Source organism: Arthrobacter sp. P1_D4, from assembly GCF_056406115.1.
Genome location: NZ_JBFUAU010000009.1, coordinates 56,118 through 111,478, shown reverse-complemented (window position 1 = coordinate 111,478; position 55,361 = coordinate 56,118). Strand labels below are relative to the sequence as shown.

Here is a 55,361-nt window from a genome sequence, read left to right as displayed (position 1 = left end):
TCCTACAGAAAGTTATTGGGGGAAAGCCTACGCTTGGCCCACACTTGCCGGGTTCCCAGAAATCGCGTAAGCGATCCTAGGGGCAACTGGGGTTTAGCGGGCCTTCTTCTTGCCTGCGACGGTGCGCTTCGGACCCTTGCGGGTACGCGCGTTCGTCTTCGTACGCTGACCGCGTACGGGCAGGCCCTTGCGGTGGCGAATACCTTCGTAGCTGCCGATTTCAACCTTGCGGCGGATATCAGCGGCCACTTCGCGGCGAAGGTCACCCTCAACCTTGTAGTTGCCTTCAATGTAGTCACGCAGCTCAACCAGCTGTGCGTCGGTCAGGTCCTTGACCCGAACGTCTGCACTGATGCCGGTAGCAGCCAGGGTTTCGTGTGCACGGGTCTTGCCCACGCCGTAGATGTAAGTAAGCGCAATTTCCAACCGCTTTTCGCGGGGAATGTCTACGCCAGCGAGACGAGCCATATTGGCAGTACTCCTTGTATAAACCGGAGGTCGTAGGCAGTACACCCGCACTTACAGTGCGGCCCCAGCCTCCGACCGGGGGTTAGCTGTCCGGGCTCAATACGTCCCAGTTCAGCTTGTGCTGCCTTTATTTACTTGCGTGGGTTAGCAACCCAGGATTTCCTGTGAAGGAAATTAGCCCTGGCGCTGCTTGTGGCGCGGGTTCTCGCAGATCACCATGACCCGGCCATTACGGCGGATCACTTTGCACTTTTCGCAGATCTGCTTGACGCTCGGCTTGACCTTCATGGCGTTCCTTTGCGTGTTGCAGTTGGTCAGCTGGACCGGCCCTCGGCTGTCGCCCTGGCCGCCCAGTGTTTACTTGTAGCGGTAGACGATACGACCACGTGTCAGGTCGTAAGGGCTCAGCTCCACCACTACGCGGTCCTCGGGGAGGATCCTGATGTAGTGCTGGCGCATCTTTCCAGAGATGTGTGCCAGAACGATGTGCTTGTTGGTGAGCTCAACGCGAAACATCGCGTTGGGCAGCGCCTCGGTCACAACGCCCTCGATCTCAATGACCCCGTCCTTCTTGGCCATACCCTCCGCTAACTGTTGTTGCCGCAGCCTCCCGGTTTGCACCGGTCATGACCGCGGACGTTTTTGATTGATTGGTTGGTGCCACCCGACCCCAAAAGGGCACAACGGGGCAGACAACCAACAGACAACACTACGCCATCGCGGCCCGATTGTTAAATCCGAAGTTAAATCCGCCCATCGTAGCGCACTCAGCGTCCGTACGCACCTAGCGTCCCGGCCGCCGTCGTCACTGCCTCCGCCCGCGAGATCCCGTCGAGGATGGCCAGCCGGACGACGTCGGCGGCCGCGCTCTGCAGGGTAATGAGGCTGATCTGCCGGGCTGCCGGGGTGCTGCGGTCAAGCGCGACGGCGCCCGTCGCCAGCGCGAACACGGTATCGCCGTCGGCGAGGGTGTGGCTTGGATTCAAAGCCCTGGCCAGTCCGGCATGGGCCGCGGAGGCGGTGCGTTTGCAGTCCGCCTTGTCCAGGACGGCATCCGTGGCGACGACGACAAGTGTGGTGTTGAGCGGCGGCGCCGGCTCGGGGACCTGCGCGGCTTTCGCCCCAAAAGGTAACCCCAGCGCGTTGACTACCGCTATGGCTCCTACCACCACCGGCCCGTCTTTGGAGATGTTGTTTAGGGTGAGGGAGGCTGTGCCCACTCCCCCTTTGTAGGTGCCCCTGCCGATTGCCGCTCCTGTGCCGGCGCCGACGTTGCCGCGTTCGACGTCGTGCCCTTCCGGCTGCCCGGCGGCGGCGGCCGTCGCCGCGTAGCCCATCGCCTCTCCGGGGCGGGCGGAGAAATCGCCGCCGCGGCCCAGGTCGAAAATCGCGGCCGCCGGCACGATCGGAACAAGCCCGCCGGGGACCGTGAAGCCTCGGCCGTTCTCCTCGCACCAGCGCATGGCGCCGCCCGCGGCTGCAAGGCCAAAGGCGCTGCCCCCGGTCAGGACCACGGCGTCCACGGTCTGGGACAGCGTAGTGGGATCCAGTGAGTCCGTCTCGTGCGTCGCGGGCCCGCCGCCCCGGACGTCGACCGAGCCGACGGTGCCCGGCGGCGGGAGAACCACAGTCACTCCGCTCAGCCAGCCGTCGCCGGACTTTTGGACATGCCCCACCCGGATCCCGGCCACGTCTGTGATGGCTCCCGTTGCTCCCATGGCTCCATTGTGCGCCCCCGCTGACCCGCGACACGCAAAAWMCCTGGCGCTATGGGTCTTCCGTCGCCAGGGATTTTGCGCGTCGCCAGAAAACCCGCGAGTCGCCGTGTAGTTCGGGCCTAGGGAATCGGGACGGGCACGACGCCGAGCGGCGCCAGTTTCGCCGCTCCCCCGTCAGGTGCCGAGAGGACCCAGATCCCCTTCTCGTGCACAGCGACCGAGTGCTCCCACTGGCAGGAGCGCTTGCCATCCGTGGTGACGACGGTCCAGTCGTCGTCCAGGATTGCGGTCTCGATGCTGCCCCGGACCAGCATGGGCTCGATTGCGAGGCACAGCCCCGGGCGGATCTTCGGCCCGCGGTGGCCGGTGCGGTAGTTCAGCACGTCCGGAGCCATGTGCATCTCGGAGCCGATTCCGTGCCCTACATAGTCCTCCAGGATGCCCAGCGGTTTGCCCGGCACGGAGGAGACGTAGTCGTCCACGGCGTTGCCGATATCGCCCACGAATTTCCCGGTGGCCAGGGCTGCGATGCCACGCCACATGGCCTCCTCGGTAACCTCGGAGAGGCGTACGTCTTCGGGATCGGCGGTGCCGACAACCACAGTCCGCGCCGAATCGGAGTGCCAGCCGTCCACGATCGCGCCGCCGTCGATCGAGATGATGTCGCCGTCCGCCAGAACCCGGCCGCCGGGGATGCCGTGCACCACCTCTTCGTTCACCGAGGTGCAGATCGTGGCCGGGAACCCGTGGTAGCCGAGGAAGTTGGACTTGGCGCCGGCGTCCTGGAGCACGGCGGCGAAAACCTCGTCCAGCCGGGCCGTGGTGACGCCGGGGGCCGCGGCGGCCACCGCTGCATCCAGTGCCCGGCTCAGGACCAGTCCGGCCTCGTGCATCGTGCGCATCTGGGCGTTGGTCTTGTATTCAATGCGTGCCTGGCCGAATGCCATCGCTACCTCAAAATTTTCTCTCGCGGTCCGGGCGGGCTGGATCCCGGGCCTTCCGTACCCGATGGTACGGAACGCGCCCTTCTGCACTGCGTCTCTGTTCTGCGTCAGCCGCATTGAGCATGCGTGGATCAGGGGGTGAGGATCAGGCGGCCTGGGCCGACTTGATCGCTTCCATGACGCGCTCGGTGACTTCGTCGATGGCACCGATGCCGTCCACCTGGGTCAGGATGCCGCGTTCGGCATACTTGGCCACCACAGGTTCGGTCTGCTCGTGGTAGAGGTCCAGCCGGTGACGGATAACGCCTTCGTTGTCGTCGCTGCGGCCGGTTTCCTTGGCACGGCCCAGGAGGCGGGTAACCAGCTCCTCGTCGTCAGCGGTGAGCTGGAGCACGACGTCGAGCTTCTGGTCAGCGCCGGCGAGGATGTCCTCGAGGTAGTCCACCTGCGCGGTGGTGCGCGGGTACCCGTCGAGCAGGAAGCCTGCCTCGACGTCGTCCTCATTGAGGCGGTCGCGCACCATCTTGTTGGTGACGCTGTCCGGGACGAAGTCGCCGGCGTCCATGTACTTCTTGGCTTCGACGCCGAGCGGAGTCTCGCCCTTGACGTTGGCGCGGAAGATGTCTCCGGTGGAGATCGCAACGACGCCGAGGCGTTCTGAAATGCGTTCCGCCTGCGTTCCCTTGCCGGACCCGGGAGGTCCGATAATCAACATTCTCGTCATCGCAAAAGCCCTTCGTAGTGACGTTGCTGTAGTTGCGCATCAATCTGCTTCACGGTCTCCAGACCGACGCCCACCATGATCAGGATCGAGGTGCCGCCGAACGGGAAGTTCTGGTTCGCGTTGATCAGGACCAGTGCAACCAGCGGGATCAATGCCACGAAGCCGAGGTAGAAGGCGCCGGGCAGGGTGATCCGGGATAGGACGTACTGAAGATAGTCCGCGGTCGGCTTGCCGGCGCGGATGCCCGGAATGAAGCCGCCGTACTTCTTCATGTTGTCCGAGACCTCTTCGGGGTTGAAAGTAATCGCAACATAGAAGTAGGTGAAAAACACAATCATGGCGAAATACAGTGCCATATAGATCGGGTGATCGCCCTTGGTGAGGTTGTTGTTGATCCACTCAACCCAGGGCTGTACCGGCTCGCCGGCCTTGGGCTGGTTGAACTGTGAGATCAGCCCCGGCAGGTAGAGCATGGACGAGGCGAAGATGACGGGCACGACGCCGGCCATGTTCACCTTGATGGGGATGTAGGTGCTGGTTCCGCCGACCGTGCGGCGGCCGATCATCCGCTTGGCGTACTGCACCGGGATCCGGCGCTGGGACTGCTCCACGAAGACCACAAGCGCCACGGTGAGCAGGCCGATGATCAGGACCAGGAAGAAGGTTCCGGGACCCTGGGCCTTCCAGATCGCACCGAGCGAGCCGGGGAAGCCTGCGGCGATGGACGTGAAGATCAGCAGGGACATGCCGTTGCCGACGCCTTTTTCCGTCACGAGCTCGCCCATCCACATGATCAGGCCGGTGCCGGCCGTGAGCGTGATGATGATCAGGACCGTGGTGACGATCGAGCTGTCCGGGATGATGGGCAGCTGGCAGTTAGGCAGCAGCTGGCCGGAGCGTGCCAGCGACACCAGTGTCGTGGCATTGAGCAGGCCGAGTGCGATCGTGAGGTAACGGGTGTACTGGGTCAGTTTCGACTGCCCTGACGCGCCCTCCTCGTACAGCTGCTGGAAGCGGGGAATGACCACCCGGAGCAGCTGGACGATGATGCTGGCGGTGATGTACGGCATGATGCCGAGGGCAAAGATGGACACCTGCAGCAATGCACCGCCGCTGAACAGGTTGACGAGCTGGTAGATCCCGCCCGAGGTCTGACCGTTCTGCAAGCATTGCTGGACATTCTGGTAGCTCACACCAGGCGAGGGGATGAAGGCACCCAAGCGGAAGATTGTGATGATTCCCAGCGTGAACAACAACTTGCGTCGCAGATCAGGCGTGCGAAAGGCCCGGCCAAATGCGCTAAGCAAGCGTCCTCCTGAGTAATAAGTAAAGTCGTGTGAGACAGGTCAAATAAACCCAACAACCGAGTCTAACGGGTGGATGCGCCCCGCGAACAATCGGCGGGGCCCGGAAAATGAAAAAAACTCCCGGCACCGGGGGTCTGAGCCCCTGGTACCGGGAGTTTCAACAACGGGCAACTGCCCCGCCGCCTCGTTAGAGGGCGGTGGTGCTTCCGCCTGCTGCAGCAATCTTGTCAGCAGCGCTGGCCGAGAATGCGTGGACGGTGACGTCAACCTTGACGGTGATGTCGCCGGTGCCCAGCACCTTGACGGGCTGGTTCTTGCGAACGGCACCCTTTTCGACCAGGTTCTCCACGGTGACAGCGCCACCTTCCGGGTACAGCTCGTTGAGCTTGTCCAGGTTTACAACCTGGTACTCAACCCGGAACGGGTTCTTGAAGCCGCGCAGCTTCGGCAGGCGCATGTGCAGCGGCAGCTGGCCGCCGGCAAAGCCAGCCTTGATCTGGTAGCGGGCCTTCGTACCCTTGGTACCGCGACCAGCGGTCTTCCCCTTGGAACCTTCACCACGACCAACACGGGTCTTGGCGGTCTTGGCACCCGGGGCGGGACGCAGGTGGTGAACCTTCAGTGCGTTCTGCTTCTCAGCGGCGCCCTGTGCCTTTTCGGCGGTGTTCTTCTCTGCCATTTACTTCGCCTCCTCTACCTTTACCAGGTGCGGAACCGTGTTGAGCATCCCGACGGTCACGGCGTCGGCGGTGCGGACAACGGTGTGTCCGATCCGCTTCAGGCCGAGGGACCGCAGGGTGTCGCGCTGGTTCTGCTTGCCGCCAATGGCGGACTTGATCTGAGTGATCTCCAACTTTGCGTCGGAGACAAGCACGTTCTTAGCCATGACTCAGACACCTGCCTTCTGGTTCAGGAGAGCCTTGACCATTGCCGGCGGGGCGATCTCGTCGAGCGGGAGGCCGCGGCGTGCTGCCACTGCTGCCGGCTCTTCGAGGCGCTTCAGCGCGTCAACGGTTGCGTGAACGATGTTGATGGCGTTGGAAGAACCGAGCGACTTGGAGAGGATGTCGTGGATGCCCACGCACTCCAGTACTGCACGGACCGGGCCACCGGCGATAACACCGGTACCGGCGGAAGCCGGGCGCAGCATGACGACGCCTGCGGCGGCCTCACCCTGAACGCGGTGCGGGATGGTGCTGCCGATGCGGGGAACGCGGAAGAAGGACTTCTTGGCCTCTTCAACGCCCTTCGCGATAGCGGCAGGAACTTCCTTTGCCTTGCCGTAGCCGACGCCGACCATGCCGTTGCCGTCACCGACGACGACGAGGGCGGTGAAGCTGAAGCGACGACCACCCTTGACGACCTTGGAAACGCGGTTGATGGTTACGACGCGCTCTACGAACTGGCTCTTCTCGGCCTCGCGGCCGCCGTCACGGCCACCACGGCCGCCACGGTCGCCACGGCCCTGGCCGCGGTCGCCACGCTCGCCACGACGAGCGCCACCACGGCGGTCGTCAGTGGTAGCAGGCGCAGCGGTCTCAGTTGCCGGAGCAGCTACAGCTTCAGTCACCTGAATGTCCTTTTCGTTATTTTCGGTCACAGTGCCAGCCCACCTTCACGTGCGCCGTCAGCGACGGCGGCGATCCGGCCGTGGTACTTGTTACCACCGCGGTCGAAGACAACTGCTTCGATACCGGCAGCCTTGGCACGCTCGGCGACCAGTTCGCCAACGCGCTTGGCCTTGGCGGTCTTGTCACCGTCGAATGCACGAAGGTCGGCTTCCAGTGTGGAGGCGCTTGCCACGGTCAGGCCCTTGGTGTCATCAACAACCTGGACGAATACGTGACGTGCGGAGCGGTTGACGACCAGACGCGGGCGTACAGCCGTACCGGAGATGCGCTTGCGGATACGAAGCTGGCGGCGGCTGCGCTGGGCAGACTTGCTCTTGTTCGTACGCTTCTTGTTAATTGCGATCGCCATGGTTACTTACCAGCCTTTCCGACCTTGCGGCGGATGACTTCGCCTGCGTAACGGATGCCCTTGCCCTTGTAGGGGTCCGGCTTCCGCAGCTTGCGAATGTTGGCAGCAACCTCGCCGACCTGCTGCTTGGAGATACCTGAAACAGAGAGCTTGGTCGGGGTCTCAACTGCAAAGGTGATGCCGTTCGGTGCCGAGACGTTGACCGGGTGGCTGTAGCCCAGAGCGAACTCCAGGTCAGAACCCTTGGCCTGGACGCGGTAACCGGTACCGACAATCTCAAGCTTCTTCTCGTAGCCTGCGGTGACACCCTGGATCATGTTGGCGATCAGGGTGCGGGTCAGGCCGTGCAGCGAACGTGAGGCGCGCTCGTCGTTCGGGCGGGCGACAGTCAGGGTGCCATCTTCCAGGGAAACCTCGATCGGGCTGGCCACAGTGTGGCTCAGCTCGCCTTTGGAACCCTTGACGCTGACGACAGAGCCGTCAACCTTGACCTCAACGCCGGCAGGAACGGTGATGGGGAGACGTCCAATACGTGACATTATTCTCTTCCTTTCCCGTTACCAGACGTAAGCGAGGACTTCGCCGCCCACGCCCTTCTTGCCGGCCTGCTTGTCAGTCAAGAGGCCGGAAGAGGTGGACAGGATTGCGACACCCAGGCCACCGAGCACGTGCGGCAGGTTGGTGGACTTTGCGTAAACGCGCAGTCCCGGCTTGGAAATACGACGAACGCCAGCGATTGAACGCTCGCGGTTCGGACCGAACTTGAGCTCGAGGGTCAGCTTCTTGCCAACCTCAGCGTCTTCTTCTTTCCAGGAGGCGATGTAACCTTCAGCCTTCAGGATGTCGGCAACGCGTGCCTTGAGCTTGCTGTACGGCATGGTCACGGAATCGTGGTATGCCGAGTTAGCGTTGCGCAGACGCGTAAGCATGTCTGCGACGGGATCTGTCATTGTCATGTGGGCTCTTGCCCTTCCTCATAACGGTTTCCGCCGTGCTCTTTGTCCCGAACAGAATTCGGAAAGGAGCGCGGGCGGACCTTTTACGTAGCTAGATTAGTCTTCGGTCTTGAACGGGAAGCCAAGCGCCTTCAGCAGCGCGCGGCCTTCGTCGTCGGTCTTGGCAGTGGTCACGACGGTGATGTCCATACCGCGAACGCGGTCAATGGAATCCTGGTCGATCTCGTGGAACATAACCTGCTCGGTCAGACCGAAGGTGTAGTTGCCGTTGCCATCGAACTGCTTGCCGCTGAGGCCACGGAAGTCGCGGATACGCGGCAGGGCCAGCGTGACCAGACGGTCCAGGAATTCCCACATGCGGTCCCCACGCAGAGTTGCGTGTGCACCGATCGGCATGCCTTCGCGCAGCTTGAACTGTGCGATCGACTTGCGGGCCTTGGTTACCTGCGGCTTCTGGCCGGTGATCAGGGTCAGATCGCGGACAGCGCCGTCGATCAGCTTGGAGTCCTTGGCGGCATCTCCAACACCCATGTTCACAACGACCTTCACCAGGCGGGGAACCTGGTTGACGTTCTGGTACTTGAATTCCTCAGTCAGCGTGTTCTTGATGGAATCGGCGTACTTGGTCTTCAGACGAGGAACGATCTTGCTTGCCGGAGTCTCGAGAGTCTCAGTCATTAGATGTCCTTCCCTGAGCTCTTGGCCACGCGGACGCGCACTTCACGCTTCACGCCATCGCGCTCAACGGTCTCGGTGCGGAAACCGACGCGGGTGGGCTTCTTGGTGGACGGGTCAACCAGAGCCACGTTGGAGATGTGGATCGAAGCCTCGACGACCTCGATGCCACCGGTCTTGGTGCCGCGCTGCGACTGACCGACCTTGGTGTGCTTGGTTACGCGGTTAATGCCTTCAACCAACACGCGGTTGGTCTCCGGGTATACGCGCAGAACCTTGCCCTGCTTACCCTTGTCGCCGCCGCGCTCAGCCTTGGCGCCAGTGATGACCTGAACGAGGTCACCCTTTTTGATCTTAGCCATGGACTAGAGCACCTCCGGAGCCAGAGAAACGATCTTCATGAACTTCTTGTCGCGAAGTTCACGACCAACCGGTCCGAAGATACGGGTACCGCGGGGGTCACCGTCGTTCTTCAGGATGACGGCTGCGTTCTCGTCAAACTTGATGTAGGAACCATCCGCACGGCGGCGTTCCTTCTTGGTACGGACGATGACAGCCTTGACGACGTCGCCCTTCTTTACGTTGCCGCCCGGAATTGCGTCCTTGACGGTAGCGACGATTACGTCGCCAATGCCTGCGTAGCGACGGCCAGATCCACCGAGAACGCGAATGGTAAGGATTTCCTTAGCACCCGTGTTGTCGGCGACCTTGAGTCGCGACTCCTGCTGAATCACTATTTACTCCTTGCGTCGCGCTGGTTCTCAGACCGAAAATCTTCCTACGGAATGAGCCTTGCGGAACGGTTGATCGGGGTGTCTCTTGACCTGCCTGGATTTTGCCAGACCAGGCCTAAACGCCCGTGCCAAAAACATTTGCTTCCCAGGCGGTTCCCGACGAGTCGGGGCGCAAGGGGGCACTATGCCGTGGCACGATTGTTTACGAGGTTGATGACGGCGCGCAAAAGGCGCCATACAAACTCAAAATCTTAGCACGTTTTGGGCGTATCCCCATATCACAGCCATGGAACCTGCACACCCCTCCCCCGCAGCCGCGACGCCGTTACGCCGGACAGGCTGTGGGCCCGCCCGCCGCCGCGCATCCCGGGAACCCCGGCCCGCCGGCGTCGTAAGCCCCCAAAGGCTGCTCTGCCTGACGAGCACGGTAAACGGCTGCCGCCGGTCTCAGGCTGCCGGCTGCGGCGGCTGCCGGCAACGCGGAAGCCCCCGCTCCCCAAAGGGGAACGAGGGCTTCTGCTGTATCACCAGGCAAACAGGTGCAGGTGTTACTTGGCCTTCTCGAGGATCTCGACCAGACGCCACCGCTTGGTAGCGGACAGCGGGCGGGTCTCGGCGAGGAGCACGAGGTCGCCGATGCCGGCGCTGTTCTCTTCGTCGTGAGCCTTGATCTTGGCGTTGCGGCGGATGACCTTGCCGTAGAGGGCGTGCTTCACGCGGTCTTCGACCTGGACAGTGATGGTCTTTTCCATCTTGTCCGAGACGACGTAGCCGCGCTTCGTCTTACGGTAACCGCGCTCGTCAGCCTTGGCTGCGTCGGAAACAGTTTCCGTCACGTTCTCGTCCTTTTCACTCACTTGGCATCCTCCTCGGATTCAACCGTTTCAGCCTTCTCAGCCTTCTTGGTTGCAGCCTTCTTGGACTTCTTCTCTTCCTTGGCTTCCACAACCGGTGCGGCAACCTCGGCACGAATGCCGAGCTCGCGCTCACGGAGAACGGTGTAGATGCGGGCGATGTCCTTCTTTACCGCGCGCAGACGACCGTGGTTCTCCAGCTGACCGGTGGCGGACTGGAAACGCAGGTTGAACAGCTCTTCCTTGGCCTTGCGGAGTTCTTCAACGAGACGCTCGTTGTCGAAACCGTCCAGCTGTGCGGATGCAAGTTCCTTGGATCCTACTGCCATTTCTACTCACCACCTTCGCGACGCACAATGCGTGCCTTCAACGGCAGCTTGTGGATTGCCAGGCGCAGGGCCTCGCGAGCTACCTCTTCACTGACACCGGAGAGTTCGAAGAGAACCCGGCCCGGCTTGACGTTTGAGACCCACCATTCCGGAGAACCCTTACCGGAACCCATGCGGGTTTCGGCCGGCTTCTTCGTCAGCGGACGGTCCGGGTAAATGTTGATCCAGACCTTTCCGCCACGCTTGATGTGGCGGGTCATCGCGATACGGGCAGATTCGATCTGACGGTTCGTGACGTAGGCCGGGCTCAGCGCCTGGATGCCCCACTCACCGAAGGAGACCTGGGTGCCGCCCGTAGCAGCGCCGGAACGACCCGGGTGGTGCTGCTTACGGTGCTTGACTCGACGTGGGATAAGCATTTAAGCCTGTCCTCCTTCTACTGACTGTGCCGTGCCTGCGGCACCGGCTTCGACAGCCGGAGCTTCGGCGGCAGGTGCTGCCTCGGCTGCGGGGCGGTCGGGACGACGGCGGCGGTCACCACGGTCGGCGCCACCCGGGCGGCCCGGGCGGTCGCCGGCACGGCCACGGGACGGAGCAGCAGCTGCCTGCTGAGCCAGTTCCTTGGCAGTGACGTCGCCCTTGTAGATCCAGACCTTCACGCCGATGCGGCCGAAGGTGGTCTTGGCCTCGTAGAAGCCGTAGTCGATGTTCGCACGCAGGGTGTGCAGGGGCACACGGCCTTCGCGGTAGAACTCCGAGCGGGACATTTCTGCGCCGCCCAGTCGACCCGAGCAAGCGATCCGGATGCCCTTGGCACCGGCGCGCTGCGCGGACTGCATGGCCTTCTTCATCGCACGGCGGAAAGCCACGCGGGAAGTCAGCTGCTCAGCAACGCCCTGGGCAACAAGCTGGGCTTCCATCTCGGGGTTCTTGACCTCGAGGATGTTCAGCTGAACCTGCTTGCCCGTGAGCTTCTCAAGCTCGCCGCGGATGCGGTCTGCTTCAGCGCCGCGGCGGCCGATGACGATGCCCGGACGTGCCGTGTGGATATCCACGCGGACACGGTCGCGGGTGCGCTCGATTTCGACCTTGGCGATACCGGCGCGCTCCATGCCCGTGGACATGAGCTGGCGGATACGGATGTCTTCGCGAACGAAGTCCTTGTACCGCTGGCCGGCCTTGGTGCTGTCGGCGAACCAGTGCGATACGTGATCGGTGGTGATGCCGAGTCGGAACCCGTGCGGGTTAACTTTCTGTCCCACTTAGCGAGCCTCCTCTTTCTCCGGGGTAGCGACTACCACGGTGATGTGGCTCGTGCGCTTCTTGATCTGAAATGCACGACCCTGGGCTCGCGGCTGGAACCGCTTCATGGTCGGGCCTTCATCAACAAACGCTTCGCTGATGATGAGGTCACCTTCGTCAAACGCCACGCCGTCGCGGTCCGCGAGGACCCGGGCGTTGGAGATTGCCGACTGAACTACCTTGAATACCGGCTCCGAAGCTGCCTGGGGGGCAAACTTCAGAATTGCCAGAGCCTCATTCGCTTGCTTACCACGAACAAGGTTGACGACGCGCCGGGCCTTCATAGGCGTTACGCGGATGTGACGCGCAATTGCCTTGGCTTCCATTGCTTTCCTTCTCTCGTCTTTGACGTAAGTGCAGGCGCCTAGCGGCGCTTGCCCTTACGGTCGTCCTTGACATGGCCGCGGAATGTCCGCGTGGGAGCGAATTCGCCGAGCTTGTGCCCGACCATCGACTCAGTGACAAACACGGGGATGTGCTTGCGTCCGTCGTGTACGGCGATCGTGTGGCCGAGCATGTCGGGGACGATCATCGAACGGCGGGACCAGGTCTTGATGACGTTCTTGGTGCCCTTTTCGTTTTCCCTGGCTACCTTTACAAAGAGGTGCTGGTCAACGAAAGGACCTTTTTTCAGGCTGCGTGGCATGTGTCCAGGCTCCTATCGCTTGTTCTTGCCAGTACGACGGCGACGAACAATAAGCTTGTCGCTCTCTTTGTTGGGACGGCGGGTGCGGCCTTCGCGCTTACCGTTCGGGTTGACGGGGTGACGTCCACCGGACGTCTTACCCTCGCCACCACCGTGGGGGTGGTCAACCGGGTTCATGGCGACACCACGGACGGTCGGGCGAACGCCCTTCCACCGCATACGGCCGGCCTTGCCCCAGTTGATGTTCGACTGCTCGGCGTTGCCGACCTCGCCGACGGTTGCGCGGCAGCGCACGTCAACGTTGCGGATTTCGCCGGAAGGCAGACGCAGCTGGGCGAAACGGCCTTCCTTTGCAACGAGCTGGATCGATGCGCCGGCGGAGCGGCCCATCTTGGCGCCGCCACCCGGACGCAGTTCGACTGCGTGGATTACGGTACCGACCGGGATGTTGCGCAGCGGAAGGTTGTTGCCGGGCTTGATGTCAGCGTCGGCGCCGGCCTCTACGAAGTCGCCCTGGGACAGCTTGTTCGGGGCGATGATGTAACGCTTGGTGCCATCAACGTAGTGCAGGAGGGCGATCCGAGCCGTGCGGTTCGGGTCGTACTCGATTTCGGCAACGCGGGCGTTGACGCCGTCCTTGTCGTGGCGACGGAAGTCGATCAGACGGTACTGGCGCTTGTGTCCACCACCCTTGTGACGGGTCGTGATCTTACCGGAGTTGTTACGGCCACCCTTTTTCGGGAGGGGACGTACCAACGACTTTTCCGGCGTCGACCGCGTGATTTCAGTGAAGTCCGCTACGCTCGAGCCGCGACGGCCCGGGGTAGTCGGCTTGTATTTACGGATTCCCATAATTTATTTCCTCGTTAAAGTGGTCTCCGCTATGAAAGCGGACCGCCGAAGATGTCGATAGTGCCTTCTTTGAGGCTCACAATTGCACGCTTGGTGTTCTTGCGGGTACCCCAGCCGAATTTGGTGCGCTTGCGCTTACCGGCACGGTTGATGGTGTTGATCGATTCGACCTTGACGGAGAAAATCTTCTCCACGGCCAGCTTGATCTCGGTCTTGTTCGAGCGGGGGTCCACCAGGAAGGTGTACTTGCCCTCGTCGATCAGGCCGTAGCTCTTTTCCGAGACAACGGGTGCAAGCACGACGTCGCGCGGGTCTTTGATGGTGGCTGCACTCACTTGGCATCCTCCTCGTTCTTTGCAACCTTGTCAGCAACGAATGCTTCGTAGGCAGCCTTGGTGAAGACTACGTCGTCGGAAACGAGAACGTCGTAGGTGTTCAGCTGGTCTGCGTACAGAACGTGAACTTCCTCGAGGTTGCGCACGGACAGTGCAGCAACATCGTTGGCGCGCTCAATGACAACGAGCAGGTTCTTGCGCTCGGAAACTCCGCGCAGGGTTGCCAGTGCTTCCTTGGAGGACGGCGCGGAGCCGGCAACCAGGTCAGCAACGACGTGGACGCGGCCGTTGCGGGCGCGGTCCGAGAGTGCGCCGCGCAGTGCAGCAGCAATCATCTTCTTGGGGGTGCGCTGGCTGTAGTCACGCGGCGTGGGGCCGTGGACAACGCCACCACCGGTCATGTGAGGAGCACGGATGGAACCCTGACGGGCGCGGCCGGTGCCCTTCTGCTTGAACGGCTTGCGACCTGCACCGGAAACCTCGGCGCGGGTCTTGGTCTTGTGGGTACCCTGGCGAGCAGCAGCGAGCTGGGCAACGACGACCTGGTGCAGCAGCGGCACGTTGGTCTGTACGTCGAAGATCTCTGCAGGCAGGTCAACCTTGACAGTGCTAGTCATTGAACTAGGCTCCCTTCACGGCGGTGCGTACGAGTACGACCTGGCCGCGGGCGCCGGGAACGGCGCCCTTGATCAGGAGCAGCGACTTCTCGACGTCAACCGCGTGGACCGTGAGGTTCAGCGTGGTGTGACGAACGGCGCCCATGCGGCCGGCCATTTTCATGCCCTTGAAGACGCGGCTCGGGGTGGATGCGCCACCGATAGAACCGGGCTTACGGTGGTTCTTGTGGGCACCGTGGGAAGCTCCAACGCCGTGGAAGCCGTGACGCTTCATAACACCGGCGAAGCCCTTACCCTTGGTGGTGCCAACGACGTCGATCTTCTGGCCGGCTTCGAAGAGCTCTACGGAGAGCTCCTGGCCCAGCTCGTAAGAGTCAGCATCTGCAGTGCGCAGTTCTACGACGTGGCGGCGAGGCGTGACGCCTGCCTTTTCAAAGTGACCAGCCAGCGGCTTGGTGACCTTGCGGGGATCGATCTGGCCGTAGCCGATCTGAACGGCGACATAGCCATCAGTTTCTGCGTTGCGCAGCTGCGTGATGACGTTCGAGTCAGCCTGGACCACAGTGACGGGGATGAGCTTGTTGTTCTCGTCCCAGACCTGGGTCATGCCGAGCTTCGTGCCCAGCAGGCCCTTTACGTTACGGGTTGCGGTCATAGTCTCTCAGCACCTCCCTACAGCTTGATTTCGATGTTCACGTCGGCCGGCAGGTCGAGACGCATGAGCGAATCAACAGCCTTGGGCGTGGGGTCGATGATGTCGATAAGACGCTTGTGCGTGCGCATTTCGAAGTGCTCGCGGCTGTCCTTGTACTTGTGCGGAGAGCGAATAACGCAGTAAACGTTCTTCTCCGTCGGCAGCGGCACGGGGCCAACTACAGTTGCGCCTGCGCGCGTGACCGTCTCAACGATCTTCCGTGCTGAAACGTCAATGACCTCGTGGTCATATGACTTCAGCCGGATGCGGATTTTTTGTCCCGCCATGTCGCCTGACTCTCTTTCAGTCTGTGCTTCCCCTGATTAGGGCTGCCCTGTTCACTTACTAGTTGTATGGCTGCCGAAGCATTTGAAGTCGTGACTACCACCCGCCGCACAAGCTGAATCCGGAAGGATCCGGGTTCCTCAACCTGCCGACGCAACCGACCCCCGCGGTCGGGCGTGTCGCATGTTTTCACACGTACGCGTCCGCAATTCCATGGGGAGTGGGTTATGTTTGGTCTCTCACTTGGACCCTGGCATCCGGCATTATCCGGATCGGGACGCGAAAGAGCGCTTGAACAACTCATCTAGTATGCCGGAATTTGCGGGCAGAAGCGAATCAGCCCCTTTGCGCGGCCGTGCAGCCACAGTACTGCAATCGCAGTAGTGCAAGCGCAGCCGTGCAGCCGAACAGGCAACGTACTGCAGTCGCAGTAGTGCAATCACTGCCGGAGGGCCATTGTCCTGAATCGCCGTCGAATGGATGATAGGGGCATGACTGTGCAGGACTCTGTAGCAGTTCAGGCCCTCGCCGCACGCCTGAGCCCCGGATTCACCCTGGGTGTTTCCTCCGCGGCCTTCCAGATCGAGGGCAGCCTTGCCGCCGGCGGCCGCGGGCCCTCCGGCTGGGACGCCTTTGCCGAAAAGCCCGGCAACATCCTGCATGGGCACTCCCCCGCCGTGGCCTGCGACCACTACAACCGCGCCGAGGAAGACATCGAACTGATGCGCGATCTCGGGATCGATTCCTACCGCTTTTCGATCTCGTGGCCGCGGGTCCAGCCCGAGGGCAGCGGCCACTTCAATGCGGCCGGCCTGGACTTCTACGACCGCCTGATCGACCGGCTCCTCGCCGCCGGCATCTCCCCCATGGCCACTCTCTACCACTGGGATACGCCGCTGCCCCTCGAGCACCGGGGCGGCTGGATGAACCGTTCGACGGCGGAACGGTTCGCCGAGTACAGCGCGGCCGCCGGCAAGCGGTTCGGCGACCGCGTGGCGCAGTGGGTGACGCTGAACGAGCCCGCCTCGGTTACCCTGAACGGCTACGCCCTGGGCGTGCACGCGCCCGGCCGCGGCCTGCTCTTCGATGCCCTGCCGTCGGTGCGGCATCAGCTCCTGGGGCACGGACTGGCGGTTCAGGCGCTGCGCGCGGAGGGCGTCGCCGGCGCCGTCGGGGTCGCGAACCTGCATTCCCCGGTCCGGCCTGCTTCCGGTTCGCCAACAGACAGGATGCTGGCCAGGGTGTTCGACTTCGTGCTGAACCGGCTCTACGCTGACCCGATCCTCCTGGGCCGCTTTCCCCGGCTGCCGCTGATCGCCCGGCCGTGGTTCCGTTCAATGCGGAGCATCAGCGACGCGGACCTGGCCACGATCCACCAGCCGCTGGATTTCTACGGCCTGAACTATTACTACCCCGTGAAGGTGGCCACGGGACGCGGCGTCGACAGCCCCTCGGCAACCGCGGAGGCGATGCTGAAAGTCCCGTTCCATATGGCCGCGTTCCCGGAGTACGAACGCACGGGATTCGGCTGGCCGGTCGCTCCGGACCACCTGGGGATCCTGCTCCGGGAGCTGAAGGACCGGTACGGGTCTTCGCTGCCGCCGCTCTACATCACCGAGAGCGGGGCGAGCTTCCCCGAACCCGACCACGTCACCGGCCCCATTCCCGATGCCGGCCGGATCAGCTACCTCGCTGCACACCTCAGCCAGGCGGTCGAGGCCACCTCCCCCGGGGGCGTGGCACACGACGTCGAACTGCTCGGCTATTACGTCTGGACGCTGATGGACAACTTCGAATGGGCGGCAGGCTACTCGCAACGCTTCGGCCTGGTGCACGTCGATTTCACGAGCCTCAAGCGCACCCCGAAAGACTCGTACTACTGGTACCAGGCCCTCGCGCGGGCACGCCGGGCCTGAGCCCCGCCCGGCCCCGCTACTGGTTGCGGTTGGACCTATTGATGCGCTTGGCGCGCTCGATCTCCTGGCGGAAGTGCCTCTTCGCCCAAAAGAACGCGACGACGACTGCGGCGGCGATCAGTAGAAAAATGAACCAGCCCATGGTGAACTCCCTTCCCTTCCTGCAAAGGTATCAGGAACTTAAAAGGAACAGCCCCACTGCAAGTGCAGCGGGGCTGTTCCCGATCCTCTGGTCAGCTGCCAGACGGCTGGCTGATCAGGGGCAAAGCATCAGATCGGCAAGTAATTACTTGATGATCTTGGTGACGCGTCCTGAACCAACGGTGCGGCCGCCTTCGCGGATAGCGAAGCCGAGGCCCTCTTCCATTGCGATCGGCTGGATGAGCGCAACGGTCATCTCAGTGTTGTCGCCGGGCATAACCATTTCCGTGCCTTCCGGCAGGGTGATAACGCCGGTTACGTCCGTGGTGCGGAAGTAGAACTGCGGGCGGTAGTTGGAGTAGAACGGGTTGTGACGTCCGCCTTCGTCCTTGGAGAGGATGTAGACGTTAGCCTCGAAGTCGGTGTGCGGGGTGATGGAACCCGGCTTGACGACAACCTGGCCACGCTCGACATCGTCGCGCTTCAGACCGCGGAGCAGGAGGCCACAGTTCTCGCCGGCCCATGCTTCGTCGAGCTGCTTGTGGAACATCTCGATACCGGTAACCGTGGTCTTCTGGACCGGGCGGATGCCGACGATCTCGACCTCGGAGTTGATGGCGAGGGTTCCACGCTCGGCGCGGCCCGTAACAACGGTGCCACGGCCGGTGATCGTGAAGACATCTTCGATCGGCATCAGGAAGGGCTTGTCACGGTCACGTACGGGGTCCGGAACGGACTCGTCGACAGCAGCCATGAGGTCCTCAACGGACTTGACCCAGACGGGGTCGCCTTCGAGGGCCTTCAGGCCGGAAACGCGAACAACCGGAGCCTCGTCGCCATCGAAGCCCTGCGAGCTGAGCAGCTCGCGAACTTCCATTTCAACGAGGTCGAGGAGCTCTTCGTCGTCAACCATGTCAGCCTTGTTCAGCGCGACCAGCAGGTAGGGAACGCCAACCTGGCGGGCGAGCAGAACGTGCTCGCGGGTCTGAGCCATCGGGCCGTCAGTGGCGGCAACCACGAGGATTGCACCGTCCATCTGAGCAGCGCCGGTGATCATGTTCTTGATGTAGTCAGCGTGACCCGGAGCGTCTACGTGTGCGTAGTGGCGCTTCTCGGTCTGGTACTCAACGTGGGAGATGTTGATGGTAATGCCGCGCTGACGCTCTTCGGGAGCAGAGTCAATCGACGCGAAGTCACGCTTCTCGTTGAGAGTCGGGTACTTGTCGTACAGCACCTTGGAAATGGCGGCCGTCAGCGTCGTCTTACCGTGGTCAACGTGACCAATGGTACCGATGTTAACGTGCGGCTTAGTCCGCTCGAACTTTGCCTTTGCCACAGGTTCCTCCTAGAACGTTTTCAAATTGACTTACCCTTCGGCCGCGCTTGTCGCGGCAGAAACTCCAGTAAGTCTACTTGGGGGGCTTTGGATTGATGAAATTGCAGATTCAGGTACTAATGCTAGTGCCTAGAGCCTGTTCGTGCAGGCGGCCGAACTCCGGACTGGCCGGACTACAGCTGACCGGAGTCCGGCCGCCTGCACCAGATGTGTCTCCGCTGGCGGAGACGCACCCGAGTTTCTTGTTGCTGCGAGGCGTCCTGGGGACTACTCGCCGCGGTTCTTCTGGATGATCTCGTCGGCGACTGCCTTCGGGACCTCGGCGTAGCTGTTGAACGTCATGGAGTACACAGCGCGGCCCTGGGTCTTCGAGCGCAGGTCACCGATGTAGCCGAACATGCCGGACAGCGGGACGTGTGCGCGAATAACCTTGACGCCCTGGGCATCTTCCATGGACTGCATCTGGCCACGGCGGGAGTTGAGGTCACCGATAACTTCACCCATGTATTCCTCAGGGGTGCGGACCTCGACATCCATCAGCGGTTCGAGCAGGACAGGGTTCGCCTTGCGTGCGGCTTCCTTGAAAGCCATACGGCCGGCGATCTTGAACGCCATTTCCGAGGAGTCAACATCGTGGTAAGCGCCGTCAATCAGCGTCGCCTTGATGCCGACAACCGGGTAACCGGCCAGGACGCCGTCGTTAAGCGCGTCCTGGATGCCGGCGTCGACCGACGGGATGTACTCGCGCGGAACGCGGCCACCGGTGACCTTGTTCTCGAACTCGTACAGCTCGCCACCTGAGGTGTCCAGCGGCTCGATCGCGATCTGGATCTTTGCGAACTGGCCGGAACCACCGGTCTGCTTCTTGTGCGTGTAGTCGTGACGCTCTACAGCACGCTTGATGGTTTCGCGGTAAGCAACCTGCGGCTTGCCAACGTTTGCCTCGACCTTGAATTCGCGGCGCATGCGGTCCACCAGGATGTCCAGGTGGAGCTCGCCCATGCCGGCGATGATGGTCTGGCCGGTGTCCTCGTTGAGGGAGACCTGGAAGGTCGGGTCCTCAGCGGAGAGCTTCTGGATGGCCGTGGAGAGCTTCTCCTGGTCACCCTTCGTGTTCGGCTCGATCGCAACCGAGATCACGGGCTCCGGGAAGCTCATGGACTCGAGGACAATCTGGTTGGCCGGATCGCACAGGGTGTCGCCCGTGGTGGTGTCCTTGAGGCCGATCGCTGCGTAGATGTGGCCGGCGGTAGCGCCGTCGACGGGCATTTCCTTGTTGGCATGCATCTGGAACAGCTTGCCGATGCGCTCCTTCTTGCCCTTGGTGGAGTTGACCACCTGCGAGCCTGCTTCCACGTGACCGGAGTACACGCGGACGAAGGTCAGCTGGCCGAAGAAGGGGTGCGCGGCGATCTTGAACGCCAGTGCGGAGAAGGGCTCTTCAGAGGAGGGCTTACGGGTAAGCTCCTTCTCTTCGTCGCGGGGATCGTGACCGATCATCGGCGGGACGTCGAGCGGGTTCGGCAGGTAGTCCACCACAGCGTCGAGCATGGGCTGGACGCCGCGGTTCTTGAATGCAGAACCACAGAAGACCGGGTAGATCTCAGAGTTGATCGTCATCTTGCGGATGCCGGCCTTGAGCTCATCGATGCTGATCTCTTCGCCCTCAAGGTACTTCTCCATGAGTTCCTCGGAGGACTCGGCAACGGTCTCAATGAGCGTTGCGCGGTACTCTTCGGCCTTCGCCTGGAGGTCAGCAGGGATCTCGCGGATCTCGTACTTGGCACCCATGGTGACGTCACCCTTGGCGTCGCCGGGCCAGACCAGCGAACGCATGTAGAGGAGGTCGACGACGCCGATGAAGTCGTTCTCGGCGCCGATCGGCAGCTGCATGACGAGCGGCTTGGCACCGAGACGGCTGATGATGGTGTCGACGGTGAAGTAGAAGTCAGCGCCGAGCTTGTCCATCTTGTTGACGAAGCAGATGCGCGGAACGTTGTACTTGTCAGCCTGGCGCCAAACAGTCTCGGACTGCGGCTCCACGCCTTCCTTGCCGTCGAACACGGCGACTGCGCCGTCGAGGACGCGCAGGGAGCGCTCAACCTCGACCGTGAAGTCAACGTGGCCGGGGGTGTCGATGATGTTGATCTGGTTGTTTTCCCAGAAGCAGGTCACGGCGGCAGACGTGATGGTGATGCCGCGTTCCTTTTCCTGTTCCATCCAGTCAGTCGTCGAAGCGCCGTCGTGCGTTTCGCCGATCTTGTGGTTCACACCCGTGTAGAACAGGATGCGCTCGGTAGTAGTGGTCTTGCCGGCATCGATGTGGGCCATGATGCCGATATTGCGGACCTTGCTAAGGTCGGTAAGCACGTCCTGTGCCACGGTGTCTCCCTTTCGGATGGACTGCACGTTCGCCGCCCGGGGCGTGGGGCCGGGGGGSGGCGTCCGGGAAGTATTACCAGCGGTAGTGTGCGAAGGCCTTGTTGGACTCGGCCATCTTGTGGGTGTCTTCGCGACGCTTCACAGCGGCACCGAGACCGTTCGAGGCATCCAGGATTTCGTTCTGGAGGCGCTCGGTCATGGTCTTTTCGCGGCGGGCCTTGGAGTAGCCAACCAGCCAGCGGAGGGCGAGGGCCGTGGAACGGCCCGGCTTGACCTCAACGGGAACCTGGTACGTGGCGCCACCAACACGGCGGGAGCGGACCTCAAGCGAAGGCTTGACGTTCTCCATGGCCTTCTTGAGGGCTGCAACGGGGTCGCCGCCGGACTTGGCGCGAGCACCCTCGAGGGCACCGTAAACGATGCGCTCTGCGGTGGACTTCTTGCCGTCAACCAGCACCTTGTTGATGAGCTGGGTGACCAGCGGGGAGCCGTAAACGGGATCTAGAACTAGCGGCCGCTTGGGGGCCGGACCCTTGCGAGGCATATTACTTCTTCTCCATCTTTGCGCCGTAGCGGCTGCGAGCCTGCTTACGGTTCTTGACACCCTGGGTATCGAGGGCGCCACGGACGATCTTGTAGCGGACACCCGGAAGGTCCTTCACGCGGCCGCCGCGGACGAGCACAATGGAGTGCTCCTGCAGGTTGTGGCCCACACCGGGGATGTATGCGGTGACTTCAATGCCGCCGTTGAGGCGCACGCGAGCAACCTTACGCAGAGCCGAGTTCGGCTTCTTCGGGGTCGTCGTGTAAACGCGGGTGCAAACACCGCGGCGCATCGGGCTGCCGTTAAGCGCGGGAGCCTTGGTCTTTTTGACCTTAGGCGTGCGGCCCTTGCGGACCAGCTGGTTAATCGTAGGCACTCTCGTGTTCTCCGTTTTATCCGGAGCGGCCGTTGGCGGCCGCTCTCTTGTCGCTGCGCCTCGCCGCCCGAGCTTTGAAGTTCTCTCCAGAGCAGCTGAGGCGAAGCCTTAATAGTCGGACCGCACGCCGGGGTCCAAGGACTTTCGACCCGAACTGCCCCTAGGCATGCGAAAATGTGGCATACGTTGCACAAGAACCCTGCAAACCGGAAACGTCGTCCTGGTTGAATCTTTCAGCTGCAAGCTGTCTGACTCAAACCGGCGCACTCATCCACTGCCACAATAACAATTAGTCTCAAGTCTAACACGGACGGGTCCCAGCCCTTAATCGGCGGGGCTTACCACTGGAAAGGCCCCGCCCCCACCGAGGTGGGAACGGGGCCTGTCAGTCACTCAGCTCAGCGGAAGTCGCTGCCGAGATCGTAGTCATCCAGCGGGATGGCGTGGAACTCGGGAGCTCCGTCGCCGCCCAGCGAGTCGTAGGAGAAGTCACTGAATGCGCTGGGGCCGGTGAACAGGTTGGCCTTTGCTTCTTCAGTGGGTTCCACGGTGACCTCGGTGTAGCGCGGGAGACCCGTGCCGGCCGGGATGAGCTTACCGATGATGACGTTTTCCTTGAGGCCGAGCAGCGGATCGCTCTTGCCTTCCATGGCCGCCTGCGTCAGGACGCGGGTGGTCTCCTGGAAGGAAGCTGCGGACAGCCAGGACTCGGTCGCCAGGGACGCCTTGGTGATGCCCATGAGCTCGGGACGGCCGGATGCCGGCGTCTTGCCCTCGGACACAACGCGGCGGTTGGCCTCTTCGAAACGGCTGCGTTCGGCGAGCTCGCCGGGCAGCAGATCCGATTCGCCGGACTCGATGACCGTGACGCGGCGCAGCATCTGGCGGACGATAACCTCGACGTGCTTGTCGTGGATACCGATGCCCTGGCTGCGGTACACGCCCTGGACTTCGTCCACCAGGAACTTCTGCGCGGCACGGGGACCCATGATGCGCAGCACCTGCTTGGGGTCGACCGGGCCGTTGATGAGCTTCTGGCCGACGCTGACGTGATCGCCGTCTTCGATGAGAAGACGTGAACGGCGCAGCACCGGGTAAGCGATCTCTTCAGATCCGTCATCCGGGGTGATGACCAGGCGCATCTGGCGCTCGGACTCTTCGATGGTGATGCGGCCGGCTGCTTCAGCAATCGGTGCGACACCCTTCGGAGTACGGGCTTCGAAGAGCTCCTGGATACGGGGCAGACCCTGGGTGATGTCGTCGCCACCGCTGGCGGAAACAGCACCACCGGTGTGGAACGTACGCATGGTCAGCTGGGTACCCGGCTCACCGATGGACTGCGCGGCAATAATGCCCACGGCCTCACCGATGTCGACGGTCTTGCCAGTGGCCAGCGAACGGCCGTAGCACAGGGCGCAGGTGCCGACGCTGGACTCACAGGTGAGTACGGAGCGGACCTTGACCTCGGTGATGCCGGCTGCGAACAGTTCGGCAATGACGACGTCGCCGCAGTCGGTGCCGGCAGCTGCCAGGACCTTGCCCTTGGAGTCGACGACGTCGACTGCCAGGGTGCGGGCGTAGGCGCTGTTCTCGACGTTCTCGTCCAGGACGAGGACGCCGTTGGCGTCGGCCACCGCGATGGCCGTCATCAGGCCGCGCTCGGTACCGCAGTCCTCTTCGCGGACGATGACGTCCTGCGACACGTCCACCAGACGACGGGTCAGGTAACCCGAGTTGGCGGTACGCAGGGCGGTGTCAGCCAGACCCTTACGGGCACCGTGCGTGGCGATGAAGTATTCCAGCACCGAGAGGCCCTCGCGGTAGGAGGACTTGATCGGACGCGGGATGATTTCACCCTTAGGGTTGGCAACCAGGCCACGGATACCCGCGATCTGACGGACCTGCATCCAGTTACCACGTGCGCCCGAGGACACCATGCGGTTGATCGTGTTCATCGGGGACAGGCTGTCACGCATCGCCTGGGCGATCTCGTTCGTTGCCTTGTTCCAGATCTCGATCAGTTCCTGGCGACGCTCGTCGTCGTCGATCAGGCCCTTGTCGTACTGGCCCTGGATCTTGGCGGCCATGGTCTCGTAACCGGCGAGGATCCGCGGCTTGTCCGTGGGCACCTCGATGTCGGAGATGGCAACGGTCACGCCGGAGCGGGTGGCCCAGTAGAAACCGGCATCCTTCAGGTTGTCCAGCGTTGCCGCCGTGATCACCTTCGGGTAGCGCTCGGCGAGGTCGTTGACGATCGTGGACAGCTCGCCCTTGTCGGCAACGTTCTCAACCCACGGGTAGTCCGCGGGCAGCGTCTGGTTGAAGATGACCTGGCCGAGGGAGGTCTCGACCAGTGTGGTCTGACCGGGCTCCCAGCCCTCCGGGGCTTCCCAGCCGGCGTAGGGCACGAAGCCCTCGAGCCGGATCCTGACCTTGGAGTTCAGGTGCAGCTCGTGAAGGTCGTAGGCCATGATGGCTTCCGCGACCGAGGAGAAGATCCGGCCTTCGCCAGCTGAACCGACACGCTTGGTGGTCAGGTGGTAGAGACCGATGATCATATCCTGCGACGGCAGGGTCACCGGGCGGCCGTCAGACGGCTTCAGGATGTTGTTCGAGGAGAGCATCAGGATGCGGGCCTCGGCCTGGGCTTCGGGGCTCAGCGGCAGGTGGACTGCCATCTGGTCGCCGTCGAAGTCGGCGTTGAACGCGCCACAAACCAGCGGGTGCAGCTGGATTGCCTTGCCTTCAACAAGCTGCGGCTCGAACGCCTGGATGCCGAGACGGTGCAGGGTAGGTGCACGGTTCAGCAGCACGGGGTGCTCGGTGATGATCTCTTCGAGGACGTCCCAGACCTGCGGACGGTAACGCTCCACCATGCGCTTGGCCGACTTGATGTTCTGGGCGTGGTTGAGGTCCACCAGGCGCTTCATCACGAACGGCTTGAAGAGCTCCAAGGCCATCTGCTTGGGCAGACCACACTGGTGCAGCTTCAGCTGCGGGCCGACGACGATGACCGAACGGCCGGAGTAGTCGACGCGCTTGCCGAGGAGGTTCTGGCGGAAACGGCCCTGCTTGCCCTTGAGCATGTCGCTCAGGGACTTCAGCGGACGGTTGCCCGGTCCGGTGACCGGACGGCCGCGGCGGCCGTTGTCGAAGAGGCTGTCAACAGCTTCCTGAAGCATGCGCTTCTCGTTGTTGACGATGATCTCCGGAGCACCGAGGTCAAGCAGGCGCTTGAGGCGGTTGTTGCGGTTGATCACGCGGCGGTAGAGGTCGTTGAGGTCGGAGGTCGCGAAGCGGCCACCGTCCAGCTGGACCATCGGGCGCAGTTCCGGCGGGATCACCGGGACGGCGTCCAGCACCATGCCGAGCGGGCTGTTGTTGGTCGTCAGGAACGCGTTGACCACCTTGAGCCGCTTCAGGGCGCGGGTCTTGCGCTGGCCCTTGCCGTTGGCGATGATGTCGCGCAGCATGTCCGACTCGGCCTGCATGTCGAAGTTCTCAAGACGCTTCTTGATGGCCTCGGCACCCATGGAGCCTTCGAAGTACATGCCGTAGCGGTCGCGCAGTTCACGGTACAGGCCTTCGTCACCTTCGAGGTCTGCGACCTTGAGGTTCTTGAAGCGGTCCCAGACCTGCTCGAGGCGCTCGATTTCGGCGTCGGCACGCTTGCGGACGTTCGCCATCTGGCGGTCAGCGGAGTCGCGGGCCTTCTTCTTGTCGGCAGCCTTCGCGCCTTCGCCTTCGAGACGGGCAAGCTCGTTCTCAAGGTCGCGGGCGATCGTGGCGATGTCCGAGTCGCGGTTGTCGATCAGCTGCTTCTTCTCGATGTCGTGCTCAACCTGGAGGTTGGGCAGTTCTTCGTGGCGGCTGTCGGCGTCGACGCTCGTGATCATGTAGGCGGCGAAGTAGATGACCTTTTCGAGGTCCTTCGGTGCCAGGTCAAGGAGGTAGCCCAGGCGGGAGGGAACACCCTTGAAGTACCAGATGTGCGTGACCGGGGCGGCGAGCTCGATGTGGCCCATGCGCTCACGGCGGACCTTGGCACGGGTGACCTCAACGCCACACCGCTCGCAGATGATGCCCTTGAAGCGCACGCGCTTGTACTTGCCGCAGTAGCATTCCCAGTCGCGGGACGGGCCGAAGATCTTCTCGCAGAAGAGGCCGTCCTTCTCAGGCTTGAGCGTGCGGTAGTTGATGGTTTCCGGCTTCTTAACCTCGCCGTACGACCAGCCACGGATGTCTTCCGCGGTGGCGAGGCCGATCTGCATGAGGCCGAAGGAGGATTCGCTGGACATATGGTCCCTGTTCTCTCTTGTTCTCTAAATTCTGAAGTCTTGGGTTACGGGAAGAGGGAGGTGGCTTACGACGGCGAGTGCGAACCCGCCGTCGTAAACCCCCTGCTAAACCTCTTCTACGGAACTGGGCTCTGCACGAGACAGATCGATGCCCAGTTCTTCCGCAGCCGTGAAGACTGCGTCATCAGAGTCACGCATTTCAATTGTGGTTCCGTCCGTGGAAAGCACTTCCACGTTCAGGCACAGCGACTGCATTTCCTTGATCAAGACCTTGAAGGACTCAGGAACGCCCGGCTCGGGGATGTTCTCGCCCTTGACGATGGCTTCGTAGACCTTCACACGACCGTGGATATCATCCGACTTGATCGTCAGCAGTTCCTGGAGCGTGTACGCGGCGCCGTAAGCCTCGAGCGCCCACACTTCCATTTCACCGAAGCGCTGGCCACCGAACTGTGCCTTACCACCCAGCGGCTGCTGCGTGATCATGGAGTACGGGCCGGTGGAGCGGGCGTGGATCTTGTCGTCCACCAGGTGGTGGAGCTTCAGGATGTACATGTAGCCGACCGAGATCGGATCCGGGAACGGCTCGCCGGAGCGGCCGTCGAACAGACGGGTCTTGCCGGAGGAGTTGATCAGGCGGTCGCCGTCGCGGGTGACGTTGGTGGAATCGAGCAGGCCCGTGATTTCCTCTTCACGCGCACCGTCGAAGACCGGCGTCGCCACAGTGGTCTGGCCACTCTCGCGCGGCAGGTTCGGCAGCTGCTTGACCCACTCGGGCTCGCCCTCGATCTTCCAGCCGGTCTTGGCAACCCAGCCGAGGTGCGTTTCCAGCACCTGGCCGACGTTCATGCGGCCCGGAACACCCAGCGGGTTCAGGACGATATCAACGGGGGTGCCGTCGGCAAGGAAGGGCATGTCCTCGATCGGAAGGATCTTGGAGATAACACCCTTGTTGCCGTGGCGGCCGGCGAGCTTGTCGCCGTCGGTGATCTTGCGCTTGGCAGCGACGTAGACGCGCACCAGCTGGTTGACGCCCGGGGGCAGCTCGTCGTCGTTGTCGCGGTCGAAGACGCGGACACCGATCACGGTGCCGGACTCGCCGTGCGGCACCTTCAGGGAGGTGTCGCGCACTTCGCGGGACTTCTCACCGAAGATGGCGCGCAGCAGGCGCTCTTCCGGGGTCAGCTCGGTCTCGCCCTTGGGGGTGACCTTACCGACCAGGATGTCGCCGGCCTCAACCTCGGCACCGATGTGGATGATGCCGCGCTCGTCCAGGCCTGCCAGGACTTCCTCAGACACGTTCGGGATGTCACGGGTGATTTCCTCGGCACCAAGCTTGGTGTCGCGGGCATCGATCTCGTGCTCCTCGATGTGGATCGAGGACAGGACATCCTCGGCCACGATGCGCTGGGACAGGATGATGGCATCCTCGAAGTTGTGGCCTTCCCATGACATGAATGCCACGAGCAGGTTCTTACCGAGGGCGAGCTCGCCCTGGTCCGTTGCCGGGCCGTCAGCGATGATGCCGCCGACCTCCAGGCGCTGGCCTTCGCTTACCAGGACACGGTGGTTGTAGCAGTTGCCCTGGTTGGAACGGGCGAACTTGTTGATGCGGTAGTTGGTTTCCGTACCGTCGTCGTTGAGCATGATGACCAGCTCAGCGGAGACCTCGGTAACCACACCGGCCTTCTTGGCGATGACAACGTCGCCGGCGTCGACGGCTGCGGCGCGCTCCATGCCGGTACCGACGAACGGTGCCTCGGAACGGACCAGTGGCACGGCCTGGCGCTGCATGTTGGCACCCATGAGTGCACGGTTGGCATCGTCATGCTCGAGGAACGGGATCAGGGCGGTAGCCACGGACACCATCTGGCGCGGGGAAACGTCCATGAACTCGACGTCGGCGGCGGGAACCAGCACAGGCTCGCCTCCACCACCGCGGGCACGGACCAGGACGGTCTCTTCCGCGAAACGCTTGTTCTCGTCGAGCGGTGCGTTGGCCTGTGCGATCAGGACCTCGGCTTCGTCGTCGGCCGTGAGGTACTTGACCTCATCGGAGACGACACCCTCGGCGACAAGGCGGTACGGGGTTTCGATGAAACCGAACGGGTTGATGCGTCCGTAGGAAGCCAGCGAACCGATCAGACCAATGTTCGGGCCTTCAGGAGTTTCGATGGGGCACATACGTCCGTAGTGGGACGGGTGCACGTCACGAACTTCCATGCCGGCACGGTCACGGGACAGACCACCCGGGCCAAGCGCGGACAGGCGGCGCTTGTGGGTCAGACCCGAGAGCGGGTTGTTCTGGTCCATGAACTGGGACAGCTGGGAAGTTCCGAAGAACTCCTTGATGGCTGCCACGACGGGACGGATGTTGATCAGGGTCTGCGGCGTGATGGCCTCGACGTCCTGGGTCGTCATGCGTTCGCGGACGACGCGCTCCATGCGGGACAGGCCGGTGCGGACCTGGTTCTCGATGAGCTCGCCGACGGCGCGGATGCGGCGGTTGCCGAAGTGGTCGATGTCATCGATCTCGACGCGGAGCTCGTGGTCCTGGCCGTCGCGCTTGCCCATGAGGGTCTTCTCACCGGCGTGCAGCGCAACCAGGAACTTGATCATGGCCACGATGTCTTCAACGTGCAGGACCGAAGCTTCCTTGTCGCCAAGGGAGCGGTCGATGCCAAGCTTGCGGTTGATCTTGTAACGGCCGACCTTGGCCAGATCGTAGCGCTTGGAGTTGAAGTACAGGTTGTCCAGCAGGGACTGGGCAGCCTCAACCGTGGGCGGCTCGCCCGGTCGCAGCTTCCGGTAGATGTCCAGCAACGCGTCTTCGCGGGTCTCGGTGGCGTCCTTCTCCAGCGTGGCGCGCATGGAGTCGTACTGGCCGAATTCCTCGAGGATCTGGCCTTCGGTCCAGCCGAGGGCCTTCAGCAGCACGGTGACGGACTGCTTGCGCTTGCGGTCAAGACGGACGCCGACCTGGTCGCGCTTGTCGATTTCAAGCTCGAACCAGGCGCCGCGGGAGGGGATGATCTTCGCGGTGAAGATGTCCTTGTCGCTGGTCTTGTCGGCGGTGCGCTCAAAGTAGGCGCCCGGCGAGCGGACCAGCTGGGAGACGACGACACGCTCGGTGCCGTTGACGACGAAGGTGCCCTTCTCGGTCATCAGCGGGAAGTCACCCATGAACACGGTCTGCTGCTTGATTTCGCCCGTGTTGTTGTTCATGAACTCGGCCTTGACGTACAGCGGAGCCGAGTACGTTGCGTCCCGGTCCTTGCACTCAGCCATGGTGTATTTGGGGTCAGCGAACTCCGGCTCGGAGAAGCTCAGGGACATGGTGCCCTGGAAGTCTTCGATCGGGGAGATCTCTTCGAAGATGTCGGACAGACCCGAGGAGGTGGCGACGCTGAGGTCGCCTTCTTCGACGGCCTTCGCAACGCGCGCCTGCCAGCGTTCGTTCCCGACCAGCCAGTCAAAGCTGTCGGTTTGCAGGGCGAGCAGATTCGGAACATCAAGGGGTTCGTGAATCTTTGCGAATGAGAGCCGGCGGGTTGCACCGTCGGTGCTGTCGGCATTGATAGCGGTAGCGTTGTTTACATTAGAGGTGCTCGAGGCGACCAAGAGGGATCCTTCCACAGACCTTCAGGCGTTGTCAGATCTCCCCCGTTATGCACTCTGCAGAATGACTCCGCAGCGCTACCAGTCCGGTTCCGCTATATGACCCGGGACCCGCGCTGTCCATAGCTGGTGCACGTGGTAGACGGCACATTGATGGAACAGCTGTCAGGCTAAGCCCACCGCTATATGAAGGCTGAAGGTAAACAGGGAAGACGCAAATATCTACGATACGGCAAAGCAACCTACTTGTCTACCCCACTTCCGGCGGGATTGCAAGCACGAAGTTTGGCGGAATTTTCCCTGACTCCTGGCGGAGCCATTCGCAAGCTGCCCCGGGCAGCGCCCGGGGTGAGCGGGTCAGCGGCCGGGACCGTGGCCCGGACCGGGCCGGATCGGGGGCCGAATGGATAGGTGACGGGGCTCACGATAACGTAGACATAAGTCGAAGTAGATCGGAAGAAAACACCATGAGCAATCCTGCAGACAACAACGATGTTGTCATTCTCGCCGCAGCCCGCACCCCCCAGGGGCGCCTGAACGGGCAGCTGGCCAGCTTCACCGCCGTCGAGCTCGGCACCCACGCCATCCGCGCGGCCCTGGCCGCGAGCGGCGTCAAGGCCGACCAGGTGGACAGCGTGATCATCGGCCAGGTCCTGCAGGCCGGAGCGGGCCAGAACCCTGCGCGCCAGAGCGCCATCGGCGCCGGCATCGGCTGGAACGTGCCGACGGTGACCATCAACAAGGTCTGCCTCTCGGGCCTCACCGCCGTGATCGACGCCGCCCGGATGATCCGCAGCGGGGACGCCACGGTGGTGGTCGCCGGCGGCCAGGAGTCCATGACCCGCGCACCTCACGTGCTGCCCGGTTCCCGGCAGGGCTGGGCGTACGGCACGGTCCAGGCCCTGGACGTGGCCGCGCACGACGGCCTGACCGACGCCTTCGACGGACAGTCCATGGGACTGTCGACCGAGAGCAAGAACCTGACCCTCGGCATTGACCGGGCCTCCCAGGACGAGGTGGCGGCCCAGTCGCACCAGCGTGCCGCCCGGGCCGCGAAGGACGGCGTCTTCGACGGCGAGATCGCCCCGATGAGCGTCAAGCAGCGCAAGGGCGATCCGATCGCCGTCACCTCCGACGAGGGCATCCGGCCCGACACGACCGTCGAATCGCTGGCCGGTCTGCGCGCGGCGTTCGTCACGGACGGAACCATCACCGCCGGCAACTCCTCTCCCCTGTCCGACGGCGCTGCCGCCCTGGTGCTGAGCAGCCGGAAGTTCGCCGAGGACAACGGTCTCGAGTACCTGGCGGTGGTCGGCAAGCCGGGCCAGGTCGCGGGGCCGGACAACTCGCTGCATTCCCAGCCGTCGAACGCCATCAAGAACGCCCTGGACAAAGCCGGCTGGTCCGCCGCGGACCTCGACTTCATCGAAATCAACGAGGCTTTCGGTTCTGTCGCGGTGCAGTCCCTGAAGGATCTCAACTATCCGCTGGAGCAGTGCAACATCCACGGCGGGGCCATCGCCCTGGGCCACCCGATCGGGGCCTCGGGGGCCCGGCTGGCCCTGCACGCGGCCCACGAACTCAAGCGCCGGGGTGCCGGTAAGGCGGCCGTGTCCCTGTGCGGCGGCGGCGGCCAGGGCGAAGCGCTGCTGCTGTACCGCGACTAAATCCGGTAACCGGCGGGCGGGGCGGGCCCGGACCACTGGGCGGCCGGGCGGACCGGGCGCCGCCGACAGGAGTCAGGAAGGTTTGACGCGATGCCAGAGCAGAAAACAACCAGCGGCCGCGAACGGTTCCTCGCCGACGCCGCGGCGCGGGGGCTGGACGTGGAGATCGTCGAACGCCTCGCCGCCCGCAGCCTTGAGGAGGCGGCCGGTATCCTCGGGATCCGGCCCGCGGATATCGTGAAGTCGCTCGTGGTCAAGCACAAGGACGGCAGTTTCCTGTTCGCACTGGTCCCCGGCGACCGGCAGATTTCCTGGCCCAAGCTGCGGGCGCTGCTGGGCGTCAACAAGCTCTCGCTGCCGACGGCGGATACGGCTTTCGAGGCCACCGGGTACGAGCGCGGGACCATCACGCCGCTCGGCAGCATCCGCCCCTGGCCCGTCTACGCCGACCAGACCATCACGGGCCGTCGGATCTCCATGGGCGCCGGCGAACATGGCTACAGCGCGTTCGTGGACGCGGACGCCCTGACGGCGGCGCTGGGCGCCGTCGTCGCCGACATCACTGAGCCCAACTAGCCCGCCCGGGTTAACAGCAACGCGGGGTCACTTCCGGCCCATCCCGACCGCCGGGATGGGCGCAAAGTGACCCCGCCTTGTTGTTGGAGTTGGGGTTAGGCGGTGACCGTCAGTGGCGTCCCGTTGACGGTGAGCCGCCAGTTGGCCTGGCTGAACACGGCGACGTCCAGGGTGCCGCGGTCCACGACATAGTCGATGATGCGCTGCCGGATCTCCTGCTGGCTGTTCGAGAGCACCGGCGCGTTCTTCACGGCCGGGAAGTTGCCTCCGCCGCTCTGCCGGTAGTTGTTGATGGCCAAAGCAAATTCCTGCTCGGGCGCCAGCGGCTGGCCGCCGTAGCTGAGCTTGGCGATCCGGTCCCCCGCCGGCCGGGCGAGGTCGATCTCATAGTTCAGCGGTGCGTCCAGTCCGTAGACGACGTCGTAGTTGTAGTCGGGCGTGCCGTTCGGGGCCGTAGCCGTCACAGCGTTGGTGACGTCCTGGGCCCTGGCCGTGGTGGCGGTCACCGGTTTGAAGTACTGGGCGGACCACTCCAGGTATGCCTTGACCTGCGCGCCGGTGACCTTGATGGCGAGCAGCGTGTTGTCGAAGATGTAAAGTCCTGCGACATCGCGGATGGTCAGCGGCCCGGCCTTGACGTCCACAGCACGGGAGAACGCCGCCGCAATGGACAATACGGGCAGCCCTGCCGCGGGAGTGTTGGCCAGCTCGGCCTTGACTGTGCTGGCCTGGACGTAATTAATGGCGTCGATCGCGGCGGAGTCCTCCCAGCAGGCGGTGGCCGTGCTGAGCGGCGCCGTGGAAGTTCCGATGACCTCGTTGACGTAGTTCACCGTGGCCTCGTGCCCGGCCTGAACGGCCCGGACGACGGCGGGATCGGGGGCGACGGTCTTGGCGTCCAAAAGGAGCGAATGCGCCGCGGTGACGGTCCACTGCCCTTTTTCCTTGACGAGTTCGAGGTCCATGACGGAGACGCGCATGCCCCACTTGAGCGGCTCGGTCAGGAGCACCTGCTTGCCCGTGGCCTTGTTCGTGACGAAGCGCTCGGGGATCTCCAGGTGGGCGTGCCCGACGAGGATGGCGTCGATGCCCGGGACTTCCTCTGCCAGCTGGGTGGACGCGTTCTCGGGAAAGGGCAGGGCGTCACCGTAGGAGGACCCTGGAGTCGCCCCCGAATGGCTCGTGACGATCACGACGTCGGCCCCAGATGCTTTCACCTGCGGGATGACGGTTCTGGCCTCTTCTACGATGCCGTTGAAATCGAGCTTGCCCTCGACGTTGTCCCGGTCCCAGAGTGCGCAGCCCGGCGTCACCAGGCCGACGAGGCCGACCGTCAGCCAGCCGCTGTCCGTCTTGATCCGCTTCAGGACGTAGGGGGTGAAGGCTCGCCCGCCCGACACGGCGTCGTGCACATTGGCGCCCAACAGCGGGAAGTCCAGCTGCCGCTCCCAGGTGCGCAGAAGCCCAATGCCGTAGTTGAACTCGTGGTTGCCCAGCCCCACGGCGTCGTAGCCGATCGCGTTCATGGCCAGCGCCATGGGGTGTTTCACGGTTGCCGAGATGGGGTAGATCTTGGCGAAGTAGTAGGCCAGGGGCGTGCCCTGGATGGTGTCGCCGGCGTCTATGGTCAGGGTGCTGGCCGCGCCGCGCTCGGCCCGCATGGCGTTGATCAGGGTCGCGGCCTGGGCAATCCCGATCTTGTTCCCGGCGGCGTCGGCATAGGGGACGTTCTTGAAGTAGTCCCAGTTGAAGACGTTGTTGTGCAGATCCGTGGTGCCGAGCACCGTCAGGGTGAACTGATTCTTGGCAGTCGCCCTGCCACTGGCTTCGCCGGCGACGGCCTGCGCCGCCGGGGCTCCGGCCAGCGCGGCGGCGGCCGCGCCGCCACCCACGAGGGCTGCGGCGAGCATGGCGCGGCGGGAGGGGGAAGTGTTCGGGTCCGTCATTGTGGGTGAACTCCTGAGCGTTGGGGGCCGGTGGGCACAAATCCAAAGTCTAGGGTCGCGCCATCAAGTGCGACAGGGGTATCAGAAAAACTTTGCCGAATCCTTGGGTATCGTTCACCGGCGCCGGCTTCCGGCCCGGGCGATTCGGGTTTCCGGTCCGGGAACGCAGGAAACCCCGCCCACTGAGTGGACGGGGTTTCCTTTGAGCAGTGCGGACCGCGATTGATCCGGACGGCGGGTATTACTTGAGGGTAACGCGGGCGCCAGCTTCTTCGAGCTGAGCCTTTGCCTTCTCGGCAGCTTCCTTGGTGGCGCCTTCGAGAACAGCCTTGGGAGCGCTGTCAACCAGGTCCTTGGCTTCCTTGAGGCCCAGGGAGGTGATGGCGCGAACTTCCTTGATCACTGCGATCTTCTTGTCGCCAGCAGCTTCGAGGATGACGTCGAAGTCAGTCTTCTCTTCAGCTTCTTCTGCAGCAGCGGCGGGGCCGGCAACGGCAACAGCAGCAGCAGTAACTTCGAAGGTCTCTTCGAAGAGCTTGACGAACTCGGAGAGCTCGATGATGGTCAGTTCCTTGAAAGCTTCAATGAGCTCTTCGTTGGTGAGCTTCGCCATGGTGTGGCGTCCTTCCTATAATGGTGCGCGGCGGCCCTGAGGCTCGCTGTGACACCGGAGTCTTATGGAGAAGAGGACTAGTTCTCTTCGGGGGCGGCGGCTTCGGCCGGTGCTTCGGCCTCGGCTGCTGCATCTGCTGCGGGAGCTTCTTCAGCGGCGGGTGCTTCGGCTGCTGCCGGGGCACCGTTCTCTTCTTCAAGCTTGAGGCGCAGTGCGTCGATGATGCGTACAGCAGCGGCAGCAGGAGCCTTGAGGATCCCTGCAACCTTGGCGAGCTGCAGCTCACGGGACTCGAGTGCTGCCAGGGCAGCTACTTCGCTGGCGTTCAGTGCCTTGCCCTCGAAGTAACCGGTCTTGATGACCAGCTGCTTGTTGGCCTTGGCAAAATCCGTCAGGCTCTTGGCAGCTGCAACTGCGTCACCCTTGATGAACGCGATTGCAGTGGGGCCGGCGAGCTGACCGTCGAATGCTTCGACACCAGCTTCCTTGGCTGCAATGGCGGTCAGGGTGTTCTTGACGACCGAGAACTTGGTTTCCTGGCCGAGAGAGACACGCAGCTGCTTGAGCTGTGCAACGGTGAGCCCGCGGTATTCGGTCAGGACAGCGGCGTTCGATTCCTTGAAATCGTTAGTGATCTCAGCTACTGCTGAAACCTTGCTAGGCGTTGCCATAACCCTCCTTCCGGGGATAGTGCCGGTACGTCCGGGTCCCCGCTCAAAAGAGCTAAAACTAAAAAACGCCCCGCGCAGATGCACGGGGCTTGTCTCGACGCGGTCCATGACCGCGGAGCTTTGCTTCGTTCACCTGCGCCGGCCGCCCTATGTTCAGGGTCCTTCGTCCGGAAATCCACTGCGCTCTCCCGGCGCGACTGCAGAAGTGAGTCTTGCTTGGGAGAGTGGATTTCCAACAACCGACGGTCTTTGGTCCTCCAAGCTTACGGGACACGGCGCGCGTGTTCCAAATCGGGCCCGGCGGGCAGGGGCAGCGCAGGACTTCAGCGAAAGACTTCAGCGCCCGACGTCGGCCCGGGACCTCAGCTGACAGCCGGTCCGAAGTTGGGGAGTTCTTTTTGCCAGAGACCCGTCACTCCCGCCGTCGTGAAGCCGAGCTGCTGGTTGACCTTCAGCAGGTAGCGGTTCTCCGGAGCGTTCCACGTGTACAGGACCCGGGCGTCCGGGAACTGTTCGCTGAGCCGTTCCATATTGGCGACCTTGATCAGCAGCCCGAGCTTGTTGCCGCGGTGTTCCTGCAGCACCACCGTGTCGTCCTGGAAGACGACGTCCGGGCGCAGGGCCAGGACACTGATGGTGGTCAGGCCCACGAGCGTTCCGCTGGCGATGTGCTCGACGGCGGTGACCACCGTCCGGCGGCCCTGGGCTATGGTGACTTCCTCCGCTTCCCGGAGGATGCCGCCGTCGAACACCATTTCCTGGGCATCCGGCCCCGGCACCTCGTCCTCGCCTGCCTGGTTTTCCAGCGCGGCGACGGCCTCGAGCCACTGGTCAGGACACCGGTCCGTCCAGTGGTGCAGACGGTAGCGGCCGGCATTGGCTTCCTCGGCCTCGGCCTCGAGGTCGGCGACGAGCTTGGTGTCCAGCGGCAACGCACAGGAGCTGAACTGCTCTATGTGCTGCAGGGTGTAGCCGGTATGGCGGGCAAATTCCACGTCACGGCTGCCCAACGGGACGAACCCGACGCCGCTGCCGGGCACGAGCTGTTCGGCCTCCGGGTCCGTCAGGGTTGATCCCGGGTGGTTGGTGTCGATCAGGATCGTGTGGCGGCCCTCGTCCCGGGCGAAATGTTCGGCGGCCGCCAGCAGCTGCCTCCCCACGCCCTGGCGCCGGAATTCCGGCAGGATGTCGAGCGTGAATTCGGCGAGATCGAGGTTGTCCACGAGCGGCAGGGCGATGTCCGCCGTCCCGACAATCACGCCGTCGATCTTGGCGACGAGGATCACCTGACGTTCGTAGGGGTCCGCCATCTCAAGCAGCTTTTCCTGCGGCGCGTAGGCGAGGTCGTCGGTGCCCCAGGTCTGCATCCGGACCCTGCGCCCCACCTCGATCGCGGCGAGAAAGTCGGCGGCATCGGGCGCGTCAAGGGAATCGGGGATCCACAGCTGCTCAATCCGTACATCGTTTGCCATAGAGGGCATCTTCCCAGCCGTTGTGCCACCCACCATCGGTACGGCCCGGCTCAAACCGGGCTTTCAACCGCCAGCATATGCTGGTTTGGGCCGCTGTTCCATTGGTGACGCCGGGCAGTTTCCGCTCCAGCCGGCGCCCTGCAGCTTCTGCCCCAGCCGGCGCCCGGTCAGTTCCGGATCTCACTGCCGGTGGCTGCGCCCGCGGCGGCAGCGGTCCGCTGCCACTCGCCGTCGTAGCCCGCCGGCTTGAAGCCCAGCGCGATGTTGATGCCGAGCATGTGGTCGTTTTCGGCGGCGTTGTATGTCAGGACGCGCCGGACCGCGGGGTACGACTCCCGCAGCAGGCGCAGGTTGCGGATCTTGATGAGCATGCCAAGCCGGTGGCCGCGGTGGCCCACCGCGACGAGGGTGTCGTCCTGGTTGGCCAGCCATGGCTTGTCGGCTGTTGTCTGCAGGACGGTATAGGCGGCCAGTTCGCCGCTGGCCCGGTGCTGTGCCGCCACCACGAGGGAGGACTGGCCGGCGCGCCGCCAGGTGTCCTCGACGTGGCGGACCCGGGCGACGTCCCAGATTTCCGGCTCGTAGCTCAGCGCTCCGGAGGGGGCGTCGGTGCTCATGCGGGACATGAGCACCGCGAGCTGGGCGGCATGTTCCTCAGGGCAGGAGTCGGTCCAGTGCAGCAGTTCATAGTCCCCCGCGCGGGCCAGGGCGTCCCGTTCCAGGGCGTCGAGGTCCGCGGCGGGCGGTACGTCGAGCGAACTGAACCGTTCGACCTGCTCCAGGCGGTAGCCGGCTTTTCCGGCGAAACGGACACCCGGCGCGCCGGCGGGCAGCGCTCCGGTCCCCGTGGCGGGCTTGATGAGGTTGATGCCATCGACGTCGAAATCGGCCGGGTGCTCCGTGAAGGTCTGCAGGATGGTCCGCCGGTCGGCGGCGGCCAGCGCCTCGGCGTGCACCAGCAGTGCCCGGCCTATGCCCCGCCCGGCGAAGTCATCCAGGACGCCCACGTGCAGCAGTGCACTGCCCAGATTCTCCTGCAGTTCACAGCGGACCCAGGAGTTGGCCACCATGCCCCCGTCGACGCGGACGAAGAAGAGCCGCAGCCGGGTGTACGCCGTGTCCCGCCAGTACTGCAGGCGGGCCGCCGCGGACGATGCCCGGTCCAGGTTGCCCCAGGTCTGCCGGATGAGCTCATCGCAGAGTTCCATGAATTCGAGGAACTCCGCCGTGTCAGCGGCATCGGTGTCAGCGGCATCAAGGCTGGCGGGCAGGGAGAGTTCCTCGATGAGGTACGACGGCGTAGTCACCGGGACAGCCTAACCGGCAAGTCCGGCGGCACCAAGGGTCCCGGATGCCAAGCTTTGCGCACGCCACGGGTCCCGGCGCAGGACGGCAAAAGGCCGCCCCGCAGTTGCGGGACGGCCTTTGGCTGGAACCGGCGACGTCAGCGACGCCGCAGTTCCGTGGATCCGGTGATCCGGTGAGGACTAGACCTCGGTCAGGACCTTGGTGACGTTGGGGTCAACCGAGATGCCCGGGCCGAACGTGGTCGCCACGGTGGCCTTCTGGATGTAGCGGCCCTTGGAAGCGGACGGCTTGAGGCGGAGGACCTCTTCCAGTGCGGCTGCGTAGTTCTCGGCCAGCTTGATGGCGTCGAACGAAACCTTGCCGATGATGAAGTGCAGGTTCGAGTGCTTGTCGACGCGGAAGTCGATCTTGCCGCCCTTGATGTCGTTGACGGCCTTGGCGACGTCAGCGGTCACGGTGCCGGTCTTCGGGTTCGGCATCAGGTTACGCGGACCCAGGACCTTACCGAGGCGGCCAACCTTGCCCATGAGGTCAGGGGTGGCGACGGCGGCATCGAAGTCGGTCCAGCCGGCGGCGATCTTTTCGATCAGGTCATCGGAACCAACGAAGTCGGCGCCGGCCGCGATTGCAGCCTCAGCCTTGTCGCCCGTTGCGAAGACGAGGACGCGGGCGACCTTACCGGTGCCGTGCGGCAGGTTGACGGTGCCGCGGACCATCTGGTCGGCCTTACGCGGGTCAACGCCGAGGCGGAAAGCGACCTCAACGGTGGCGTCGAACTTGGACGGGTTGGTGTCCTTGGCGAGCGTCACTGCCTCGAACGGCGCGTAGAACTTCTCCGCGTCGATCTTGGCCGCGGCTGCCTCATATGCTTTGCTGCGCTTTGCCATGCTGCTTATTTCTCCTTGTGCAGTTGTGGTCTGCGGACCGCGCTGGGCCCTGCCACAGGCGGCATTCCGGCTGGTGTATCCGTTCCGGAATTCCGCTATTCATTGTTTAGGTGGTGCCGGCTGGCCGGCGGTGCTGACGGCGTCGTGACCGGTTTCCCGATCCCGGCGCATCAGCGGTGGGGAATTAACCCTCGACGGTGATACCCATGGAGCGGGCGGTGCCGGCGATGATCTTCGCTGCGCCTTCGAGGCTGGTGGCGTTGAGGTCTTCCATCTTGGTGGTGGCGATCTCGTTGACCTGGGCCTGGGTCAGCTTGGCAACCTTGACGGTGTGCGGGGTAGCCGAACCCTTGGCGACGCCTGCAGCCTTTTTGATGAGCTCTGCAGCCGGCGGGGTCTTGGTGATGAACGTGAAGGAACGGTCCTCGTAGACCGTGATTTCCACGGGGATAACGTTGCCGCGCTGGGCTTCCGTCGCAGCGTTGTACGCCTTGCAGAATTCCATGATGTTGACACCGTGCTGGCCGAGCGCAGGACCGATCGGCGGGGCCGGGTTAGCGGCACCTGCCTGGATCTGCAGCTTGATGAGGCCGGTGACCTTCTTCTTGGGAGCCAATGTAGGTCCTTCTCTCAAATACGTCCTGGGGCACAGGAGCGTGCCTCAGGTTGGTGGCCGCCATGGCAAGGCGGCCGGCCGCTCCGTGGCTGCTAAGCGGGCAGCCCGGGGCGAATTCTTAGGGAACAGCTAGATCTTGCTGACCTGGTTGAACGCCAGGGTGACCGGAGTCTCGCGCTCGAAGATGGACACCAGCACCACGAGGGTCTGGGAATCGATCTTGATCTCGGAGATCGTGGCGGGGAGGGTCTCGAACGGGCCTTCCTTGACGATGACCGACTCGCCAACCTCGAAGTCGACGTCGACCTGGGCGGCGGCGTGCTTGACCGGCTTGCCCTTCTCGGCCTGCTCCTCTTCGAAGACCGGCGCGAGCATGGAGAAGACCTCATCGAGACGCAGCGGGACCGGGTTGTGGGCGTTGCCCACGAAGCCGGTGACACCGGGGGTGTGGCGGACGGCGCCCCAGGAAGCGTCGGTCAGGTCCATTCGGACCAGGACGTAACCGGGGATGCGGACACGGTTGATGACCTTGCGCTGGGCGTTCTTGATCTCAACGACTTCCTCCATCGGAACCTGGATTTCGAAGATGTAATCTTCCATGTCCAGGGTCTGGATGCGGGTCTCAAGGTTGGCCTTGACGCGGTTCTCGTAGCCTGCGTAGGAGTGAATGACGTACCAGTCACCCTCCTGGCGGCGCAGCTTGGCTTTGAACTCGTCCGCGGGGTCGACGTCGGCCTTGGCGGCCGCCGCTGCCAGCACATCGGCGTCAGCCTCATCAGTGTCGGTGTCAGCCTCATCAGCGTCGGCTGCATCAGCGTCGGCGTCGTCTGCCGCTTCTTCTTCCGTGGCTACGGCCTCGTCAGTGACGTCGGATTCGGGCGCAGCAGACACAGCCTCGGACTCTTCCGCGGCTTCCACCGCGGCGTCCTGGCTCTTATCCAGCTCAGTCTCAGTTACCTCGAGCTCCTGCTCAGACACTTGGTCTCCTGCTTCCTCATTGCCTAACATGCCTATTTAAATGACTCAATTCCGCACACCCCGCGGAATCTCCGGTTTCCCGGGGCATCCACGCAGTCTGCGGACCGGTCGCCTTAGCTGTCCGTGGGGGCGCTGCCGCCGAAGACCCAGCTGACCGCGGTCCCAAAGGCCAGGTCCAGCAAGGTGACGATCACCATCATGATGGTCACGAACACCAGTACCACGAGTGTGTAGTTGATCAGTTCTTTACGGGTCGGTGCGACGACCTTCTTCAGTTCGCCAATGACCTGGCGGATGAAGATCGCGATACGAGCGAAGAAGCCGGGCTTGGCGGCATTCTTGGCGGGGCGGCCTTTGGAGCTGCTGGCAGCTGTTTCGGTCACCTGGTCCTCACTCATCCTCGCAATGATCGGATACCCGGCTCTGAACTGAACCATGGTTGCTGCGCTGGTTCCGGATAATCCGGAACAGCATGCGCAGGGCAGACAGGACTCGAACCTGCAACCTGCGGTTTTGGAGACCGCTGCGCTACCAATTGCGCCACTACCCTTCGGGGAGAAAAACCGCTCCGGCCGATGCGTCCCACAGGCTTCCCTGAGGCGCAGGCCATCATCGTGTTTTCAACACCGGAGAACCAGTCTACGCAACAACTGCGCCTACGTCGAACCGGCCCTCTTCCGGACCCCTGCGTGCCTGCGAAAACCAACTGACAGCCGTCAGTCACATTCGGGTTCAGGCACCCCGGGGGATCCGCTGAACAGCATAGAGTAGATTTCGTCGAATCCCATATCCAGCCTTCCAGCTGCAAGCGAAGAACGGACCCGCCCATGTCTGCTGCCCGCATTTCCCAGCGCATTTCCGCCATAGCCGAATCCGCCACTCTGGCCGTCGATGCCAAGGCGAAGGCGCTGAAGGCAGCCGGCCGTCCGGTCATTGGCTTCGGTGCCGGGGAACCCGACTTCCCGACCCCCGGCTACATTGTGCAGGCCGCCATCGAGGCCGCCAGCCAACCGAAATACCACCGCTACTCCCCCGCCGGCGGGCTCCCCGAACTGAAGCAGGCCATCGCGGACAAGACCTTCCGGGATTCGGGCTACCAGGCGGCGGCGTCCCAGGTGCTGGTGACCAACGGCGGCAAGCAGGCCGTCTACAACACCTTCGCCACCCTGCTGGATCCGGGCGACGAGGTCATTGTTCCGACCCCGTTTTGGACCACGTACCCGGAGGCCATCCGGCTGGCCGGCGGCGTGCCGGTGGAGGTCTTCGCTGGCCCGGAGCAGGGCTACCTGGTCACCGTGGACCAGCTGGAAGCGTCCCTTACCGAGCGCACCAAGATCCTGCTCTTCGTCTCCCCTTCCAACCCCACCGGCGCCGTGTACTCGCCGGAGCAGGTCAAGGAGATCGGCCAGTGGGCAGCGTCCAAGGGCCTGTGGGTTGTCACCGACGAGATCTACGAACACCTGACCTACGACGGCGTGCCGTTCACCTCAATCGCCACCGCGGTGCCCGAGCTCGGCGACAAGGTGGTCATCCTCAACGGCGTCGCCAAGACCTATGCCATGACCGGCTGGCGCGTGGGCTGGATGATCGGGCCCGCGGACGTCATCAAGGCCGCCACCAACCTGCAGTCGCACGCGACGTCGAACGTCTCCAACATCCCCCAGGTCGCCGCCCTCGCTGCTGTCTCCGGGCCGCTGACCGCCGTCGATGAGATGAAGGTGGCATTCGACCGCCGCCGCAAGGCGATCGTCGCAGGTCTGAACGCGATTGACGGCGTTGACTGCCCGACGCCGAAGGGCGCGTTCTACGTGTACGCGGACGTCCGCGCGCTGCTGGGCAAGGAGTTCCCGTCTGCGAACGGCCCGGTGCGGCCGGCCACCTCCGCCGAACTCGCGGCGCTGATCCTGGACGAGGTCGAAGTGGCTGTGGTTCCCGGCGAGGCGTTCGGCCCGTCCGGCTACCTGCGCCTGTCCTATGCACTCGGCGACGACGACCTGGCCACGGGCGTCGCCCGCCTGCAGGACTTCCTCGGCAAGGCGAAGTAGTAACCTACCAAACGCTCCCGCAGGTCCTGCACCATTCCTACTGACGCTCCCGCAGGTCCTGCAGCATACATTCCCGACGCTCCCGCAGAACGGACGAGCGCCCGCCGCATTACCGCACCACCTGCGGAAGCGTCGGGCCTAAAAGCGCCTGAAGTGCGGGAGCGCCCTGGTTTTAGGCGCCGGACTTGCGGGAGCGTCCGGGTTTTAGGCGCCGGACTTGCGGGAGCGTTTGTCGTTAAAGGAGGCGGCGCTCGGCGGCCCAGCGGGTCAGCTCGTGGCGGCTGGAGAGCTGGAGCTTGCGCAGCACGGCCGAGACGTGGGTTTCAACGGTCTTGATCGAGATGAACAGTCCTTTGGCCACCTCCTTGTAGCTGTAGCCGCGGGCGATAAGGCGCATCACCTCGAGTTCCCGCGCCGAGAGCCTGTCGAGCTCGTCGTCGGCTATGTCCGCGGGCGCCGTGCCGAACGCGTCCAGGACGAAGCCCGCCAGCCGGGGTGAGAAGACGGCGTCGCCGCCGGCCACGCGGCGGACGGCGCCGCTGATCTCCGCGCCGGAGATGGTCTTGGTGACATAGCCGCGCGCGCCGGCCCGGATCACGGACACCACATCTTCTGCCGCGTCGGAGACGCTCAGCGCCAGGAACCGCGTGGTGCCCAGCAGGGGCGCCGAGCCGGCCAGGACCTCGCGTCCGCCGCCACCCCGGCCGCCGGGCAGATGGACGTCAAGGAGCACGACGTCGGGGCGCTGGACCGCGATGACGGCGATTGCCTCCTCCACCGTTCCGGCCTCCCCCGCGACGACGATGTCCGGGTCCAGGTCCGCCTTCAACCCGGAGCGGAAGATGGCGTGGTCGTCCACGATCACCACTCGAATCGGTGCGGGGCTTCCTGATGCTGATGCTGGGCTGGTCACGGTTTGGCCTCTCCGTTGGCGTTGTTGGCGGCGGCCGCGGCAGTTCCGGCAGAGGCGGCGGCGATGGGCAGCCGGAGCCGCACTTCGGTGCCGTCCGGGCTGCTGGTGATCGCGGCGGTGCCGCCGTGGCGGTTCATCCGGCCGATGATCGATTCCCTGACGCCGAGCCGGTCCGGGGGAACGGAATCCGGATCGAAGCCCGGGCCCCGGTCCTTGACGAAAACTTCCGCGGCGGCGTCGGTGACTTCCAGGTACACGGACACGGCGCCGCCGCCGTGCCGGGCGGCGTTCAGCATGGCCTCTCGGGATGCCTGGACGAGGGCCTCGTGGCGTTGGGTCATGGCGCAGTCCCCCACGCTGACCACCTCGACGGCGTTTCCCAGGGCGTCCTCGACCTCGGCTGCGGCGGCCTTGATGCCGTCGGACAGCTGGCCGGATTCCTTGTCGGAGTCCCGGTACAGCCAGCCACGCAGCTCGCGCTCCTGCGCGCGGGCCAGCCTGATGACATCGTGCTCGTTGGCGGCCCGGCGTTGGATCAGGGCGAGGGTCTGCAGCACGGAGTCATGGAGGTGGGCGGCGATCTCGGCACGCTCGGTGGCGCGGACCCGCCCCGCGCGCTCGGTTTCCAGGTCGCGCCAGAACTTCAGCCCCCATGGCAGGAGCACCAGGGCCACGCCGCCGAGCACGGCCACCGAGGCCAGGAGGGCGAGCCAGGTCTGTTCCCAGGACCCCGAGCCGGACACCATGACCAGCACCCCGGCCACGACGAGGGCGAGCCCGGCCGCGAGGCGGGCCCAGCCGCCGGCCTGGTCCGCTTTGGTCTTGTCCACGAGCCCCGCCCGGCGGGTCTCGTCCAGTTGCATCCAGGCGATCGCGGCACCGCCCAGGATCGCAGCGACCGGGATCAGGGTTCCCAGCGGCACGTCAACCCCAAGGAGCCGGGCGATCAGGATCCCGGCGGCCAGCAACAGGCCCGCGCCCAGCAGGATCTCCTTGCCGAAGGGCATGCCGGAGACTTTGGACCGCCAGGACCCCGGCGCCGCCTTCGTTGGCGTTCCACTGGTTCCGGGAGCTCCCGGCATGCCGGGGGCGTCGGACAGGTTTGCGACGCCCGGGGTGTCCGGGAAGCTCACTGCCGGAGCGATGGGCGACGCCGGGCGGCGGGCGGTGCGCCGGGCGTTTTCATCCGCCGTGGGGACCATGATCCAAAGCCAGGCGTAGAAGGCCACCCCGGCCCCGCCGGCGAGCGCGGCCACTGCCATGCCGATCCTGACCATGCGCACCGGCCAGCCCAGGTGGTTGGCGAGGCCCGCGCACACGCCGGCAATCACGCGGTCGCTGCTGCGGACCAGCGGCGGGCGGGCGGGCGCGGTTGTCATGCCTCAATCCAAGCACGGATCGGGGTTTCCCGGACGCGTTTGAGGGCCCAACCGGGGGCCACTCAGGGACCGTTCAGGGTGTTCCCCAGTAGAGGCCGGCATCGGGAACGGGAAGGATCGAAGTATGAACCCGCACACTCCGCACCCCGATGAAGGCCCGGCCTCCGCAGACCGGCCGGCCACGGATCTATCCCGCCCCGAACTTCCAGAATCGGAACTTCCAGAACCGGAACGTACCGAACCCGAACGCCCCGCCGCAGACCTTCCGCACACGGAACGTTCCGTCCCCGAACTTCCAGGCACGGGCCAGCCCGCTCCGGCCTTCTCCGGGCCGGGCGGCGCGCCGCCGGAGCCGCCGCGGCTTTACCCGCCCGGCGATCCGAATGGGCCGTTGCCCGGCCGGCAAACCCAGAATTTCTTCGACTGGATCCGCAGCCAGGGCATTTACCGCGGACGCGACCGCTGGATCGGCGGCGTGGCCAGCGGCATAGCCCACCGGCTCGGCGTCGACCCGCTGATTATCCGCGGCGTCCTGATCGTCCTGACCGTCTTCGCCGGAATTGGCGTTCTCGCCTACGGCCTGGCCTGGGCCTTGCTGCCCGAACCCGACGGCCGCATTCACGTCCAGGAGGCCGCCGCAGGGCGGTGGACGGCCGGCATGACCGGCGCGCTCATCACCTCGGTCATCGGTTTCCCCAGCCTGGGCACCGGGGTCTGGGGCTGGGACCGCTTCGGCTTTGGCGCCTTCGTCTGGACCGTCTTCTGGGTGGGCGGGGCCATCTACCTCGTCTACTACCTGACCCAACGCAACAAGATCCGGGACGGGGCCACTGCCATGCCGTCGCATTACGACTCCGGCAGCCCGGCCGGCGCCGCGGCTTTTGCGGCTAGCGCCCGCACCGCCGCCGGGCCGCCATCGGCAGGCAGCTTCCCGCAGGGCAGCGGCCGGACATATGGCGACCTGGCTGACAGCTCTCGAGTCACCGGCACCGGTCCGGACTGGGGTCCGCCCCCGCCGTCGGGACCCATTGCGTCCGGCCCCGTACCGCCCGGCCCTGTTCCCCCAGACGGCTACGGACCGGGGTCCGGCGCCACACCGCCCGCACCGGCCGCGCGCAACCTTGGCCCGGGCGCTCCGGCGGTCGCCATCACCGTCGGCTCCGCCCTCCTGGTGGGCGGGAGCATCAAGGCCCTCGACGCAGCCAACGTGATCGATCTCGGCGATGCCGGCAACGCGCTGGTCTGGGCCTTCGGCGCGGCCATCCTGGGCCTCGGGATCCTGTTTGCAGGGCTGCGGGGCCGGACCTCCGGGATCCTGGGCTTCTTCTCAGTCGTGGCCCTGCTGATCGGCGCCATTTTCAGCGTGGTCCCCCACGGGGACCGGTTCCGCTTCCAGAACGCCGACTGGGCTCCGGCGAGCATTCAGCAGGCCCAAGGCGGCTTCGAGATCACCGGCGGCGGCGGAACCGTGGACCTGACCAAGCTGGCGCTGAATCCGCCCCTGGGCTCCGATGTCGTAGTTCCGATCGACGCGACGGCCAGCAACCTCACAGTCGTCATCCCCGCCACCGTTCCGGTGCACGTCCAGGCGGACATGACCATGGGCAACCTCCACGACGGCAACCAGGACCGCGGCGGCACGACGACGCAGCAAAGCGACTACAACACCGCAAAACCGGGCGCCCGGCTGGTCCTGGAGATCTCCGGCACCGTCAGCAACGTGACCATCAAGGAAGGCAACTGACATGAGCAGCTATGACGACTCGCCGCTGGCCGACGCCGGGCACGACCCCGAAGCGGGTTCGCCCGCCCGGGTGGGCACAGTGGTCTGGGGACTGACAGTGGTGGCATTGGCCGCACTGATCATCATTTCCCGGCTCGGCCTCGTGGCCCTCAACGGCACCTATGTGCTGATCGGCCTGATGATCGGGGCAGGGGGCGCCCTGGTCGTGGGCGGCCTGGTCTCGGCGCGCAGGCGTGACAATAAGTCAACTACAGGGAAGTCTTGAGCCATGGATAAATTCTTCGACACCATCCGGGGCCTCGGCCTGAAACGTGGTCCGCAGCGCTGGGTTGGCGGCGTTTGCGGCGGGGTTGCCGCCAAACTGAACGTTGATGTGGCCTATGTCCGGATCGCCTACCTGCTCCTGAGTCTGCTCCCTGGCCCGGCGTTCGTGGTCTACCTCGCGGCCTGGCTCCTCCTCCCGGACCAGCGCAACGCAATCGTCCTCCAAAGCTTCCTCTCGAAGCGTTCCTCCCGGCCCTGACATCCGTCACCGGCCGTCCAATCACAGGCCGGCCACTCACAGGCCGGCCCGGCCCGGCGGCAACCTGCCCCGGTAGCTGCCCCGCACCACGAAAAGGTGCCCCCGCCATCATGGCGGGGGCACCTTTTGTAACCGTTTGTGTCCTGCCCCACACCCGCCACTAGACTCTAGGGTGAGCTCAGCGTGGCGCTCTGCCTGTACCCCTTCAAACCAGGATTTGAGCCAAGACATGAAAATTGGAATCCTCACCAGCGGCGGAGACTGCCCCGGCCTGAACGCCGTCATCCGTGGCGCCGTCCTCAAAGGAATCGCGGTCCACGGCCAGCAGTTCGTAGGATTCAAGGATGGCTGGCGCGGCGTTGTCGAGGGCGACATCGTGGAAATTCCCCGCACCATGGTCCGCGGCATCGCCAAGCAGGGCGGCACCATCCTGGGCACGTCCCGAACCAACCCGTTTGAGAACGGCGGCGGTCCCGAGGTCATCAAAGCCAACATGGACCGGCTCGGGATCGACGCCATCATCGCCATCGGCGGCGAAGGCACCCTGGCCGCCGCAAAGCGGCTCACCGACGCCGGCCTCAAAATCGTGGGCGTGCCCAAGACGGTCGACAACGACCTCGACGCCACGGACTACACCTTCGGCTTCGACACGGCCGTGGAAATCGCCACCGAGGCAATCGACCGGCTGCGCACCACCGGAGAGTCCCACCACCGCTGCATGATTGCCGAAGTCATGGGACGGCATGTGGGCTGGATCGCCTTGCACGCCGGAATGGCCTCGGGCGCCCACGCCATCCTGATCCCGGAACAGAAGGCCTCCATGGAACAGATCGCCGAGTGGGTCGTCTCCGCCCACGACCGTGGCCGCGCCCCGCTGCTCGTCGTCGCCGAGGGGTTTGTGCCCGAAGGCCAGGAGTCCCCGCATTCGGAGCGCGGCCTCGACACCTTTGGCCGGCCCCGCCTCGGCGGCATCGCCGAAATGCTTGCCCCCGAACTGGAGGCCCGCACCGGCATCGAGACCCGCGCGACGGTCCTTGGCCACATCCAGCGCGGTGGCGTCCCGACGGCGTTCGACCGGGTCCTGGCCACCCGCCTGGGCATGGCCGCCATCGATTCGGTAGTGGAAAAGCGCTGGGGCACCATGGTGTCGCTGCACGGCACGGATATTGTGCATGTCGGTTTCGACGCCGCACTCGGCAACCTCAAGTCCGTACCGCAGAGCCGCTACGACGAGGCCGCAGTCCTCTTCGGCTAAGCGGGACAACACCGGCGGGGTCCGGCTCGGCGCGGCCCGCCGGGAAGAGCCGGGCGGGCAGCGCCGCAGCCAGGCAGGGGGCAACCGGACGCCCGGCCGCGGTGGGTAGGGTTGATTCATGACTCTTGAGCCCGGTTCCGCAGAAATTGTCCAGCTCGCATGGGCGCGCCGCCTGGGGTTCGACGACGGCGCCTTCGCGGCTGCCGCCGGCGTGAGGCTCACCCGGGCGGATGAGACAGCCCGGTCCCTGCAGTTCGTCCGCCTGTTCGGCAATTCCGCCCTGGTGGGCCCGCAGTGGGCGCTGGACGCCGCCGAGGGTCTCTCGGACGAGGAACTGGCCCAGCATGTGACGCTGCTGACCATCACCCGCGGGCACGGCGGCCACGGGCTCGGCGCCGCGGCACTCTTCTTCGCCGACGACCTCCCCCTGCAGCAGCCTGCCGGGGAGTTGACAGTCTCGCACGGGAACCCGGAAGCGATCGAACTGGAGACGTTCTGCCCGCCCGACGACGTCAACGAGGTGGGCCTCGCCGACCTGGAACACCGCTTCACCGTCCTGCATCTGGAAGACGGGCGGCGGACGCCGGTGGCCTGCGGGGCGTATGCGGAATGGGAAGGGCTGCTGGCCCATATGGGCGTGCTGGTCTCGCCCGAATGGCGGCGCCACGGCCTGGGCAAGCTGGCCGCCTCGGTAGCCGCCCACGAGGCCCTCGCCGCGGGGCTGACGCTGCAGTGGCGTTCAGAAGTTAGCAACAAGGGGTCGCTGGCGCTGGCCCGGAGCCTGGGATTTTCTGCGGGCGGCATCCAGACCAGCGTGCTGCTGGGCTGATCCGGATGCCGCCAGGCTAGCCGCGCTCCGCTGCGGCCCTGTCCGCGTCGGCTTCGTCCGCGTCCGCTTGGTCCGCGGCGGCTGCTGCGGCTGTGGCTGCGGCAGCATCTGGTTCGCCCCAGCCCTGGACCGGCTTGGGCTTGGCGAAGAACAGCGCCACGGCAGCACCGAGCAGAATGACCGCCGCCGGCAGCAGGATGGATTGGCCCATCGCCGTCGAGAACCCCTCATGAAGTTCCGCCGGCAAGGCCCCGCCGAAGCCCATCGGGCTGGCGTCTGCGCCTGCTCCGGGCCGGGCGGGGAGCTCGGCCGCAAGCCGCGACTGGATCAGGACGGCGATGGCGGCGCTGCCGAGTACGGCGCCGATCTGGCGGGTCGTGTTGTAGACGCCTGAGCCGGCTCCCGCCTGCCGCGGCGGCAGGTTGCGTGTGACGGTGGAACTCAACGGCGCCCAGATGCCTGCATTGGCGAAGCCCAGCACTGCGCTCGGCAGGAGGAACAGCCAGATGGGGGTGTCCGGGTGCATGAGCAGGGCATTCCAGAACAGCGCCACGGACATCAGGACCAGGCCGGTCGCGGTGATGAATTTCGGGTTGACCTTGTCGATGATCCGGCCGACGACGGGGGCGAGGCCGCCCGAGATCAGCGCCATCGGCACCATCATGAGCGCCGACTGGGTCGGGGTCAGTCCGCGGACGATCTGGTAGTAGAAGATCAGCGGCAGGCTGAACGCGGTGACGGTGAAGCCCACCGTGGTGATCGCAATGTTGGCGAGCGAGAAGTTCCGGTCCTTGAAAAGGGACAGGGGCAGCAGCGGTTCACCCGTGTTGAACTTCTGCCACAGGACGAAGACCACCAGCACGGCGATGCCGCTGATGATCAGGCCCCAGACGGTGATGGGGCCGGCGATGGTGCCCCAGTCGTACGTCGCGCCCTCTTGGATGCCGAAGACCAGGAGGAACAGGCCGAGGGCGCTGAGCAGCACGCCGGGAATATCGAACTTGTGCGGGTGGGTTGTCAGCGAGGGCACGAAACGCTGGGCGAGGATGAAGCCGACAATCCCGACGGGAACGTTGATGAAGAAGATCCATTCCCAGCCGAGGCCGTCCACCAGCACGCCGCCGAGGATCGGGCCAACCAGCGTGGCGACGCCGGCCGTGGCACCCCAGATGCCCATGGCCGCTCCGCGGCGGTCCGGGGGGAAGATCCGGGTAATGACGGCCATGGTCTGCGGCGTCATCATGGCCGCGCCGAGTCCCTGGACCACACGGGCCGCGATGAGGATCTCGACGCTGCCGGAGAGGCCGCACCACAGCGATGCCACAGTGAAGACGACGAGTCCGGAGAGGTAGAGCTTCTTCGGACCGAAACGGTCCCCGAGCCGGCCCGTGATCAGCAGCGGCACGGCATAGGCGAGCAGGTAGGCGCTGGTGACCCAGATCACCGAGTTAATGTCAGTGTTGAGGCCCTCCATAATGCTGGGGTTGGCCACCGAGACGATGGTGGTGTCGATCAGGATCATGAAGAAGCCGATCACCAGGGACCAGAGTGCCGGCCATGGCCGGGCTACGTTTTCCATGCGGTTCCTTAGGGGCTGGTGTGAAACGGTGGATGGGCTGTGTGGGGGCGGCCGGGTCCCGGCCGCGGTCCTGCGCGGAGTTCACCACGGCAGTTCGCCGGAGCGGAGCTGGTCCTGAAGGCTGCGGATCCAGGCGATTTCGGCGCGCAGCGTGCTCAGCTGGAACTGGACATCGATCCAGTACTTGCGCTCCACGCCCTTCTTCGCGAGCAGGTCCTCGCCGGAGACCAGGAAGCCGAGCTGTTCCTCCAACGCCTGAAGACGCCGGTCGAGGAGTTCCACGACGACGCCGGCGGGCAGGTTGTAGGCCTCGGAGATGGCCAGCGGGAAGGCCGGGTATTCGTTGACCGGGGCGGCGAGCATGTCCTGCAGCCACGTCGTGAACGCTTCGCGGCCGGCAGCCGAGATCGTGTAGGTGGTGCGCTCCGGACGGTTGCCTCCCCGGTCCGTTCCCGTGACTGTGACCAGCCCCCGATCCTCGAGCCGCCCGACGGCGTGATAAAGCGTTCCTGGCCGCACCTTGACCAGCCGGTCCTCGTGCCGTGCGATCAGGAGCTGGTACATCTCGTAGGGATGCATCGGCTCTTCCACGAGCAGGGAAAGTGCGGCGACACCCAGGGGTGTCAATGCGGTTGCCCGGGCCATGGTGCAGTCCTTCTCGGTTTAGCAGTGTTCTCTTCGGCCTAAACGGCAGTTACTCCACTAAAGATTATTCCACGTGGAGTATTTGAGGGCAATCCTCCCAAACCCGGGCCGGCCGCGCCCCGGCCCCAGGCGCGATTGGTCAGCCGAGGAGGGCCAGGATGTCCGTCCGGGCGAACATCTGCGCGGCGGCCCGCGCGGTGGGGGTGCCGGCGTCCGGGTCGGCCCCGGCGTCCAGCAGTTCCCGGGCCACGTCCGTGTAGCCCTTGAAGACAGCACCGGCCAGCGGGGTCTGGCCGCGGTCGTTCGGCGTGTTGGCGTCGCCGCCGTGGTCCAGGATCAGCCGGACAGTGCCGGCGTGGCCGTGGTACGCCGCCAGCATCACCAGCGAGTCGCCGGAGGAGGTGGTCAGCGTGGCCGGGGCGCCGGCGGCCAGGTAGCTGCCCAGCAGAGCGGAGTTGCCCTCGCGGGCGGCGTCGAAGAGCGCGTGCGCCAGCGCGAGTGTCTCGTCGTCGGGCGCGGCGCCCGGCTCGTTCACTTTGGACTCGCCGCTCATCGGGTGCCCCGCAGGAAGCCGGTCTGGCGGCCTACCACCTGGCCGGCGTCGGGGGCCACAATGACTTCCTGGGCCGCGGAGTACGGCTCGTCCCCGTCCACGACGGTCAGGACCTCGTCCGGGGCGACGGAGCGTTTGATCACGGCCAGGGCGACGGGGCCCATCTCGTAGTGCTGCGCCACGGAGGTCACGGTGCCCACCTTCCGCTCGCCCGCACGCACCTCGCTGCCGGCCGCGGGCAGGGTGTGCTGGGAACCGTCGAGCTGGAGGAACACGAGACGGCGCGGCGGGTGGCCCAGGTTGTGGACTCGCGCGATCGTCTCCTGGCCCTTGTAGCAGCCCTTGGCCAGGTGCACGGCAGTGCGGAGGAGGTCGAGCTCATGCGGGATGGTCTTGTCGTCCGTTTCCGCGCCCCAGCGGGGCCGCCACGCCGCAATCCGCAGCGCTTCGGACGCCATGGTGCCGGCGAGGGCACGGTCGCCCACGGTCGCGACCAGCTCGTCCTCGGGGACCAGGTACTCAAACCAGGGCCGTTCCAGTCCTGGATGGGCGTCCTCGCCCACCACAGCGTAGGAGTAGCCGCCGGCGCCGACGTGCGGCCACGGGTCTTGCCAGGCCTGCAGCGCCTCCCATTCCGGGATGCGGTGTGTGGAGCCGAGTACGGCCCAGTCGGCGGAGACGTCCGCGATTTCGACCCGGAGCATGAACTTCATCTTGTTGAGCCATTCGGCGAGCGGGGCCGCCTCGGCTGCCTCGACGATCAGCCAGGTCGTGGCGCCGTCGTCCACCACCCTGGCGTCGAATTCGATCCGGCCCTGCACGCTCAGCAACAGCAGTTCGGTGGACTGGCCAGGGGCCAGCGAAGTGAGCTGCTGGGAGGACAACGTGTTGAGCCAGCTCAGGCGGTCCGGCCCGCTGACCGTCACCACACCGCGGTGTGAGAGATCGACGACGGCGGTGCCGGCGGCCAGCGCCCGCTGCTCCCGGAGAGGCTCGCCGTAGTGGGCGGCGACGCCGGCATCGGCGCCGCCGGCCTCAACCGCGGCCGGGCGCCACAACAGGGGGCTTTTGATAGTCATATTGAAAGGAACGTCCTTAGCTCTGTGCGTATTCCGGGCCCGGCAGGTTCCGGCCCCGGCAGGGACAATCTGGCTCCGCCGGACTGTGGGGCAGGCCGGTCCTAGCGGTATTCCGGATTTTCAAAGTCGAAACGGGTGCCCGCTTTCCAGGCATCGGGCAGGTTTCCGTAGGCGGGAATGCCGCCCGCATCCTTGAGCATGCGCGCCAGGTGCAGCATGTTCCAGGCCATGAAGGTGGTGTTGCGGTTGGTGAAATCGCTCTCCGGCCCCCCGGACCCCTGGTCAAGGTAGCTCGGTCCCGGCCCGACGGGACCGATCCAGCCGGCGTCGGCCTGCGGCGGGATGGTGAAGCCGATGTGCTGGAGGCTGTACAGGACGTTCATGGCGCAATGCTTGATGCCGTCCTCATTGCCGGTGATGAGGCAGCCGCCCACCTTCGGATAGTAGGCCCACTGGCCCTTCGCGTTCAGCTGCCCGGAGTGGGCGTAGAGGCGCTCGATGAGCTTCTTGGTCTGCGAGGAGTTGTCCCCCAGCCAGATAGGCCCCGCGACGACGACGATGTCCGCTTCCTGGACGGCCGGGTAGAGTTCCGGCCACTCATCGGTGGCCCAGCCGTGTTCGCGCATGTCCGGGTAGACCCCGCTGGCGATGTCGTGGTCCACCGTGCGGATCACGCGGGTGGTGACGCCCTGCTTCTCCATGATCCGGCGGCTGACCTCGATCAGGCCCTGGGTGTTGGACACGTCCGGGGACTTCTTGAGCGTGCCGTTGAAGAACACGGCCTTGAGGTCGGCGTAGCTGGCGCTGCCGGGTGCTGTGCTGCCGGCTGAGCTGGTGACTGTGTCGTTCACGGCATTTCTCCTGGGTCGATGGTGACAACGGAAAAATCAGTGAGACCGCGTAATTAGCCTACTTTGGCGAGGATGGCCGATGCGTGGGCCTCCAGGCCGCCGCCCGCCGTCGAATTCTTGCCGGTGGCCACGTCCCAGCGCCACAGCAGGTTTCCTTCCACCAGCCCGAAGATCCGGGTGGCCGCCGTGTACTCCTTGGAGTGGCTGCCGCGCATCACCATGTCGGTGCTGAGCTGGATCTGGGGGCCCTTGATCTGGCCGTAGTACAGCTCCGAGATCCCGCCGGGGTGGGCGATGGAGACCGAGATGTCGAAGCCGCCGTCGCTGTTGCGCAGGGCCTCCACCTCGTCGGCGCTCTTGAGCACCGGGACGATGTCCGCCGGGATCAGGCCGGGGCCGCCGTCCTCCTCGCGCTGCTTACGCTCCAGCGCCCAGAAGCCGGTCTCGACGGTGAGGGGACGCAGTTTGGTGCCCTCGTCGTCGGTCAGCCAACTCTCGGCACGGTACTGCAGGTACGGCAGGCCGTTGTGCGTAAACGAGACGTGTTGCAGGAAGTGCTCGGAGTCCTCGTCTCCAGCCCCCAGCCGGCCGCTGCCCTCCCACTCACCAATGAGCCAGGACAGCGGAACGATTTCGGGGGTCAGATCAGTAGGGATTTCAATCGGCACAGCATCTACCTCTGGAAGCTACGGGGTCTGGAACGTCTTACTTCTGGCCTTTGAAGAGGCGGTACACGACAAAGCCGGCAAACCACGCCATGGACAGGCTGGCCACGCCAAGCAGGACAAGGAAAAAGATCTCATATGCAAGTACGGACATGATGCCATCCTAACGCTTAGTAGATGAGTAGTTTGTCTATGAAGTAGGCCAGTGAACCGACAGCAGAAACCGGCCCGAGCCCCATGCCCACGGCCGCCAAAACATTTAGGCCCTCACCGTTGAGGATGACGAGGCGGCGGAAACTCACCAGCACCGCCCCCACGACGACGCCGACGAGGGCCGCCGGCAGCACGGCAATGTCGGAGAACACCAGGCCGGCGAGCGGCCCGGCAAGGCCGGCGCTCACGATGCCCAGCGGCGCCACGATCCGGTCCGGCCAGCGGATCAGCCCCGCCAGCAGCGCGATCGCCGAACTGATGGCCGCCACGAGGATCATTTCGCGGACCCCGTTGAAGCGCGAACTCGCAATCCAGCCGGCGCC

At 64.5% G+C, this 55,361-nt stretch carries 61 protein-coding genes and 1 tRNA gene (1 of these 62 only partly in view); 9 read left to right on the top strand and 53 right to left on the bottom strand.

All coding sequences use genetic code 11. The annotated features are described in order from the left end of the window. Positions 1-93: 93 nt before the first annotated feature. The 27 genes from rpsM to rpsJ form a co-directional block, all read right to left on the bottom strand. Entirely contained in the window at positions 94-468 is a 375-nt protein-coding gene (gene rpsM / locus AC1D0A_RS10655; RefSeq protein ID WP_028275004.1) for a 30S ribosomal protein S13, read from the bottom strand. 174 nt (positions 469-642) lie between these two features. Beyond that, positions 643-756: a 50S ribosomal protein L36 gene (gene rpmJ / locus AC1D0A_RS10650; protein ID WP_009358722.1), complete on the bottom strand. Its 114-nt coding sequence runs from the start codon at positions 754-756 to the stop codon at positions 643-645. 69 nt (positions 757-825) lie between these two features. Further along, positions 826-1,047 (bottom strand): translation initiation factor IF-1, encoded by a 222-nt coding sequence (infA, locus tag AC1D0A_RS10645; RefSeq protein WP_009358723.1) that lies wholly within the window; start codon positions 1,045-1,047, stop codon positions 826-828. A 188-nt stretch (positions 1,048-1,235) separates the two neighbouring features. Next, positions 1,236-2,186 (bottom strand): P1 family peptidase, encoded by a 951-nt coding sequence (locus AC1D0A_RS10640; protein WP_243181085.1) that lies wholly within the window; start codon positions 2,184-2,186, stop codon positions 1,236-1,238. Between the two features lie 119 nt (positions 2,187-2,305). Further along, complete coding sequence (gene map / locus AC1D0A_RS10635) at positions 2,306-3,133, bottom strand: type I methionyl aminopeptidase (protein ID WP_243181086.1); 828 nt, start codon at positions 3,131-3,133, stop codon at positions 2,306-2,308. Positions 3,134-3,275: 142 nt separating this feature from the next. Beyond that, the gene (locus tag AC1D0A_RS10630) at positions 3,276-3,845 is read right to left on the bottom strand and encodes an adenylate kinase (protein ID WP_173403039.1); all 570 of its coding nucleotides are present in this window, start codon (positions 3,843-3,845) and stop codon (positions 3,276-3,278) included. 5 nt (positions 3,846-3,850) lie between these two features. Continuing rightward, positions 3,851-5,161 (bottom strand): preprotein translocase subunit SecY, encoded by a 1,311-nt coding sequence (secY, locus tag AC1D0A_RS10625; protein ID WP_026266474.1) that lies wholly within the window; start codon positions 5,159-5,161, stop codon positions 3,851-3,853. A 187-nt stretch (positions 5,162-5,348) separates the two neighbouring features. Beyond that, entirely contained in the window at positions 5,349-5,840 is a 492-nt protein-coding gene (gene rplO / locus AC1D0A_RS10620) for a 50S ribosomal protein L15 (protein WP_476944182.1), read from the bottom strand. Further along, positions 5,841-6,047: a 50S ribosomal protein L30 gene (rpmD, locus tag AC1D0A_RS10615; protein WP_018773676.1), complete on the bottom strand. Its 207-nt coding sequence runs from the start codon at positions 6,045-6,047 to the stop codon at positions 5,841-5,843. 3 nt (positions 6,048-6,050) lie between these two features. Further along, entirely contained in the window at positions 6,051-6,731 is a 681-nt protein-coding gene (rpsE, locus tag AC1D0A_RS10610) for a 30S ribosomal protein S5 (protein WP_173403037.1), read from the bottom strand. 26 nt (positions 6,732-6,757) lie between these two features. After that, the gene (gene rplR, locus AC1D0A_RS10605; protein WP_018773674.1) at positions 6,758-7,141 is read right to left on the bottom strand and encodes a 50S ribosomal protein L18; all 384 of its coding nucleotides are present in this window, start codon (positions 7,139-7,141) and stop codon (positions 6,758-6,760) included. 2 nt (positions 7,142-7,143) lie between these two features. After that, positions 7,144-7,680: a 50S ribosomal protein L6 gene (rplF, locus tag AC1D0A_RS10600; protein ID WP_011692797.1), complete on the bottom strand. Its 537-nt coding sequence runs from the start codon at positions 7,678-7,680 to the stop codon at positions 7,144-7,146. An 18-nt stretch (positions 7,681-7,698) separates the two neighbouring features. After that, positions 7,699-8,097: a 30S ribosomal protein S8 gene (gene rpsH / locus AC1D0A_RS10595; protein WP_018773673.1), complete on the bottom strand. Its 399-nt coding sequence runs from the start codon at positions 8,095-8,097 to the stop codon at positions 7,699-7,701. Positions 8,098-8,193: 96 nt separating this feature from the next. Then, positions 8,194-8,775 (bottom strand): 50S ribosomal protein L5, encoded by a 582-nt coding sequence (gene rplE / locus AC1D0A_RS10590; RefSeq protein WP_018773672.1) that lies wholly within the window; start codon positions 8,773-8,775, stop codon positions 8,194-8,196. Further along, complete coding sequence (gene rplX / locus AC1D0A_RS10585; RefSeq protein ID WP_018773671.1) at positions 8,775-9,134, bottom strand: 50S ribosomal protein L24; 360 nt, start codon at positions 9,132-9,134, stop codon at positions 8,775-8,777. The genes rplE and rplX overlap by 1 nt, the downstream gene beginning before the upstream one ends. 3 nt (positions 9,135-9,137) lie before the next feature. Next, positions 9,138-9,506, bottom strand: a complete 369-nt coding sequence (gene rplN / locus AC1D0A_RS10580) for a 50S ribosomal protein L14 (RefSeq protein ID WP_003803789.1) — start codon at positions 9,504-9,506, stop codon at positions 9,138-9,140. 548 nt (positions 9,507-10,054) lie between these two features. Further along, the gene (gene rpsQ / locus AC1D0A_RS10575) at positions 10,055-10,363 is read right to left on the bottom strand and encodes a 30S ribosomal protein S17 (RefSeq protein ID WP_018773670.1); all 309 of its coding nucleotides are present in this window, start codon (positions 10,361-10,363) and stop codon (positions 10,055-10,057) included. Continuing rightward, positions 10,360-10,689, bottom strand: coding sequence for a 50S ribosomal protein L29 (gene rpmC, locus AC1D0A_RS10570; protein WP_018773669.1), 330 nt, complete (start codon positions 10,687-10,689; stop codon positions 10,360-10,362). Before rpmC ends, rpsQ begins: the two co-directional genes overlap by 4 nt. 2 nt (positions 10,690-10,691) lie before the next feature. Beyond that, positions 10,692-11,108 carry a 50S ribosomal protein L16 gene (gene rplP, locus AC1D0A_RS10565; RefSeq protein WP_018773668.1) on the bottom strand — a complete coding sequence of 139 codons (417 nt, stop codon included), beginning with the start codon at positions 11,106-11,108 and terminating at the stop codon, positions 10,692-10,694. Next, positions 11,109-11,951, bottom strand: a complete 843-nt coding sequence (gene rpsC / locus AC1D0A_RS10560; protein WP_028275116.1) for a 30S ribosomal protein S3 — start codon at positions 11,949-11,951, stop codon at positions 11,109-11,111. Continuing rightward, a complete protein-coding gene (gene rplV, locus AC1D0A_RS10555; RefSeq protein ID WP_003803798.1) occupies positions 11,952-12,317 on the bottom strand; it encodes a 50S ribosomal protein L22 in 366 nt (121 codons plus the stop codon). Between the two features lie 38 nt (positions 12,318-12,355). Continuing rightward, entirely contained in the window at positions 12,356-12,637 is a 282-nt protein-coding gene (gene rpsS, locus AC1D0A_RS10550) for a 30S ribosomal protein S19 (RefSeq protein WP_018773666.1), read from the bottom strand. A 12-nt stretch (positions 12,638-12,649) separates the two neighbouring features. Then, entirely contained in the window at positions 12,650-13,489 is an 840-nt protein-coding gene (gene rplB, locus AC1D0A_RS10545; RefSeq protein WP_026266473.1) for a 50S ribosomal protein L2, read from the bottom strand. 29 nt (positions 13,490-13,518) lie between these two features. Next, positions 13,519-13,824, bottom strand: a complete 306-nt coding sequence (gene rplW, locus AC1D0A_RS10540) for a 50S ribosomal protein L23 (RefSeq protein WP_018773664.1) — start codon at positions 13,822-13,824, stop codon at positions 13,519-13,521. Further along, positions 13,821-14,441, bottom strand: a complete 621-nt coding sequence (gene rplD / locus AC1D0A_RS10535) for a 50S ribosomal protein L4 (RefSeq protein WP_476945751.1) — start codon at positions 14,439-14,441, stop codon at positions 13,821-13,823. The genes rplW and rplD overlap by 4 nt, the downstream gene beginning before the upstream one ends. Positions 14,442-14,445: 4 nt before the next feature. Beyond that, the gene (rplC, locus tag AC1D0A_RS10530) at positions 14,446-15,096 is read right to left on the bottom strand and encodes a 50S ribosomal protein L3 (RefSeq protein WP_003803812.1); all 651 of its coding nucleotides are present in this window, start codon (positions 15,094-15,096) and stop codon (positions 14,446-14,448) included. 17 nt (positions 15,097-15,113) lie between these two features. Next, positions 15,114-15,422, bottom strand: coding sequence for a 30S ribosomal protein S10 (gene rpsJ, locus AC1D0A_RS10525; protein WP_003803825.1), 309 nt, complete (start codon positions 15,420-15,422; stop codon positions 15,114-15,116). A gap of 489 nt (positions 15,423-15,911) precedes the next feature. Between rpsJ and AC1D0A_RS10520 the strand changes: the two genes are divergently transcribed. Beyond that, on the top strand, positions 15,912-17,336 hold the full coding sequence (locus tag AC1D0A_RS10520; protein WP_476945750.1) for a GH1 family beta-glucosidase: 1,425 nt from the start codon (positions 15,912-15,914) through the stop codon (positions 17,334-17,336). 16 nt (positions 17,337-17,352) lie between these two features. Here the strand turns inward: AC1D0A_RS10520 and AC1D0A_RS10515 are convergent, their stop codons facing one another. The 7 genes from AC1D0A_RS10515 to rpoB form a co-directional block, all read right to left on the bottom strand. Next, positions 17,353-17,478 (bottom strand): hypothetical protein, encoded by a 126-nt coding sequence (locus AC1D0A_RS10515; RefSeq protein WP_256860042.1) that lies wholly within the window; start codon positions 17,476-17,478, stop codon positions 17,353-17,355. A gap of 144 nt (positions 17,479-17,622) precedes the next feature. Continuing rightward, on the bottom strand, positions 17,623-18,813 hold the full coding sequence (gene tuf, locus AC1D0A_RS10510; RefSeq protein WP_018773660.1) for an elongation factor Tu: 1,191 nt from the start codon (positions 18,811-18,813) through the stop codon (positions 17,623-17,625). A gap of 267 nt (positions 18,814-19,080) precedes the next feature. After that, the gene (gene fusA / locus AC1D0A_RS10505; RefSeq protein ID WP_028275119.1) at positions 19,081-21,195 is read right to left on the bottom strand and encodes an elongation factor G; all 2,115 of its coding nucleotides are present in this window, start codon (positions 21,193-21,195) and stop codon (positions 19,081-19,083) included. A 73-nt stretch (positions 21,196-21,268) separates the two neighbouring features. Next, on the bottom strand, positions 21,269-21,739 hold the full coding sequence (gene rpsG, locus AC1D0A_RS10500; protein WP_011692813.1) for a 30S ribosomal protein S7: 471 nt from the start codon (positions 21,737-21,739) through the stop codon (positions 21,269-21,271). Position 21,740: 1 nt separating this feature from the next. Beyond that, positions 21,741-22,115: a 30S ribosomal protein S12 gene (gene rpsL / locus AC1D0A_RS10495; protein ID WP_018773658.1), complete on the bottom strand. Its 375-nt coding sequence runs from the start codon at positions 22,113-22,115 to the stop codon at positions 21,741-21,743. Positions 22,116-22,513: 398 nt separating this feature from the next. Beyond that, positions 22,514-26,413 (bottom strand): DNA-directed RNA polymerase subunit beta', encoded by a 3,900-nt coding sequence (locus AC1D0A_RS10490; RefSeq protein ID WP_476945749.1) that lies wholly within the window; start codon positions 26,411-26,413, stop codon positions 22,514-22,516. A gap of 105 nt (positions 26,414-26,518) precedes the next feature. Beyond that, positions 26,519-30,034, bottom strand: a complete 3,516-nt coding sequence (gene rpoB / locus AC1D0A_RS10485; protein WP_028275121.1) for a DNA-directed RNA polymerase subunit beta — start codon at positions 30,032-30,034, stop codon at positions 26,519-26,521. A gap of 464 nt (positions 30,035-30,498) precedes the next feature. Here rpoB and AC1D0A_RS10480 point away from each other — a divergent pair, with 464 nt between their 5' ends. Beyond that, positions 30,499-31,698 carry an acetyl-CoA C-acetyltransferase gene (locus AC1D0A_RS10480; RefSeq protein WP_243181088.1) on the top strand — a complete coding sequence of 400 codons (1,200 nt, stop codon included), beginning with the start codon at positions 30,499-30,501 and terminating at the stop codon, positions 31,696-31,698. Positions 31,699-31,788: 90 nt separating this feature from the next. Continuing rightward, positions 31,789-32,274 (top strand): aminoacyl-tRNA deacylase, encoded by a 486-nt coding sequence (locus tag AC1D0A_RS10475; RefSeq protein WP_476945748.1) that lies wholly within the window; start codon positions 31,789-31,791, stop codon positions 32,272-32,274. Positions 32,275-32,369: 95 nt separating this feature from the next. Here the strand turns inward: AC1D0A_RS10475 and AC1D0A_RS10470 are convergent, their stop codons facing one another. The 10 genes from AC1D0A_RS10470 to AC1D0A_RS10425 all read right to left on the bottom strand — a co-directional run bounded on the left by AC1D0A_RS10470 (position 32,370) and on the right by AC1D0A_RS10425 (position 41,315). Next, complete coding sequence (locus tag AC1D0A_RS10470) at positions 32,370-34,220, bottom strand: bifunctional metallophosphatase/5'-nucleotidase (protein WP_476943997.1); 1,851 nt, start codon at positions 34,218-34,220, stop codon at positions 32,370-32,372. 241 nt (positions 34,221-34,461) lie between these two features. Next, positions 34,462-34,833, bottom strand: a complete 372-nt coding sequence (gene rplL / locus AC1D0A_RS10465) for a 50S ribosomal protein L7/L12 (RefSeq protein ID WP_028276543.1) — start codon at positions 34,831-34,833, stop codon at positions 34,462-34,464. A gap of 77 nt (positions 34,834-34,910) precedes the next feature. After that, positions 34,911-35,504: a 50S ribosomal protein L10 gene (gene rplJ / locus AC1D0A_RS10460; RefSeq protein WP_028276542.1), complete on the bottom strand. Its 594-nt coding sequence runs from the start codon at positions 35,502-35,504 to the stop codon at positions 34,911-34,913. Between the two features lie 362 nt (positions 35,505-35,866). After that, positions 35,867-36,976, bottom strand: coding sequence for a GNAT family N-acetyltransferase (locus tag AC1D0A_RS10455; RefSeq protein ID WP_028276541.1), 1,110 nt, complete (start codon positions 36,974-36,976; stop codon positions 35,867-35,869). A 167-nt stretch (positions 36,977-37,143) separates the two neighbouring features. Further along, positions 37,144-38,283 carry a GNAT family N-acetyltransferase gene (locus AC1D0A_RS10450; protein ID WP_476943998.1) on the bottom strand — a complete coding sequence of 380 codons (1,140 nt, stop codon included), beginning with the start codon at positions 38,281-38,283 and terminating at the stop codon, positions 37,144-37,146. Positions 38,284-38,463: 180 nt separating this feature from the next. Continuing rightward, positions 38,464-39,171 carry a 50S ribosomal protein L1 gene (gene rplA, locus AC1D0A_RS10445; protein WP_091251962.1) on the bottom strand — a complete coding sequence of 236 codons (708 nt, stop codon included), beginning with the start codon at positions 39,169-39,171 and terminating at the stop codon, positions 38,464-38,466. Between the two features lie 184 nt (positions 39,172-39,355). Further along, positions 39,356-39,787: a 50S ribosomal protein L11 gene (gene rplK, locus AC1D0A_RS10440; RefSeq protein WP_018773647.1), complete on the bottom strand. Its 432-nt coding sequence runs from the start codon at positions 39,785-39,787 to the stop codon at positions 39,356-39,358. A 129-nt stretch (positions 39,788-39,916) separates the two neighbouring features. Continuing rightward, the gene (gene nusG, locus AC1D0A_RS10435) at positions 39,917-40,765 is read right to left on the bottom strand and encodes a transcription termination/antitermination protein NusG (protein ID WP_476945747.1); all 849 of its coding nucleotides are present in this window, start codon (positions 40,763-40,765) and stop codon (positions 39,917-39,919) included. A 113-nt stretch (positions 40,766-40,878) separates the two neighbouring features. Continuing rightward, positions 40,879-41,163 (bottom strand): preprotein translocase subunit SecE, encoded by a 285-nt coding sequence (gene secE / locus AC1D0A_RS10430; RefSeq protein WP_026266472.1) that lies wholly within the window; start codon positions 41,161-41,163, stop codon positions 40,879-40,881. A gap of 79 nt (positions 41,164-41,242) precedes the next feature. After that, positions 41,243-41,315 (bottom strand) — tRNA-Trp (locus tag AC1D0A_RS10425). A 277-nt stretch (positions 41,316-41,592) separates the two neighbouring features. Here AC1D0A_RS10425 and AC1D0A_RS10420 point away from each other — a divergent pair. Next, positions 41,593-42,810, top strand: a complete 1,218-nt coding sequence (locus AC1D0A_RS10420) for a pyridoxal phosphate-dependent aminotransferase (RefSeq protein ID WP_243181093.1) — start codon at positions 41,593-41,595, stop codon at positions 42,808-42,810. A gap of 235 nt (positions 42,811-43,045) precedes the next feature. Here the strand turns inward: AC1D0A_RS10420 and AC1D0A_RS10415 are convergent, their stop codons facing one another. Together AC1D0A_RS10415 and AC1D0A_RS10410 are read right to left on the bottom strand one after the other, a co-directional pair. Continuing rightward, a complete protein-coding gene (locus AC1D0A_RS10415; RefSeq protein ID WP_476945746.1) occupies positions 43,046-43,723 on the bottom strand; it encodes a LuxR C-terminal-related transcriptional regulator in 678 nt (225 codons plus the stop codon). Then, complete coding sequence (locus AC1D0A_RS10410) at positions 43,720-45,102, bottom strand: ATP-binding protein (protein WP_476944002.1); 1,383 nt, start codon at positions 45,100-45,102, stop codon at positions 43,720-43,722. Before AC1D0A_RS10410 ends, AC1D0A_RS10415 begins: the two co-directional genes overlap by 4 nt. Before the next feature lie 124 nt (positions 45,103-45,226). Here AC1D0A_RS10410 and AC1D0A_RS10405 point away from each other — a divergent pair, with 124 nt between their 5' ends. The 5 genes from AC1D0A_RS10405 to AC1D0A_RS10385 all read left to right on the top strand — a co-directional run bounded on the left by AC1D0A_RS10405 (position 45,227) and on the right by AC1D0A_RS10385 (position 49,453). Further along, complete coding sequence (locus AC1D0A_RS10405) at positions 45,227-46,846, top strand: PspC domain-containing protein (RefSeq protein ID WP_476945745.1); 1,620 nt, start codon at positions 45,227-45,229, stop codon at positions 46,844-46,846. A 1-nt stretch (position 46,847) separates the two neighbouring features. Continuing rightward, positions 46,848-47,111 carry a hypothetical protein gene (locus AC1D0A_RS10400; protein WP_028276533.1) on the top strand — a complete coding sequence of 88 codons (264 nt, stop codon included), beginning with the start codon at positions 46,848-46,850 and terminating at the stop codon, positions 47,109-47,111. 3 nt (positions 47,112-47,114) lie between these two features. Next, positions 47,115-47,369: a PspC domain-containing protein gene (locus AC1D0A_RS10395; RefSeq protein ID WP_028276532.1), complete on the top strand. Its 255-nt coding sequence runs from the start codon at positions 47,115-47,117 to the stop codon at positions 47,367-47,369. A 229-nt stretch (positions 47,370-47,598) separates the two neighbouring features. Beyond that, the gene (locus AC1D0A_RS10390) at positions 47,599-48,624 is read left to right on the top strand and encodes a 6-phosphofructokinase (RefSeq protein WP_018773638.1); all 1,026 of its coding nucleotides are present in this window, start codon (positions 47,599-47,601) and stop codon (positions 48,622-48,624) included. 118 nt (positions 48,625-48,742) lie between these two features. Then, entirely contained in the window at positions 48,743-49,453 is a 711-nt protein-coding gene (locus AC1D0A_RS10385; RefSeq protein ID WP_028276531.1) for a GNAT family N-acetyltransferase, read from the top strand. Between the two features lie 16 nt (positions 49,454-49,469). Here AC1D0A_RS10385 and AC1D0A_RS10380 read toward each other — a convergent pair whose 3' ends face one another. The 7 genes from AC1D0A_RS10380 to AC1D0A_RS10350 form a co-directional block, all read right to left on the bottom strand. Next, on the bottom strand, positions 49,470-51,032 hold the full coding sequence (locus AC1D0A_RS10380; protein ID WP_476944007.1) for an MFS transporter: 1,563 nt from the start codon (positions 51,030-51,032) through the stop codon (positions 49,470-49,472). 81 nt (positions 51,033-51,113) lie between these two features. Then, positions 51,114-51,677, bottom strand: coding sequence for a PadR family transcriptional regulator (locus AC1D0A_RS10375; protein WP_476945744.1), 564 nt, complete (start codon positions 51,675-51,677; stop codon positions 51,114-51,116). 139 nt (positions 51,678-51,816) lie between these two features. After that, positions 51,817-52,230 carry an ankyrin repeat domain-containing protein gene (locus AC1D0A_RS10370; protein ID WP_043435923.1) on the bottom strand — a complete coding sequence of 138 codons (414 nt, stop codon included), beginning with the start codon at positions 52,228-52,230 and terminating at the stop codon, positions 51,817-51,819. Continuing rightward, entirely contained in the window at positions 52,227-53,309 is a 1,083-nt protein-coding gene (gene ygfZ / locus AC1D0A_RS10365) for a CAF17-like 4Fe-4S cluster assembly/insertion protein YgfZ (RefSeq protein WP_476945743.1), read from the bottom strand. Before ygfZ ends, AC1D0A_RS10370 begins: the two co-directional genes overlap by 4 nt. Positions 53,310-53,410: 101 nt before the next feature. After that, positions 53,411-54,160: a flavodoxin family protein gene (locus AC1D0A_RS10360; protein WP_476945742.1), complete on the bottom strand. Its 750-nt coding sequence runs from the start codon at positions 54,158-54,160 to the stop codon at positions 53,411-53,413. 53 nt (positions 54,161-54,213) lie between these two features. Then, positions 54,214-54,828 (bottom strand): nitrobindin family protein, encoded by a 615-nt coding sequence (locus AC1D0A_RS10355; RefSeq protein WP_079550149.1) that lies wholly within the window; start codon positions 54,826-54,828, stop codon positions 54,214-54,216. A 167-nt stretch (positions 54,829-54,995) separates the two neighbouring features. Further along, positions 54,996-55,361 carry the 3' end of a permease gene (locus AC1D0A_RS10350; protein WP_223913795.1) on the bottom strand. It continues 369 nt past the right edge of the window, so 366 of the gene's 735 nt are visible here — the last part of the coding sequence; its start codon lies beyond the right edge, outside the window; it ends in the stop codon at positions 54,996-54,998.

Coding starts and splice junctions, on each gene's coding strand:
- rpsM (WP_028275004.1), bottom strand. CDS start 468: ATGGCTCGTCTCGCTGGCGTAGACATTCCCCGCGAAAAGCGGTTGGAA.
- rpmJ (WP_009358722.1), bottom strand. CDS start 756: ATGAAGGTCAAGCCGAGCGTCAAGCAGATCTGCGAAAAGTGCAAAGTG.
- infA (WP_009358723.1), bottom strand. CDS start 1,047: ATGGCCAAGAAGGACGGGGTCATTGAGATCGAGGGCGTTGTGACCGAG.
- AC1D0A_RS10640 (WP_243181085.1), bottom strand. CDS start 2,186: ATGGGAGCAACGGGAGCCATCACAGACGTGGCCGGGATCCGGGTGGGG.
- map (WP_243181086.1), bottom strand. CDS start 3,133: ATGGCATTCGGCCAGGCACGCATTGAATACAAGACCAACGCCCAGATG.
- AC1D0A_RS10630 (WP_173403039.1), bottom strand. CDS start 3,845: ATGTTGATTATCGGACCTCCCGGGTCCGGCAAGGGAACGCAGGCGGAA.
- rplO (WP_476944182.1), bottom strand. CDS start 5,840: ATGGCAGAGAAGAACACCGCCGAAAAGGCACAGGGCGCCGCTGAGAAG.
- rpmD (WP_018773676.1), bottom strand. CDS start 6,047: ATGGCTAAGAACGTGCTTGTCTCCGACGCAAAGTTGGAGATCACTCAG.
- rplR (WP_018773674.1), bottom strand. CDS start 7,141: ATGGCGATCGCAATTAACAAGAAGCGTACGAACAAGAGCAAGTCTGCC.
- rplF (WP_011692797.1), bottom strand. CDS start 7,680: ATGTCACGTATTGGACGTCTCCCCATCACCGTTCCTGCCGGCGTTGAG.
- rpsH (WP_018773673.1), bottom strand. CDS start 8,097: ATGACAATGACAGATCCCGTCGCAGACATGCTTACGCGTCTGCGCAAC.
- rplE (WP_018773672.1), bottom strand. CDS start 8,775: ATGACTGAGACTCTCGAGACTCCGGCAAGCAAGATCGTTCCTCGTCTG.
- rplX (WP_018773671.1), bottom strand. CDS start 9,134: ATGGCTAAGATCAAAAAGGGTGACCTCGTTCAGGTCATCACTGGCGCC.
- rpmC (WP_018773669.1), bottom strand. CDS start 10,689: ATGGCAGTAGGATCCAAGGAACTTGCATCCGCACAGCTGGACGGTTTC.
- rplP (WP_018773668.1), bottom strand. CDS start 11,108: ATGCTTATCCCACGTCGAGTCAAGCACCGTAAGCAGCACCACCCGGGT.
- rplV (WP_003803798.1), bottom strand. CDS start 12,317: ATGGAAGCCAAGGCAATTGCGCGTCACATCCGCGTAACGCCTATGAAG.
- rpsS (WP_018773666.1), bottom strand. CDS start 12,637: ATGCCACGCAGCCTGAAAAAAGGTCCTTTCGTTGACCAGCACCTCTTT.
- rplB (WP_026266473.1), bottom strand. CDS start 13,489: ATGGGAATCCGTAAATACAAGCCGACTACCCCGGGCCGTCGCGGCTCG.
- rplD (WP_476945751.1), bottom strand. CDS start 14,441: ATGACTAGCACTGTCAAGGTTGACCTGCCTGCAGAGATCTTCGACGTA.
- rplC (WP_003803812.1), bottom strand. CDS start 15,096: ATGACCGCAACCCGTAACGTAAAGGGCCTGCTGGGCACGAAGCTCGGC.
- rpsJ (WP_003803825.1), bottom strand. CDS start 15,422: ATGGCGGGACAAAAAATCCGCATCCGGCTGAAGTCATATGACCACGAG.
- AC1D0A_RS10520 (WP_476945750.1), top strand. CDS start 15,912: ATGACTGTGCAGGACTCTGTAGCAGTTCAGGCCCTCGCCGCACGCCTG.
- AC1D0A_RS10515 (WP_256860042.1), bottom strand. CDS start 17,478: ATGGGCTGGTTCATTTTTCTACTGATCGCCGCCGCAGTCGTCGTCGCG.
- rpsG (WP_011692813.1), bottom strand. CDS start 21,739: ATGCCTCGCAAGGGTCCGGCCCCCAAGCGGCCGCTAGTTCTAGATCCC.
- AC1D0A_RS10490 (WP_476945749.1), bottom strand. CDS start 26,413: ATGTCCAGCGAATCCTCCTTCGGCCTCATGCAGATCGGCCTCGCCACC.
- AC1D0A_RS10480 (WP_243181088.1), top strand. CDS start 30,499: ATGAGCAATCCTGCAGACAACAACGATGTTGTCATTCTCGCCGCAGCC.
- AC1D0A_RS10475 (WP_476945748.1), top strand. CDS start 31,789: ATGCCAGAGCAGAAAACAACCAGCGGCCGCGAACGGTTCCTCGCCGAC.
- AC1D0A_RS10470 (WP_476943997.1), bottom strand. CDS start 34,220: ATGACGGACCCGAACACTTCCCCCTCCCGCCGCGCCATGCTCGCCGCA.
- rplL (WP_028276543.1), bottom strand. CDS start 34,833: ATGGCGAAGCTCACCAACGAAGAGCTCATTGAAGCTTTCAAGGAACTG.
- rplJ (WP_028276542.1), bottom strand. CDS start 35,504: ATGGCAACGCCTAGCAAGGTTTCAGCAGTAGCTGAGATCACTAACGAT.
- AC1D0A_RS10455 (WP_028276541.1), bottom strand. CDS start 36,976: ATGGCAAACGATGTACGGATTGAGCAGCTGTGGATCCCCGATTCCCTT.
- rplA (WP_091251962.1), bottom strand. CDS start 39,171: ATGGCAAAGCGCAGCAAAGCATATGAGGCAGCCGCGGCCAAGATCGAC.
- secE (WP_026266472.1), bottom strand. CDS start 41,163: ATGAGTGAGGACCAGGTGACCGAAACAGCTGCCAGCAGCTCCAAAGGC.
- AC1D0A_RS10420 (WP_243181093.1), top strand. CDS start 41,593: ATGTCTGCTGCCCGCATTTCCCAGCGCATTTCCGCCATAGCCGAATCC.
- AC1D0A_RS10410 (WP_476944002.1), bottom strand. CDS start 45,102: ATGACAACCGCGCCCGCCCGCCCGCCGCTGGTCCGCAGCAGCGACCGC.
- AC1D0A_RS10405 (WP_476945745.1), top strand. CDS start 45,227: ATGAACCCGCACACTCCGCACCCCGATGAAGGCCCGGCCTCCGCAGAC.
- AC1D0A_RS10400 (WP_028276533.1), top strand. CDS start 46,848: ATGAGCAGCTATGACGACTCGCCGCTGGCCGACGCCGGGCACGACCCC.
- AC1D0A_RS10395 (WP_028276532.1), top strand. CDS start 47,115: ATGGATAAATTCTTCGACACCATCCGGGGCCTCGGCCTGAAACGTGGT.
- AC1D0A_RS10390 (WP_018773638.1), top strand. CDS start 47,599: ATGAAAATTGGAATCCTCACCAGCGGCGGAGACTGCCCCGGCCTGAAC.
- AC1D0A_RS10385 (WP_028276531.1), top strand. CDS start 48,743: ATGACTCTTGAGCCCGGTTCCGCAGAAATTGTCCAGCTCGCATGGGCG.
- AC1D0A_RS10380 (WP_476944007.1), bottom strand. CDS start 51,032: ATGGAAAACGTAGCCCGGCCATGGCCGGCACTCTGGTCCCTGGTGATC.
- AC1D0A_RS10375 (WP_476945744.1), bottom strand. CDS start 51,677: ATGGCCCGGGCAACCGCATTGACACCCCTGGGTGTCGCCGCACTTTCC.
- AC1D0A_RS10370 (WP_043435923.1), bottom strand. CDS start 52,230: ATGAGCGGCGAGTCCAAAGTGAACGAGCCGGGCGCCGCGCCCGACGAC.
- ygfZ (WP_476945743.1), bottom strand. CDS start 53,309: ATGACTATCAAAAGCCCCCTGTTGTGGCGCCCGGCCGCGGTTGAGGCC.